The 55,259-nt window shown below is 67.0% G+C and carries 53 protein-coding genes, 4 tRNA genes and 1 pseudogene (1 of these 58 running past the window's edge); 20 read left to right on the top strand and 38 right to left on the bottom strand.

Going from position 1 to position 55,259, the window contains the following annotated elements:
* Window positions 1–220 precede the first annotated feature (220 nt).
* The 4 genes from LGM42_RS15105 to LGM42_RS15120 are packed head-to-tail and all read right to left on the bottom strand — an operon-like array spanning window position 221 to window position 3,503.
* Window positions 221–1,261 (bottom strand): GlxA family transcriptional regulator, encoded by a 1,041-nt coding sequence (locus LGM42_RS15105; protein WP_059573963.1) that lies wholly within the window; start codon window positions 1,259–1,261, stop codon window positions 221–223.
* Between the two features lie 21 nt (window positions 1,262–1,282).
* The gene (locus LGM42_RS15110) at window positions 1,283–2,083 is read right to left on the bottom strand and encodes an ABC transporter ATP-binding protein (RefSeq protein ID WP_006488736.1); all 801 of its coding nucleotides are present in this window, start codon (window positions 2,081–2,083) and stop codon (window positions 1,283–1,285) included.
* Window positions 2,084–2,103: 20 nt separating this feature from the next.
* Window positions 2,104–2,817 carry an ABC transporter permease gene (locus tag LGM42_RS15115; protein ID WP_059573964.1) on the bottom strand — a complete coding sequence of 238 codons (714 nt, stop codon included), beginning with the start codon at window positions 2,815–2,817 and terminating at the stop codon, window positions 2,104–2,106.
* Window positions 2,814–3,503 carry an ABC transporter permease gene (locus LGM42_RS15120; protein ID WP_006488734.1) on the bottom strand — a complete coding sequence of 230 codons (690 nt, stop codon included), beginning with the start codon at window positions 3,501–3,503 and terminating at the stop codon, window positions 2,814–2,816. The genes LGM42_RS15115 and LGM42_RS15120 overlap by 4 nt, the downstream gene beginning before the upstream one ends.
* A 397-nt stretch (window positions 3,504–3,900) precedes the next feature.
* Between LGM42_RS15120 and LGM42_RS15125 the strand changes: the two genes are divergently transcribed.
* Entirely contained in the window at window positions 3,901–4,197 is a 297-nt protein-coding gene (locus tag LGM42_RS15125) for a BrnT family toxin (RefSeq protein ID WP_059573965.1), read from the top strand.
* A complete protein-coding gene (locus tag LGM42_RS15130) occupies window positions 4,181–4,477 on the top strand; it encodes a BrnA antitoxin family protein (RefSeq protein ID WP_027783976.1) in 297 nt (98 codons plus the stop codon). Before LGM42_RS15125 ends, LGM42_RS15130 begins: the two co-directional genes overlap by 17 nt.
* Window positions 4,478–4,480: 3 nt before the next feature.
* Here LGM42_RS15130 and LGM42_RS15135 read toward each other — a convergent pair whose 3' ends face one another.
* From LGM42_RS15135 to hpnI, 5 genes are all read right to left on the bottom strand, one after another.
* Window positions 4,481–5,035 (bottom strand): outer membrane protein assembly factor BamE, encoded by a 555-nt coding sequence (locus LGM42_RS15135; protein WP_226232597.1) that lies wholly within the window; start codon window positions 5,033–5,035, stop codon window positions 4,481–4,483.
* Window positions 5,036–5,123: 88 nt separating this feature from the next.
* Window positions 5,124–6,173, bottom strand: a complete 1,050-nt coding sequence (locus tag LGM42_RS15140) for a lysylphosphatidylglycerol synthase domain-containing protein (RefSeq protein WP_226232598.1) — start codon at window positions 6,171–6,173, stop codon at window positions 5,124–5,126.
* The gene (hpnK, locus tag LGM42_RS15145) at window positions 6,170–7,054 is read right to left on the bottom strand and encodes a hopanoid biosynthesis-associated protein HpnK (RefSeq protein ID WP_226232599.1); all 885 of its coding nucleotides are present in this window, start codon (window positions 7,052–7,054) and stop codon (window positions 6,170–6,172) included. The genes LGM42_RS15140 and hpnK overlap by 4 nt, the downstream gene beginning before the upstream one ends.
* Window positions 7,055–7,057: 3 nt before the next feature.
* A complete protein-coding gene (gene hpnJ, locus LGM42_RS15150; protein ID WP_306532324.1) occupies window positions 7,058–8,500 on the bottom strand; it encodes a hopanoid biosynthesis associated radical SAM protein HpnJ in 1,443 nt (480 codons plus the stop codon).
* A 135-nt stretch (window positions 8,501–8,635) separates the two neighbouring features.
* On the bottom strand, window positions 8,636–9,811 hold the full coding sequence (gene hpnI, locus LGM42_RS15155; protein WP_226232600.1) for a bacteriohopanetetrol glucosamine biosynthesis glycosyltransferase HpnI: 1,176 nt from the start codon (window positions 9,809–9,811) through the stop codon (window positions 8,636–8,638).
* Window positions 9,812–10,448: 637 nt separating this feature from the next.
* On the opposite strand from hpnI, the gene LGM42_RS15160 reads away from it, so the two are divergent.
* Window positions 10,449–11,447, top strand: a complete 999-nt coding sequence (locus LGM42_RS15160; RefSeq protein WP_226232601.1) for an LLM class flavin-dependent oxidoreductase — start codon at window positions 10,449–10,451, stop codon at window positions 11,445–11,447.
* A 36-nt stretch (window positions 11,448–11,483) separates the two neighbouring features.
* On the opposite strand, the gene LGM42_RS15165 is transcribed toward LGM42_RS15160, so the two are convergent.
* Entirely contained in the window at window positions 11,484–12,545 is a 1,062-nt protein-coding gene (locus LGM42_RS15165; RefSeq protein ID WP_226232602.1) for an alpha/beta fold hydrolase, read from the bottom strand.
* A gap of 184 nt (window positions 12,546–12,729) precedes the next feature.
* Here LGM42_RS15165 and pdxY point away from each other — a divergent pair, with 184 nt between their 5' ends.
* The 3 genes from pdxY to LGM42_RS15180 all read left to right on the top strand — a co-directional run bounded on the left by pdxY (window position 12,730) and on the right by LGM42_RS15180 (window position 17,508).
* On the top strand, window positions 12,730–13,590 hold the full coding sequence (gene pdxY, locus LGM42_RS15170; RefSeq protein ID WP_060313304.1) for a pyridoxal kinase PdxY: 861 nt from the start codon (window positions 12,730–12,732) through the stop codon (window positions 13,588–13,590).
* A gap of 253 nt (window positions 13,591–13,843) precedes the next feature.
* Window positions 13,844–15,988 carry a phosphocholine-specific phospholipase C gene (locus LGM42_RS15175; RefSeq protein WP_059573972.1) on the top strand — a complete coding sequence of 715 codons (2,145 nt, stop codon included), beginning with the start codon at window positions 13,844–13,846 and terminating at the stop codon, window positions 15,986–15,988.
* Between the two features lie 371 nt (window positions 15,989–16,359).
* Window positions 16,360–17,508, top strand: a complete 1,149-nt coding sequence (locus LGM42_RS15180; protein ID WP_060313301.1) for a branched-chain amino acid ABC transporter substrate-binding protein — start codon at window positions 16,360–16,362, stop codon at window positions 17,506–17,508.
* 140 nt (window positions 17,509–17,648) lie between these two features.
* Here the strand turns inward: LGM42_RS15180 and LGM42_RS15185 are convergent, their stop codons facing one another.
* Window positions 17,649–18,398: a FadR/GntR family transcriptional regulator gene (locus LGM42_RS15185; protein WP_011544971.1), complete on the bottom strand. Its 750-nt coding sequence runs from the start codon at window positions 18,396–18,398 to the stop codon at window positions 17,649–17,651.
* A 360-nt stretch (window positions 18,399–18,758) separates the two neighbouring features.
* On the opposite strand from LGM42_RS15185, the gene gudD reads away from it, so the two are divergent.
* A complete protein-coding gene (gene gudD, locus LGM42_RS15190; protein WP_226232603.1) occupies window positions 18,759–20,111 on the top strand; it encodes a glucarate dehydratase in 1,353 nt (450 codons plus the stop codon).
* Window positions 20,112–20,206: 95 nt separating this feature from the next.
* Here gudD and LGM42_RS15195 read toward each other — a convergent pair whose 3' ends face one another.
* The 3 genes from LGM42_RS15195 to LGM42_RS15205 all read right to left on the bottom strand — a co-directional run bounded on the left by LGM42_RS15195 (window position 20,207) and on the right by LGM42_RS15205 (window position 22,816).
* Window positions 20,207–20,671: a DUF2214 family protein gene (locus LGM42_RS15195; protein WP_059573975.1), complete on the bottom strand. Its 465-nt coding sequence runs from the start codon at window positions 20,669–20,671 to the stop codon at window positions 20,207–20,209.
* Between the two features lie 38 nt (window positions 20,672–20,709).
* Window positions 20,710–21,519: a hypothetical protein gene (locus LGM42_RS15200; protein WP_226232604.1), complete on the bottom strand. Its 810-nt coding sequence runs from the start codon at window positions 21,517–21,519 to the stop codon at window positions 20,710–20,712.
* A gap of 232 nt (window positions 21,520–21,751) precedes the next feature.
* Complete coding sequence (locus LGM42_RS15205) at window positions 21,752–22,816, bottom strand: glycosyltransferase family 4 protein (RefSeq protein ID WP_034186533.1); 1,065 nt, start codon at window positions 22,814–22,816, stop codon at window positions 21,752–21,754.
* 557 nt (window positions 22,817–23,373) lie between these two features.
* Here LGM42_RS15205 and LGM42_RS15210 point away from each other — a divergent pair.
* Window positions 23,374–25,209: an ABC transporter ATP-binding protein gene (locus LGM42_RS15210; protein ID WP_226232605.1), complete on the top strand. Its 1,836-nt coding sequence runs from the start codon at window positions 23,374–23,376 to the stop codon at window positions 25,207–25,209.
* Between the two features lie 78 nt (window positions 25,210–25,287).
* On the opposite strand, the gene otsA is transcribed toward LGM42_RS15210, so the two are convergent.
* The gene (otsA, locus tag LGM42_RS15215) at window positions 25,288–26,673 is read right to left on the bottom strand and encodes an alpha,alpha-trehalose-phosphate synthase (UDP-forming) (protein ID WP_059573978.1); all 1,386 of its coding nucleotides are present in this window, start codon (window positions 26,671–26,673) and stop codon (window positions 25,288–25,290) included.
* Complete coding sequence (otsB, locus tag LGM42_RS15220) at window positions 26,670–27,422, bottom strand: trehalose-phosphatase (RefSeq protein ID WP_060313290.1); 753 nt, start codon at window positions 27,420–27,422, stop codon at window positions 26,670–26,672. The genes otsA and otsB overlap by 4 nt, the downstream gene beginning before the upstream one ends.
* Before the next feature lie 279 nt (window positions 27,423–27,701).
* Between otsB and LGM42_RS15225 the strand changes: the two genes are divergently transcribed.
* Genes LGM42_RS15225 through LGM42_RS15235 form a run of 3 tightly spaced genes read left to right on the top strand, consistent with a single transcriptional unit; the run spans window position 27,702 to window position 29,651 of the window.
* A complete protein-coding gene (locus LGM42_RS15225; RefSeq protein WP_226232606.1) occupies window positions 27,702–28,316 on the top strand; it encodes an SCO family protein in 615 nt (204 codons plus the stop codon).
* An 8-nt stretch (window positions 28,317–28,324) separates the two neighbouring features.
* Window positions 28,325–28,771, top strand: a complete 447-nt coding sequence (locus LGM42_RS15230) for a copper chaperone PCu(A)C (protein WP_060313284.1) — start codon at window positions 28,325–28,327, stop codon at window positions 28,769–28,771.
* 10 nt (window positions 28,772–28,781) lie between these two features.
* Window positions 28,782–29,651: a cytochrome c oxidase assembly protein gene (locus tag LGM42_RS15235; RefSeq protein ID WP_060313281.1), complete on the top strand. Its 870-nt coding sequence runs from the start codon at window positions 28,782–28,784 to the stop codon at window positions 29,649–29,651.
* Between the two features lie 15 nt (window positions 29,652–29,666).
* Here LGM42_RS15235 and LGM42_RS15240 read toward each other — a convergent pair whose 3' ends face one another.
* Together LGM42_RS15240 and LGM42_RS15245 are read right to left on the bottom strand one after the other, a co-directional pair.
* On the bottom strand, window positions 29,667–30,158 hold the full coding sequence (locus tag LGM42_RS15240; protein ID WP_226232607.1) for a GNAT family N-acetyltransferase: 492 nt from the start codon (window positions 30,156–30,158) through the stop codon (window positions 29,667–29,669).
* Window positions 30,159–30,292: 134 nt separating this feature from the next.
* Window positions 30,293–31,159 (bottom strand): pirin family protein, encoded by an 867-nt coding sequence (locus LGM42_RS15245; protein ID WP_226232608.1) that lies wholly within the window; start codon window positions 31,157–31,159, stop codon window positions 30,293–30,295.
* 111 nt (window positions 31,160–31,270) lie between these two features.
* Here LGM42_RS15245 and LGM42_RS15250 point away from each other — a divergent pair, with 111 nt between their 5' ends.
* Together LGM42_RS15250 and LGM42_RS15255 are read left to right on the top strand one after the other, a co-directional pair.
* On the top strand, window positions 31,271–32,188 hold the full coding sequence (locus LGM42_RS15250; RefSeq protein WP_226232609.1) for a LysR family transcriptional regulator: 918 nt from the start codon (window positions 31,271–31,273) through the stop codon (window positions 32,186–32,188).
* Window positions 32,189–32,302: 114 nt separating this feature from the next.
* Window positions 32,303–32,806 (top strand): GAF domain-containing protein, encoded by a 504-nt coding sequence (locus LGM42_RS15255; RefSeq protein ID WP_059573986.1) that lies wholly within the window; start codon window positions 32,303–32,305, stop codon window positions 32,804–32,806.
* A 113-nt stretch (window positions 32,807–32,919) separates the two neighbouring features.
* Here the strand turns inward: LGM42_RS15255 and map are convergent, their stop codons facing one another.
* On the bottom strand, window positions 32,920–33,726 hold the full coding sequence (gene map / locus LGM42_RS15260; RefSeq protein WP_059573987.1) for a type I methionyl aminopeptidase: 807 nt from the start codon (window positions 33,724–33,726) through the stop codon (window positions 32,920–32,922).
* The gene (locus LGM42_RS15265; protein ID WP_059573988.1) at window positions 33,726–33,962 is read right to left on the bottom strand and encodes a ParD-like family protein; all 237 of its coding nucleotides are present in this window, start codon (window positions 33,960–33,962) and stop codon (window positions 33,726–33,728) included. Before LGM42_RS15265 ends, map begins: the two co-directional genes overlap by 1 nt.
* Window positions 33,963–34,108: 146 nt before the next feature.
* Here LGM42_RS15265 and LGM42_RS15270 point away from each other — a divergent pair, with 146 nt between their 5' ends.
* Window positions 34,109–34,726: a helix-turn-helix domain-containing protein gene (locus LGM42_RS15270; protein WP_226232610.1), complete on the top strand. Its 618-nt coding sequence runs from the start codon at window positions 34,109–34,111 to the stop codon at window positions 34,724–34,726.
* A 50-nt stretch (window positions 34,727–34,776) separates the two neighbouring features.
* On the top strand, window positions 34,777–35,325 hold the full coding sequence (locus LGM42_RS15275; protein ID WP_060965765.1) for a GNAT family N-acetyltransferase: 549 nt from the start codon (window positions 34,777–34,779) through the stop codon (window positions 35,323–35,325).
* A gap of 153 nt (window positions 35,326–35,478) precedes the next feature.
* Here LGM42_RS15275 and LGM42_RS15280 read toward each other — a convergent pair whose 3' ends face one another.
* Window positions 35,479–36,957 carry a sensor domain-containing diguanylate cyclase gene (locus LGM42_RS15280; RefSeq protein ID WP_060313265.1) on the bottom strand — a complete coding sequence of 493 codons (1,479 nt, stop codon included), beginning with the start codon at window positions 36,955–36,957 and terminating at the stop codon, window positions 35,479–35,481.
* Window positions 36,958–37,151: 194 nt separating this feature from the next.
* Between LGM42_RS15280 and LGM42_RS15285 the strand changes: the two genes are divergently transcribed.
* Window positions 37,152–37,406: a hypothetical protein gene (locus tag LGM42_RS15285; RefSeq protein WP_226232611.1), complete on the top strand. Its 255-nt coding sequence runs from the start codon at window positions 37,152–37,154 to the stop codon at window positions 37,404–37,406.
* On the opposite strand, the gene LGM42_RS15290 is transcribed toward LGM42_RS15285, so the two are convergent.
* From LGM42_RS15290 to uvrC, 6 genes are all read right to left on the bottom strand, one after another.
* Window positions 37,375–37,448 (bottom strand) — tRNA-Cys (locus LGM42_RS15290). The genes LGM42_RS15285 and LGM42_RS15290 overlap by 32 nt on opposite strands.
* A gap of 98 nt (window positions 37,449–37,546) precedes the next feature.
* A tRNA-Gly gene (locus LGM42_RS15295) sits at window positions 37,547–37,622 on the bottom strand.
* A gap of 51 nt (window positions 37,623–37,673) precedes the next feature.
* Window positions 37,674–37,749, bottom strand: a tRNA-Gly gene (locus LGM42_RS15300).
* A 53-nt stretch (window positions 37,750–37,802) separates the two neighbouring features.
* A tRNA-Gly gene (locus tag LGM42_RS15305) sits at window positions 37,803–37,878 on the bottom strand.
* Between the two features lie 166 nt (window positions 37,879–38,044).
* Window positions 38,045–38,632 carry a CDP-diacylglycerol--glycerol-3-phosphate 3-phosphatidyltransferase gene (gene pgsA, locus LGM42_RS15310; RefSeq protein WP_011544951.1) on the bottom strand — a complete coding sequence of 196 codons (588 nt, stop codon included), beginning with the start codon at window positions 38,630–38,632 and terminating at the stop codon, window positions 38,045–38,047.
* A gap of 90 nt (window positions 38,633–38,722) precedes the next feature.
* Entirely contained in the window at window positions 38,723–40,756 is a 2,034-nt protein-coding gene (gene uvrC / locus LGM42_RS15315) for an excinuclease ABC subunit UvrC (RefSeq protein ID WP_059638288.1), read from the bottom strand.
* Between the two features lie 76 nt (window positions 40,757–40,832).
* Between uvrC and earP the strand changes: the two genes are divergently transcribed.
* The 3 genes from earP (at window position 40,833) to LGM42_RS15330 (ending at window position 44,374) form a co-directional block, all read left to right on the top strand.
* Complete coding sequence (gene earP / locus LGM42_RS15320) at window positions 40,833–42,026, top strand: elongation factor P maturation arginine rhamnosyltransferase EarP (RefSeq protein ID WP_226232612.1); 1,194 nt, start codon at window positions 40,833–40,835, stop codon at window positions 42,024–42,026.
* A gap of 137 nt (window positions 42,027–42,163) precedes the next feature.
* The gene (gene efp, locus LGM42_RS15325; RefSeq protein ID WP_059573996.1) at window positions 42,164–42,721 is read left to right on the top strand and encodes an elongation factor P; all 558 of its coding nucleotides are present in this window, start codon (window positions 42,164–42,166) and stop codon (window positions 42,719–42,721) included.
* Window positions 42,722–42,988: 267 nt separating this feature from the next.
* On the top strand, window positions 42,989–44,374 hold the full coding sequence (locus tag LGM42_RS15330; protein WP_059573997.1) for a sigma-54-dependent transcriptional regulator: 1,386 nt from the start codon (window positions 42,989–42,991) through the stop codon (window positions 44,372–44,374).
* Window positions 44,375–44,547: 173 nt separating this feature from the next.
* Here the strand turns inward: LGM42_RS15330 and nagZ are convergent, their stop codons facing one another.
* On the bottom strand, window positions 44,548–45,576 hold the full coding sequence (nagZ, locus tag LGM42_RS15335) for a beta-N-acetylhexosaminidase (protein WP_059573998.1): 1,029 nt from the start codon (window positions 45,574–45,576) through the stop codon (window positions 44,548–44,550).
* Between the two features lie 136 nt (window positions 45,577–45,712).
* Between nagZ and LGM42_RS15340 the strand changes: the two are divergent.
* Window positions 45,713–45,931 (top strand): annotated as a pseudogene (locus LGM42_RS15340) (zinc ribbon domain-containing protein); the annotation flags it as partial.
* A 33-nt stretch (window positions 45,932–45,964) separates the two neighbouring features.
* Here LGM42_RS15340 and acpS read toward each other — a convergent pair.
* The 10 genes from acpS to LGM42_RS15390 form a co-directional block, all read right to left on the bottom strand.
* Window positions 45,965–46,411, bottom strand: coding sequence for a holo-ACP synthase (gene acpS / locus LGM42_RS15345; RefSeq protein ID WP_059573999.1), 447 nt, complete (start codon window positions 46,409–46,411; stop codon window positions 45,965–45,967).
* 81 nt (window positions 46,412–46,492) lie between these two features.
* Window positions 46,493–47,269: a pyridoxine 5'-phosphate synthase gene (gene pdxJ, locus LGM42_RS15350; RefSeq protein WP_060313255.1), complete on the bottom strand. Its 777-nt coding sequence runs from the start codon at window positions 47,267–47,269 to the stop codon at window positions 46,493–46,495.
* The gene (gene recO, locus LGM42_RS15355) at window positions 47,266–48,102 is read right to left on the bottom strand and encodes a DNA repair protein RecO (protein ID WP_059574001.1); all 837 of its coding nucleotides are present in this window, start codon (window positions 48,100–48,102) and stop codon (window positions 47,266–47,268) included. Before recO ends, pdxJ begins: the two co-directional genes overlap by 4 nt.
* Entirely contained in the window at window positions 48,089–48,988 is a 900-nt protein-coding gene (gene era / locus LGM42_RS15360) for a GTPase Era (protein WP_006476493.1), read from the bottom strand. The genes recO and era overlap by 14 nt, the downstream gene beginning before the upstream one ends.
* Window positions 48,989–49,048: 60 nt before the next feature.
* The gene (gene rnc / locus LGM42_RS15365; protein ID WP_060313248.1) at window positions 49,049–50,278 is read right to left on the bottom strand and encodes a ribonuclease III; all 1,230 of its coding nucleotides are present in this window, start codon (window positions 50,276–50,278) and stop codon (window positions 49,049–49,051) included.
* A gap of 152 nt (window positions 50,279–50,430) precedes the next feature.
* Window positions 50,431–51,324, bottom strand: coding sequence for a signal peptidase I (gene lepB, locus LGM42_RS15370; RefSeq protein ID WP_059574003.1), 894 nt, complete (start codon window positions 51,322–51,324; stop codon window positions 50,431–50,433).
* 16 nt (window positions 51,325–51,340) lie between these two features.
* A complete protein-coding gene (gene lepA, locus LGM42_RS15375) occupies window positions 51,341–53,134 on the bottom strand; it encodes a translation elongation factor 4 (protein WP_021159691.1) in 1,794 nt (597 codons plus the stop codon).
* A gap of 156 nt (window positions 53,135–53,290) precedes the next feature.
* Entirely contained in the window at window positions 53,291–53,569 is a 279-nt protein-coding gene (locus LGM42_RS15380; protein ID WP_060313242.1) for a glutaredoxin family protein, read from the bottom strand.
* A 7-nt stretch (window positions 53,570–53,576) separates the two neighbouring features.
* Window positions 53,577–55,061, bottom strand: coding sequence for a DegQ family serine endoprotease (locus LGM42_RS15385; RefSeq protein WP_060313238.1), 1,485 nt, complete (start codon window positions 55,059–55,061; stop codon window positions 53,577–53,579).
* A gap of 16 nt (window positions 55,062–55,077) precedes the next feature.
* On the bottom strand, window positions 55,078–55,259 hold the end of the coding sequence (locus tag LGM42_RS15390; RefSeq protein ID WP_059638278.1) for a MucB/RseB C-terminal domain-containing protein. Its footprint extends 871 nt past the window's final position; only the last 182 of its 1,053 coding nucleotides appear in the window; the start codon falls outside the window, past its right edge; it ends in the stop codon at window positions 55,078–55,080.

The following is a 55,259-nucleotide window of genomic DNA, read 5'->3' on the forward strand; positions in this document are numbered from 1 at the left end:
AAGTGGACGGGTTCCCGGCACGATTGGAAGAGCGCCATGACTCAGTTCGCACTGCTTTACCCAGAACGATTCAACATTGGAGTCTGAATCTCAACCCGCCTCACACACTAAATTCCGGATACCTCCCCGCTGCCCCGCGCAGGGGCGACGCTAATAGACCGACACGATCACAGGTACTTCACGAGAGAGCAAACCGCACGACCGCTCACCACCCCGAACATCACCCCTTCTCGCGCTCGACGAGCGCCCCTCCACGAGGTTCACTGCCGCCGCCAGTCTGCTTCTCGAGCCACGCTCGCCGATCTTCCCGAGGCGTGACTCCGAACCTTTCGCGGTAAGCGTTAGAGAAATGCGCGGCAGAAGAGAACCCACAAGCGAGAGAAACCTGAACGACCGACTTGCTGGTCCGCTGCAACTGCGTCCGAGCCTTGAGCAGGCGAAGATTGAGGTAATACTTCGAGGGCATCGCCCCGAGATACTGCCGAAAGAGCCGCTCCAGTTGCCGGCGTGAAACGCCGACGAGCCCGGCGATCTCATCGGTCGTCAACGGATCTTCGATATTGGCTTCCATCAACAGCAAAGCATCATTCAACCGAGGATGTCGCTCGCCGGGCGCGGTAACAAAAGGAATCCGCTGCCGCTCCTCGCCGCTGCGCAGCGTGCCGGCCCCAAGCGCATCGGCAATCCGCTCCGCGAGGTCCGCCCCATGTTCGCGGCCGATCATGGCCAGCATGAAATCGACGGTCGCCTGCCCACCGGCGCAGGTCGCCCGATCGCGATCGATCTCGAAGATCTGCTGCGTGACGATCGACCGCTCGAACTGCTCGGCGAACTGCTGATACGTCTCCCAGTTCACGCTCACGCGATACCCGGAAAGCTGCCCCGCCATCGCCAGCCACCACACGCCGTGATGAATGCCGGTCACGACCGGCGTGCGCTGCCCGACCCGCGCGAGACTCGCGAGAAACAACCGATAATCGGCAAACTGCTGAAACCGCTCCGACACGACGATCAACCAGTCGCACGCGATCGCATCGTTGAACGCCGCATCGGCATGCCACTGCGCGCCGCCCGCGAGCGGCACCGGCCGCCCATCCCACGAACACACCTGCCAACGGTACAAAAGCCGCCCGTCGATCTCGTTCGCGAGATTCAGCGCATCGACGATCGGCCCCACGCCCGACATCGACACGGGCGGCAATGCAACGATCGCCACCTGCGTCGTGCGGGTGGCGCCTGCGGGACGAGACACCGGTACCACGTTGAAACCCGCCCTGTCGCGTTACTTGAGGCTGCCCGACAGGAACTGCTTGAGCCGCTCGCTCTGCGGACGCACCAGCACCTCCTTCGGATCGCCCTCTTCCTCGGTCCGCCCCTGATGCAGGAACATCACGTGGTTCGACACGTTGCGCGCGAATCCCATCTCGTGCGTGACGACGATCATCGTGCGGCCTTCCTCGGCCAGCTTCTGCATCACCTTCAGCACTTCGCCCACCAGCTCCGGATCGAGCGCGGAAGTCGGCTCGTCGAACAGCATCACGTCAGGATGCATCGCCAGCGCCCGCGCAATCGCCACGCGCTGCTGCTGGCCGCCCGACAAATGCGACGGATACTGCTTCTCGACGCGCGGCGGCAAACCGACCTTCTCCAGATACTCGCGCGCACGCTCCTCGGCTTCCTTCTTCGAAATGCCGAGCACGTGCACGGGCGCCTCCATCACGTTCTCGAGCACGTTCATGTGCGCCCACAGGTTGAAGTGCTGGAACACCATCGCGAGCTTCGTGCGGATCCGCTGCAACTGCTTGTGATCGGCGACTTCGAGCGCGCCGGCGCGGTCGGTCTTCGTGCGCACGGCCTCGCCGTCGACGACGATCTGCCCCGCATTCGGCCGCTCGAGGAAATTGATGCAGCGCAGGAACGTGCTCTTGCCCGACCCGCTCGCGCCGATGATGCTGATGACGTCGCCGGCCTTCGCGTTCAGCGACACGCCCTTGAGCACCTCGTTGTCGCCGTAGCGCTTGTGGATATCGACCGCGGCAAGCTTGACGGAAGCGGACGCGCTCGTTTGAGTGATCTCGGCCAACTGGCTCTCCTCGAAGTAATTCAGTGACGGGCGGCCGCGAGATACGCGAGCCAGTGGCGCTCCGCGCGGCGAAACGCCGCGACGAGTGCGAACGATACCGCAAGATAGATCAGCGCGGCGATCCCGAATGACTGGAACGCCATGTAGGTCGCGGAATTGGCGTCGCGCGCGACCTTCAGGATGTCCGGCACGGTCGCCGTGAACGCGACGGTCGTCGCGTGCAGCATCAGGATCACCTCGTTGCTGTACAGCGGCAGCGCACGGCGCAGCGCCGACGGCAGGATCACGCGGCGGTACATCGTGAACGGCGACATCCCGTACGCGCGCGCCGCCTCAACCTCTCCATGCGGAATCGCACGGATCGCTCCGGCGAAGATCTCGGTGGTGTACGCGCAGGTGTTCAGCGCGAACGCGAGGATCGCGCAGTTGAAACCGCTGCGGAAAAACGCGTCGAGCAGCGAGTGCGAGCGCACGAACTCGAGGCTGTACATGCCCGTGTACATCAGCAGCAGCTGCACGTAGAGCGGCGTGCCGCGAAACACGTACGTGTAGAACCGCACGGGCGTCGACACCCACTTGTTCCTCGACACGCGCGCGACCGCGAGCGGCACCGCGCACACGAAGCCGAGCGAAATCGATGCGACGAGCAGCCACAGCGTGACCGCGAGGCCGGACAGGCGCTGGCCGTCCCAGAAAAGGAACGCCTTGCCGAATTCCTGGAGGATCTCGATCATAGTTCTGCGTGCCGCACGCCCATGGAATAACGCTTCTCGAGCTGGATCAGCACGAGGTTGGAAACGGTCGTGATCGCAAGGTAGATCAGCGCCGCGACGAGGATGAAGAAGAACATGTTGAACGTGCTCTTGCCGGCGTCCTGCGCGGCCTTCACGACGTCCGCGAGACCGATGATCGACACCAGCGCGGTCGCCTTCACGAGCACCTGCCAGTTGTTGCCGATGCCCGGCAGCGCGAAGCGCATCATCTGCGGAAACATGATCCGCGCGAACACGCGCGCGCCGCTCATCCCGTAAGCCGCACCGGCTTCGAGCTGGCCGCGCGGCACAGACAGGAACGCGCCGCGAAACGTCTCGGTGAAGTACGCGCCGTAGATGAAGCCGAGCGTCAGCACGCCGGCCACGAACGGATCGATGTCGATCTGGTTCCAGCCGACGAGGTCGGTGAACTGGTTCAGCCAGATCTGGATGCTATAGAACAGCAGCAGCATCAGCACAAGATCGGGCACCGAGCGGATCAGCGTCGTATAACCGGTCGCGATCGCTCGCAGCACCCGGTTGTGCGACAGCTTCGCCACCGCGCCGATCAGCCCCAGCGCCACCGCGGTGGCGAGCGACAGCACCGACAGCTCGATGGTCTGCACGGTGCCGGCCCAGAGGACGGGACCAAAGCCGTAAAGGAACACGCGCGTCTCCAGAGTTGAATGAATGCCGACGCGCATGCCTGTCCCGCGCCGGAGTGACGCGGATAGTCGCAAGCGAAATTATTTGCCTCAAATCACCATGCGCGCGATTGCTGCGTCGCAACAATTCGTCCCACCATTTCTGCGCACGACCTACGCCGCTGTTTCAAAAGGAAAAAAACCGCTCCCTGACAGTCGGATGACATGCCGGGAAGCGGTTTTTTTGCAATTTTCCGGTCGCTTTTTCGATATAGCGCCGGACTGGCCATCGGGCCGAATGGGCAGGTCGGGACACACGCCACACAATCGCTTGCTCATGCCCGCGACGCGCTGCGCGCCGATCCGATGTCACTCGTGGCGGCCTCTACTTTTCGCATCCACAAAAATAGCTTGCCACTTCATGTTTTCGCATCCACAATTAGTCGAAATTCCGTTCGTTTTCGACGACGCCAAGGATCTGTCGAACCGGCTGAAACACGGCATCTCGCTACGAATGGCGGAATTTGCCGAGTGGGAAGCCGTGCGCGCGTGGCCGGATACCCGCCGGGACTACGGCGAGGCGCGCTGGATCTGTCTGGTGCCGATCGGCCCGCGCCTCTACACGGCGATCGTCGTCCCGCGCGGCCGCACGCTGCGTGTCGTCAGCCTGCGAAAGGCCAACAACCGAGAGATGATTCGATATGAAGAAGGCCGTTAAATTCATCCGCAACACGCCCGAGGAAGAAGCGGCGATCGCGCGCGGCATCGCCGCCGATCCGGACGCCCATGAACTCAGCGACGAAGAAATCGACGCGATGGAGCCGTTCGTCGAGGTCGTCGCGAAGAAGTTCGGGCGCCCGAAGCTCGAGCACCCGAAGGAACAGGTCAGCATTCGCTACGACGCGGACATCCTCGCCGCGTTTCGGGCCGACGGCCCCGGCTGGCAGACGCGCATGAACGACGCGCTGCGCGACTGGCTGAAGAAGCGCCGCGCGTGAGCGTCACCGCCCTTTCAGGATGTCGGAGCGCGAAGTCGTGTAGACGAGCCCGTCCGGGCCGAAATGGACGTTGAAGAACGCGTCGGTGTTGACGCCGTCCTCGAGCCAGCGCCAGCTCCAGACCGTCTCCGGCTTCAGCGGATACTGCGCGATGTCGCCGGGCTTGCCGAGCAGGCGCCGCACCTCGTCCTCGTCCATCCCCGGGCGCACTTTCGCGAAATTCTCGGCGGTCAGCACCTGCGTCGCGCCCGTGTAGCGCCCGTTCGCATCGAGATCGACGAACCAGGTCTGGTTGCCCATCGGGCCGCGCGGATATTCGAGACGCTTCGAGCCGTCGGTGAACGTGCGCTCGGTCTCGGGCTTGCCCATCGTGCCGCGCACGTCGGCCTCGGTCGATTCGCCGGCCTTCAGCCCCTTCAGCAGCAGCGGCGCGGGCTTGATCGCGTTGAAGAAATCCCTGATACGTTGCACGTCGAGATGGCCCTGGTCGTCGCAACCGGTGAGCGCCAGCGCGGCGGCCAGCATCGTCACGGAAAGCAGCCGGAAACGGAAAATCATCGGAAGAATGGCGCGTGGAGAAAACACGCGGCAAGGATACCCGCGCGACGCCAAAAGCGCGAGACGGGCCGCCCGGGCCGTCCGCTGTTCAATGCGTCGTTTCGGTTTCCGTCCGGGTTTCGGGCGCCCGATTCGCCGGCGCCGTCGCGCGCGGCCCGGCCGGCGGCGCGCCCAGGCGGCGGCGCGTGCGCACCAGCTCGGCAAGCTGCCACGAGCCGAGCGCGAGGCAGCCGAACAGCACCTCGCGGCCGCGCTTGACCACCGCGAGCGACAGCGCCGTCTCGCGGTCGACGCCGAACATCTGCGCGAGCAGCACGACGGTCGCCTCCTGCACGCCGAGCCCGCCCGGCACCATGAACGCCGCATGCCGCACGGCCTGCGTCATCGCCTCGATCGCGATCGCGCCGCCGATCGACACCGGGTGGCCGAGCAGCGCGAGCGCCCAGTAGATCTCGAGCGCGCCGAGCACGTAGCCGGCCAGTTGCCAGAAGAACGCGCTGAACAGCAGGCCCGTGCGCGACATCAGCGAATCGATGTCGGCGTCGAGCCGGCGGCCGTCAACGCCCTGCAGCAGCCGGTGCGAATCGCCGAGCAGGCGGCCCGCGAAACGCTCGATCGCATGGAAGATGCCGCCGCGCCGCATCAGCACCACGCCGAGCACCGGCAACGGCAGCGTCAGCAGCAGCGCGAGGCCGATCGTGCCGCCGCCTATGTTGTCGGTCGTCGCGAGCAGCAGCACGAGGCCGAGCGCCGCGAACGCATACTGGACGACGATCGTCACGAGCACTTCGACGATCACCGACGCGGTCACACGGCTCGCGTCGGGCACCTGCCAGCGCGCGAGCCGGATGCCGACGATCTCGCCGCCGATGCCGACCACCGGCAGCAGCCGGTTCACCGCCTCGCGCACGGTCGCGATCCACCACAGGAACGGTAGCGAGCCGCGCCGGTCGAGCAGCTGGTGCCATGCGTACGCATCGAGCAACAGCGGCAGCGCGTGGAACGGCACGAGCCACAGCAGCGCGTAGCCGGCGCGCGCGAGCATCTGCGATACGTCATCGACGCCCTCGTGCAGCCCCAGCGCGAGCAGGATGCCGATGCCGATCGGCCAGCCGAGCCACTTGATCCACTTGCTCATGACGGCTGCGCTCCCGCTGCGCGCGACGCGTGCGGGCCGCGCCGCGCCGCAGGCCCGCCGAACACGTCGGCGAAGCCGCCGGTCGCGACGCCCGCCGCCTTCAGCGCGGCCGCGACGCGCGGCGACAGCAGCGCATCGAGTTCGTCGACCGGGCGATAGCCGGCCATCGTCGGCGTGATCGGGCCATCGCCCGCTTCGGCCGGATGGCAGTAGATCTCGCCGACGCCCGGCGGCAGCTTCGCGAGCGCGTCGAGCAGCACGGCCTCGTCCATCGCGCCCGTATGCTCGATGCCGACCACGTAGTCGTTGTGCGCGAGCCCCGCGCGGTCGAGCCGCGCGCGCACCAGCGCGATCCACGGCTTCAGCAGCGCGGGCGCGCTCGTTTCGTACGGCAGCCGTACCGCGCGCAGCCCGTAGTCGCGGCCGATCTCGACGATCATCGACAGCACGGTCGGATGCAGGTGGAAATGCTTGTGCGCGTTCACGTGGTCGAGCGGCAGGCCGCTCGCCGCGAACGCGTCGAACTGCGCACGGATTTCCCGGCGCAGTTGCGCGCGCACGTGCGGCAGGAAGAAGAAGCGACAACCGTCCTTCGCCATCGCGTCGCCGAAGCGCCCGTCGGGCCCGACGAGCGCGGGAATCTCATGCGCGGGCAGCGTGGCCGGCCCGTCCGCGAGCACCAGATGCAGCCCGACTGCGAGCGACGGCAGTCGCCGCGCGCGCTCGATCGCATCCTGCGCGGCGGGTGCGCCGACCATCAGGCTCGCGGCGTTCAGCACGCCGTCGCGGTGCGCGCGCTCGACCGCCGCGTTGACGCGCGGGTGCAGCCCGAAGTCGTCCGCGGTGAAGATCAGCGCCCGCGCCGCCCGCTGCGTCGCCACGGATCAGGCCTCGTGCGCGCGCAGGAAGCGGAAGAACTCGACGCCTTCGCGCAGGCGCCGCTTCATCATGTCCCAGCTCGTCAGCATCTCGCGCACGATTTCCCAGATCTTCGACGGACGGAAGTAAAACTCGCGATAGAACTGTTCGAGGTGGTGATAGATCTCGTCGCGCGACAGGTGCGCATAGCCGATCGCCGCGAGCTGCACGCCCTCCTTGCTGACGAGGTTGATCGTCTTGTTCTCTTCCATCCAGCCGTTTTCGACGGCCTGCTTGTACAGCGTCGTGCCCGGATACGGTGCGGCGAGCGACACCTGGATCGTGTGCGGATTGATTTCCTTCGCGTACTCGATCGTCTTCTTGATGGTTTCCTTCGTCTCGCCCGGCAGCCCGAGGATGAAGGTGCCGTGGATCTTGATGCCGAGCTTCTTGCAGTCCGCGCTGAAGCGGCGCGCGAAATCGGTGCGCACACCCTTCTTGATGTTCACGAGGATCTGGTCGTCGCCCGATTCGAAGCCGACCAGCAGCAGGCGCAAGCCGTTTTCCTTCATGATCTTCAGCGACTTGTACGGCACGTTGGCCTTCGCGTTGCACGACCAGGTCATGCCGAGCTTGCCCAGGCCGATCGCGATGGCTTCGGCGCGCGGCAGATCGTCGGTGAAGGTGTCGTCATCGAACATCAGCTCCTTCACTTCCGGCATGTTGTCGCGGATCCACTTCGCTTCCGCGAGCACGTTCTCGACCGAGCGCGTGCGGTAGCGATGCCCGCTGACCGTCTGCGGCCACAGGCAGAACGTGCAGCGCGACTTGCAGCCGCGGCCCGTGTAGATCGACACGTACGGATAGTTCAGGTAGCCGATGAAGTAGTTGTCGATCTTCAGGTCGCGCTTGTAGACGGGCGCGACGAACGGCAGTTCGTCCATGTTCTCGAGGATCGGACGCGCTTCGTTGTGCTCGATCGAGCCGTCCTTCGCGCGCCAGCTCAAGCCCTTGATCTCGGCGAACGGCTTGCCTTCGGCGAGCTCCTTGCAGGTGTAGTCGAATTCCTCGCGGCACACGAAGTCGATGGCGTCGCTCGCCGTGAGCGAGTTGTGCGGATCGACCATCACCTTCGCGCCCACCATGCCGACCAGCATCGACGGCTTCATCTTCTTCAGATCCTGCGCGAACATCGCGTCGGTCGGGAACGACGGCGTGCTCGTGTGGATGATCACGAGGTCGTAGTCGTTGGCGATCTTCAGCGTTTCCTCGACCGACAGGCCGTCGGCCGGCGCGTCGACGACGCGGCTGCCCGGCACGAGCGCGGCCGGCTGCGCGAGCCAGGTCGGATACCAGAAGGAACGGATTTCGCGCTTCGCCTGATAGCGCGAGCCGGCTCCGCCGTCGAAGCCGTCATACGAAGGGGCCTGCAAGAACAGCGTTTTCATGAATGCTCCGGTAGCCTGCATAGTTCGTTTCGTTACAACGATTCAGTCAAAAAATCCGCGGGCCGCCATGCCGGCGCCCGCCTCTTCGTCATGTCGCGCCGCGCGGCTGCGCCCTGCGACGCGTGTCGGCCCGCGGGCCGGGTCCGATCGCCAGCCCTAGCGGCCGTCCACTGCTTCCACGGCCGCCGTCGCGCGTTCGCCGCCGACGACCGTCATCCTCGCGCCGCGCCACACGACATGGGTGCCGAACACGGCCGCGAGCCACTCCAGCGCGAGCAGCGTGTCGCGCACCGCGACGAGCGGCAGGTCGCGCCAGAACGCGCGCCAGCCGTCCTCGCCGCGCGCGTGCAGCACGAGCCGCCCGAATGCGCCGAGCGCGGCCGCCCCGCCCGCCAGCGTGCCGGCGAAGGTGCCGTCGAGGCGCCACGCGAGCGCCGCGCCGATCGCGAGCCACGGCGCGGTAAACGTGATGAACAGGAACGCGAAGCCGGCCGGGTTCAGCGAACGGATCGTACGCAGCCAGCGCGTCTCGCGGCGCCACAGCGGCCCGAACGACGGTTCGATCACGTCGGTCGCGACCTCGACCTCGGACAGCACGGTGCGCCGCCCGAGCCGACGCGGCAGCTCGGCCAGCCAGAAATCGTCTGCCAGTTCGTCCTTCAGTGCGAAGAGGCCGCCGATCCGCTCGAGCGTGTCGCGCGTGAGCGCGAGCGTCGCGCCGAAGCCGAAGCGGCTCGAGCGGCCGAGGTGCGTGATGCGCACCGACGGCGCGAACCAGGCGTCGACGAACTGCGCGCCGATCCGCGTCCAGAAGCCGCCGACGCTGCGCGCATGATACAGGCACGTGACGACCCCGACCGACGTGTCGGCGAGCGGCGCCGTCACGCGCTCCAGATAGTCGGGCTGCACCGCGATGTCGCTGTCCGCGATCACGATGCGTCCGTATTTCGCGCGCTCGGCGAGATTGATCAGGTTGCTGACCTTCAGGTTCTTGCCGTGCACGCGCGCGTCGACCACGAGCGTGATGTCGCACGCCGGATGAGCGGCGCGCAGCCGCTCGACGACGGCGATGGCCGGATCGCCCGGCGATGCGACGCCGAACAGCACCTCGTAGCAAGGGTGGCGCTGCGTGCAGAAGGTCGCGAGGTTGTCGTACAGGTGCGGCTCCGCGCCGCACAACGGCTTCAGCACGCTGACCGGCTCGAAGCCGTCGCGCACCGCCGTGCGCGGCGTGCGCGGCCGCGGCGCGAAGGCCGCGACGAGCGCGTAGCCGGCCGCGGCGAGCGTGAACGCGATCAGGAGCCAGTCGAGCAGCGTGACGATCGGCGTCATGCGCGACGCCTCCCGGCGACCTGGGCGCCATGGCAAACGCTCGAGCGTGATTGAACGTGATGCGGTATTCCGACTACGACGAACGCGGGCACGACCCGACTCCTTGTTCCTGCAGCGTCTGTAATGGGGGAGGCACGACCCGTCGTTCGGGTGCGGCCATGCCCGGCTTCGCGTGGCGTATCCCCGTGCAGCGCCCGGGCGGCATGCGGGAAGACTCGAATGGCTCCATCGGCACAAGATGGGCAGGCGCCGGATTTTAACAGTCCGCGCCCCCCGGCGCTCGGCGTTCCGGGAAACGGACTAGTGCAATTCCAGCAAAGCTGAGCGGTCGACGAACCCGATCGGCCCGGCCACGTTCACGTTAGCGTAAGTACTTTGCAGGCGTATTGCAGTCTTTAAAATCAGACATTTCGTGCAAATTTGTATGTCGATGCGGTTTCATTTCCAATCGCCGTAAAGTTTGGTAATTAACCAGCGATTAGATTGATTTTTGCAACGATCATCGCAAGGAACCCTGCGTCCCTGTAAGGCGCATGGGTATGCGCGCGCCGCCAGCACGTTCCGGAACCCTTTGGCAAAATCGTTGGCGTTTGTTGCGTCAGCGCATCACCACGCCACCCGTTTCGAAGGTCTTCCGATGACACCGTTTTCCGTACTCGATCTCGCCCCCATCCCGGCCGGCGCCGACGCCTCGCAAGCGTTCCGCAACACCGTCGATCTCGCGCAGCACGCGGAACGCTGGGGCTACCGGCGCTACTGGCTGGCCGAGCATCACAACATGCCGGGCATCGCGAGCGCGGCCACCGCCATCGTGATCGGCCACGTCGCGGGCGCCACGCGCACGATCCGGGTCGGCTCGGGCGGCATCATGCTGCCGAACCATGCGCCGCTCGTGATCGCCGAACAGTTCGGCACCCTCGCGTCGCTGTATCCCGGGCGCATCGACCTCGGCCTCGGCCGCGCGCCCGGCACCGACCAGACCACGTCGCGCGCGCTGCGCCGCGACCTGATCGGCAGCGCGGATTCGTTTCCGGACGACGTCGCGGAGCTGCAGCGCTACTTCGCGGAGCCGGTGCCCGGCCAGCGCGTGCGGGCGGTGCCCGGCGCGGGGCTCGACGTCCCGGTGTGGCTGCTCGGTTCGAGCCTGTTCAGCGCGCAGCTCGCGGCGATGCTCGGGCTGCCGTTCGCGTTCGCGTCGCACTTCGCGCCGGATTACCTGATGCGCGCGCTCGAGATCTATCGCGCGCAGTACCGGCCGTCGGCCGCGTGGCCGAAGCCGCATGCGATGGTGGGCGTCAACGTGTTCGCGGCCGAGACCGACGACGAGGCACGGCGCCTGTTCACGTCGCTGCAGCAGCAGTTCATCAACCTGCGGCGCGGCACGCCGGGCAAGCTGCCGCCGCCCGTCGACGTGCTCGAGGCGAACGAACTCGAACTCGCGACCGTCTCGCATTCGCTGTCGTTCGCGGCGGTCGGCTCGCGCGACACGGTGCGCGACAAGCTGCGCGAGCGCATCGCGCAGACGGGCGCCGACGAGCTGATCATCACCGCGCAGATCTACGATCACGCCGCGCGGCTGCGCTCGTTCGAACTGGCCGCGCAGATCCGCGACGAGCTCGCGAACGAGGCAGGCTGACCGCCCGACGGCGCGCGGCCGGCGGCCTGCTCCGCGTCACTGCGGGCGCACGGCCTCCAGCCCGTCGAGCAGCGCCTTGTGGAACGCGTCGGGGTCCTGGATCTGCGGCGCGTGCCCGAGCGCCGGGAATTCGACGAGCTGCGCGCCGGGAATCGCGGCCTGCGCGCGCTTCGCGAGCTCCGGATAGCGGCCGAGCTTCGCATGCACGTCGGGCGGCGCGGCGTCCTTGCCGATCGCGGTCGTGTCCTTGTCGCCGATCATCAACAGCGTCGGCACGCGGATCGCGCCGAATTCGTAGACCACCGGCTGCGTGAAGATCATGTCGTAGATCAGCGCGGAGTTCCACGCGACCGCGTCGCGGCCGGCGCCGCGATACATCCCGGCGAGCATCTGCACCCAGCGCTCGTACGACGGCGACCACTTGCCCGCATAGTAGGTCGCCTGCTCGTAGCGGCGGATGCTGTCGGCCGTGGTCTTCTGCTCGCGCGCATACCAGTAGTCGACCGACAGCGGCGGCACGCCGAGCGCCTTCCAGTCCTCGAGGCCGATCGGGTTCACGAGCACGAGCTGGTCGGTCGCCTTCGGATACATCAGCGCGTAGCGGACCGCGAGCATCCCGCCCGTCGAATGGCCGATGATCGTCGCCGACTTCACGCCGACCGATTCGAGCAGCGCGTGCGTGTTGCGCGCGAGTTGCTGGAAGCTGTACTGGTAGCGCTCGGGCTTCGACGACTTGCAGAAACCGATCTGGTCCGGCGCGATCACGCGATAGCCGGCGCGGCTCAGCACGTCGATCGTGTCTTCCCAGGTCGCCGCGCAGAAGTTCTTGCCGTGCAGCAGCACGACGGTGCGGCCGTTCGGGTGCGCGGGCTGCACGTCGAGGTACGCCATCTCGAGGGTTTCCCGCTGCGACACGAACGCGTACGCGTGCACGGGCGCCGGATACGCAAACCCTTCCAGCCGCGGGCCGTACGCGGGCCCGTCGTTGGCGGCGGGCGTCGCGGCAACGCCCGCAACGGGCAGCGCGCACGCGGCGGCGGCGCTCGCGCCGAGCACCGCGGCGCGCGCGACGGACAACATCTTGCAAATCGAAAGCATGGCGATCACGGTGATGAGGGACGCGCGCGGGCCGCCGAAGTGCAACGGGGCGGGCTCGCGCCCCGCGATTCTACGCGCTCGCGTGACGACGGCGCGCAACACTCCGGGGCCGCGCGACTTCCGCGCGTATGACGAACTCGGGTATCGTGTGACGTGACCCTGAAACGCGTGCAGGCGAATTCCCATGAAAAACGTCCTCAGCATTCAGTCGCACGTCATCTACGGCCATGCCGGCAACAGTGCGGCCGTGTTCCCGATGCAGCGCCTCGGCGTCAACGTCTGGCCGCTCAACACCGTCCAGTTGTCGAATCACATGCAGTACGGCCACTGGGCCGGCAGCGCGATCGATGCCGCGAAGATGGAACAGCTCGTCGACGGCATCGCCGCCATCGGCGCGCTCAAGCGTTGCGACGCGGTGCTGTCCGGCTTCCTCGGCTCGCCGCCACAGGCGCGCGCGGCGGTCGAGATCGTGCGCTCGGTGAAGGCGATGAATCCGAACGCGTGGTACTTCTGCGATCCGGCGATGGGCCAGACGGGCGGCATCCGGCCCGAGCCGGGCGTCGAGGAATTCATCGTCCAGGAGGTGCCCGCGCTCGCCGACGGCATGTCGCCGAACCACACCGAACTGCAGAAGCTCGCCGGGCGGCGCATCGAGACCGTCGCCGAAGCCGTCGACGCCTGCCGCGCGCTGATCCGCCGCGGCCCGCAGATCATCCTCGTCAAGCACCTGCACGACCGCAACAGCCCGGCCGACCGTTTCAACATGCTCGCCGTCACCGAAACCGAAGCGTGGATCGGCCAGCGGCCGCTGTATGCGTTTCCGCGCCACCCGGTCGGCGTCGGCGACCTCACCAGCGCGATCTTCGTCGCGTGCCGGCTGCGCGGCGACTCCGTGCGCGCCGCGTTCGAACACACGCTCGCGGCCGTGCATGCGGTCGTGAAGGCCACCTACGACGCACGCCGTTACGAACTCGAACTCGTCGCCGCGCAGGACGAGATCGCCCGCCCGAGCGAATGGTTCGGCGCGTGGGTGACCGACGCCTGACGCGCCGGCACCGCGTTGCGCTGCTCCGCCGCGCTGCTTTCCTGCTTTCCCCGTTACACCACGACCGCCGGCGATGCGCATCCCGATACCGGTTCGCCGTCCATGCAAACGTTTCCGGACTTCACATGAATGACACCGATTCCTCGCTATGCTCGCGGCGGCACGCACCGACGCAGCCGCATCCTGCGATTCGGTGCGCGCCTTTCCCGCAGGTCCCGCCAATCGGCTCCCCCTTTACCGCACGATAACGACCATGACCCGATCGAACCGTCGTGACTTCCTGCGCGTCGCCGCCGGCACTGCCGGCGCCGCCGCGCTGAACCTGTTTCCGCCCGTGATCCGGGATGCGCTCGCGATTCCCGCGAACCGCCGCACCGGCACGATCCGCGACATCGAACACATCGTGATCCTGATGCAGGAGAACCGCTCGTTCGACCACTACTTCGGCACGATGCGCGGTGTCCGCGGCTTCGGCGACCCGCGCCCGTTGCGCCTCGCGAACGGCAAGTCGGTGTTTCACCAGCCGGTCGGCCCGGCCGAACTGCTGCCGTTCCACCCCGGCGCGGACAAGCTCGGCCTGCAGTTCCTGCAGGACCTGCCGCACGGCTGGCAGGACATGCACGCCGCGTGGAACAAGGGCCGCTACGATCAGTGGGTGCCGAACAAGGGCACCACGACGATGGCGTACCTCAAGCGCGACGACATCCCGTTCCATTACCAGCTCGCCGACGCGTTCACGATCTGCGACGCGTACCACTGCGCGATCCCGAGCTCGACCGACCCGAACCGCTACTACATGTGGACGGGCTACGTCGGCAACGACGGCACGGGCGGCGGCCCGGTGCTCGGCAACGAGGAAAAGGGCTACGGCTGGACGACGTATCCGGAAGTGCTCGAACAGGCCGGCGTGTCGTGGAAGATCTACCAGGACGTCGGCACGGGGCTCGACGCGAACGGCTCGTGGGGCTGGACGCAGAACCCGTACATCGGCAACTACGGCGACAACGCGCTGCTCTACTTCAACCAGTACCGCACCGCGCTGCCCGGCACGCCGCTGTACGACAAGGCGCGCACCGGCACCAACATCAGCGCCGGCGGCACGCTGTTCGACGTGCTGCAACAGGACGTGAAGAACGGCACGCTGCCGCAGGTGTCGTGGATCTGCGCGCCGGAAGCGTATTCCGAGCACCCGAACTGGCCCGCGAACTACGGCGCGTGGTACATCGAGCAGGTGCTGAAGGCGCTCGTGTCGAATCCCGACGTGTGGAGCAAGACCGCCCTCTTCATCACGTACGACGAAAACGACGGCTTCTTCGATCACGTGCCGCCGCCGTTCGCGCCGCAGTCGCGCGAGAACGGGCTGTCGACGGTCGCGACGACCAACGAGGTATTCGCCGGCGACGCATCGCACATGGCCGGCCCGTACGGGCTCGGGCCACGCGTGCCGATGCTGGTCGTGTCGCCGTGGACCAAGGGCGGGTGGGTCTGCTCGCAGACCTTCGATCACACGTCGCTGCTGCAATTCATCGAGGCGCGGTTCGGCGCGCAGTATCCGGTCACGGCCGCCAACGTGTCGCCGTGGCGTCGCGCGGTGTGCGGCGACCTGACCGCCGCGTTCGATTTCGCGACGGCCGATGCCGGCTGGCCGACGCTGCCCGATACGAGCGGCTACGCGCCGCCGGATCGCAATCGCCACCCCGATTACATCCCGGTGCCGCCGGTGCTGCAGAAGCTGCCGAAACAGGAAGCCGGGCTGCGCCCGGCGCGCGCGCTGCCGTACGAGCTGTTCGTGCACGGCCGAGTCGAAGCCGCGAACGGCCAGTTCCGGCTGACCTTCGCGAACACGGGCCGCGCGGGCGCCGCGTTCCAGGTCCAGTCGCGCAACCGCGTCGACGGCCCGTGGACGTACACGGTCGAAGCCGGCAAACGCATCGCCGATACGTGGAGCGCGGCCGCCTCGCTCGGCCTGTACGACCTCGACGTGTACGGCCCGAACGGCTTCTACTGCCATTTCCGCGGCCCGTTCGCGACCGGCGTCGGCAGCGCGAACGTGAACCCCGAAGTGATCTACGGCTACGACGTCGCGAACGGCAACATCACGCTGCGCCTGATGAACCGCGGCCACAAGGCGGTGCGGCTCAAGGTCACGAACGCGTACGGCCACGGTCACGCGCGTACGTTCGATCTCGCGCCGGGCGCGCACGTCGACGATTACTGGGACCTGCGCGGCAGCCACGGCTGGTACGACCTGACCGTCAGCGACGGCCGGCAGCTCGGCTTCCTGCGCCGCTTCGCCGGCCACGTCGAAACGGGCCGCCCGAGCACCAGCGACCCGCTGATCCGCACGACCGCGTCGCACGACGACGCCGAGGCCGCCTCGGACGCCCTGTCCGACTGACGTCGGCCCACGCGCGGCGCGGCCCCGACAGGCCGCGCCGCGCCCTTGCCCCGCACCGCTCCCCCCTTCCCCGCGCCCGTTCCGTTCGCGACGGGAAACTCCCGATACCGGCCGTGGCCGGTCGCGCGGAAGCTATGCGCAAATCCGCATCGAATGCGCGGCAAATTTCCAAGACCCGCGCATATCGGCGACCTATATATCGAGGCAATCGGGGCTCTTCGCGGAGCCTGCCGGGAGATGTTTCCGAGGATCACGATGCCGACCTCCCCGCCCGATTCCGAGAAGCGGTCGAACCGCCCGCCCGTCGCACGCGCCCGGCCCGTCCTGGTGCGCGCGGTATCCACTCGCCGGTGTCGAACAAGAGGAACAACATGAAATTCCGTCATTCCCTGCTGTCGGTGTCCATCGCATCCGCGCTTGCCCTCCTCTCGCAACAGGCCGCGCAGGCGGCCGACACAACCGACGTGAAGGTCGGCTTCGCCGCGCCGCTCACGGGTGTGAACGCCGGCTACGGCAAGGATCTGCAAAACGGTGTCCAGCTCGCGCTCGACGATGCGGCCGCGCAGAAGGTGCAGATCGCCGGCAAGCCCGCCCGCTTCAATCTCGTCGTGCAGGACGACCAGGCCGACCCGCGCATCGGCGTGCAGGCCGCGCAGGCGCTGGTCGACCAGAACGTGTCGGTCGTGGTCGGCCACTTCAACTCGGGGACGACGATTCCGGCGTCGGTGGTCTACGACAAGGCCGGCATTCCGGTGATCGACCCGGCCGCGACCAACCCGACGCTCACGTCGCGCGGGCTCGCGAACATGTTCATGGTGATCGCGACCGACGGCCAGAATGCGGGCAACGCGGGCAAGTACGCGGTCGAGGTGACGAAGGCGAAGCGCATTGCGATCATCGACGACCGCACCGCGTTCGGCCAGGGCGAGGCCGACGAATTCGAGAAGGCCGTGAAGGCCGCGGGCGGCAACCTCATCGGCCGCGAATTCACCAACAACCAGGCGGTCGATTTCCGCGCGCAGATCACGAGCCTGAAGGCCAAGAATCCCGACCTGATCTTCTTCGGCGGCCTCGATTCGCTCGCCGCGAACTTCATCAAGCAGATGCGCCAGCTCGGGCTGAATGCACAGTTCGTCGGCGGCGGCGGCGTGAAGGACAACGAGTTCATCAAGATCGCGGGCCCGGCCGCCGAAGGCGCGATGGCATGGGAATACGGCCGTCCGCTCGACGAGCTGCCGCAGGGCAAGGATTTCGAGGCACGCTTCAAGAAGCGCTTCGGCGTCGACGTGCTGTCGTATGCGCAGTTCGGCTATGACGCGGCGTGGGCGGCGATCAAGGCGATGCAGGCGGCCAACTCGACCGACCCGAAGGCCTATCGCCCGGCGCTCAAGAAAATCGACTTCGAAGGCGTGACCGGCCGCATCTCGTTCGCGAACGACGGCTCGCTGAAGAGTGGGATGTCGACGCTGTACCAGGTGAAGAATGGCGCGTGGAAGACGATCGTGACGAAGGGAGGCTGATCGGCGACGGAGGCGGCCGGCGGCGGAAACGCCGCCTCGCCGCTGAGACCGGCGCGGCTCGCACCGATCTCGTATGACGACTGATGTTGAAGCGATTCGACCAGGCCCGCCGCCGCGCGGCCCCCCGCCCCAGCCAGCGGTCAGCCGGCCTCGGCCTCCGCCGCCTCGTGCGCGCGGCGCAGCCGCTCGCGGCTGTTCGTGAGGTGCGTGCGCATCGCGGCGCGGGCCGCTTCCGGGTCGTGGCGCGCGATCGCCTCGTAGATGTCCTCGTGCTCGTGGTTCAGCCGGCCCACGTAACGCTCGAGGTCGTCGCCGGCAAAGCGCGCCGAGTTCACGCGCGTGCGCGGGATGATCGACGTGCCGAGCTGCGTCATGATGTCGACGAAATAGCGGTTGCCGGTGGATTGCGCGATCTGCAGGTGGAACTGGAAGTCGAGCTGCGCGGTGTCGCGGCCGCCGCCCGCGCCCGTCGCGATCGCGTCGAGCGCGCGCCGCAGCGCGGCGAGGTCGGCATCGTTCGCGCGCTGCGCGGCCAGGCTCGCGCACTCGCTTTCGAGGCTGATGCGCAGCTCCAGCACCGCGAGCACGTCGCGCAGCGTCGTGATCGTCGCGGGATCGATGCCGAGCGTCTGGCGGCGCGACGGCTCCAGCACGAAGCTGCCGATGCCATGGCGCGTCTCGACGAGGCCGCTCGCCTGCATCCGCGAGATCGCCTCGCGCACGACCGTGCGGCTCACGCCCTGCGCCGCCATGACTTCGGTTTCGGTCGGCAGCTTGTCGCCGGGACGCAGCGTGCCGTTTTCGATCTGCGCGGTCAGCGCGTCGACGACATCTTGTGCGAGGCTGCGTGCGCGACGGCGCGGCGCTGCGGGAAGCGTAGGCACGGACATGTGGCCGGTTCCTTTTTGAATGATCGTAATGTGAGCCGAGGGTTTACGCGGGGTTTGAGCGAAAGCCGATGATTCATTATACTGCGTCACAAGTCATCCGACGACTGATGATCGGCGCACGGATCTCCTGTCGACTCAGGTCGGCCGTTCAGCACCGCCCCCGGTCCCGTGCGTGACAATCGGGCCGCGTTCGCGTTTCGCGTGCCGCCGGCCCGGTTGCCGCTTTCACCCCGTTCCGGGTTGCGTCGACATGCGGGCCTTGCGCGCCGCGCACGTCGGTTGTCGAATGATCGCACCTCCCGCCGCGCGCGGCAAAGCTTTTGCCGCACGGCATCGCCCACTCTCTCGCCATCGCCGCCCATGAACGCCGTCACTGCCTCGCCCTCCCCCGACACGCCGCGCATCGTCGACCTGCAAGCGATTCCGGTCGCCGGCCACGACAGCATGCTGCTCAACCTGAGCGGCGCGCACGGCCCGTTCTTCACCCGCAACCTCGTGATCCTGAAGGACAGCGCGGGTCGCACGGGCGTCGGCGAAGTGCCGGGCGGCGAAAGCATCCGCCGCACGCTCGACGACGCGCGCGCGCTCGTCGTCGGCCAGCCGGTCGGCAACTATCATGCGGTGCTCAACGACGTGCGACGCACCTTCGCCGACCGCGACGCGAGCGGCCGCGGGCTGCAGACCTTCGACCTGCGCACGACGATCCACGCGGTCACCGCGCTCGAGGCCGCGCTGCTCGACCTGCTCGGTCAGCATCTCGGCGTGCCGGTCGCCGCGCTGCTCGGCGAAGGCCAGCAGCGCGAGCGTGTCGAGATGCTCGGCTACCTGTTCTACATCGGCGATCGCACGAAGACGGCGCTGCCCTATCGCGACGGCCGCGGCGCGACCGACGACTGGACGCGCGTGCGCGACGAAGCCGCGCTGACGCCCGAAGCCGTCGTGCGGCTCGCCGAAGCCGCGCATGCGCGCTACGGCTTCAACGACTTCAAGCTGAAGGGCGGCGTATTCGAAGGGGCAAGCGAGATCGAGGCCGTGACGGCGCTCGCCGAGCGCTTCCCCGACGCGCGCGTGACGCTCGATCCGAACGGCGCATGGTCGCTCGACGAGGCCGTGCGGCTGTGCCGCGACCAGCATCACGTGCTCGCGTACGCGGAAGATCCCTGCGGCGCGGAGAACGGTTACTCGGGCCGCGAGGTGATGGCCGAATTCCGCCGCGCGACGGGGCTGCCGACGGCGACCAACATGATCGCGACCGACTGGCGGCAGATGGGCCATGCGGTGCAGCTGCACGCCGTCGACATCCCGCTCGCCGATCCGCACTTCTGGACGATGCAGGGCTCGGTGCGGGTCGCGCAGATGTGCCGCGACTGGGGCCTCACGTGGGGTTCGCATTCGAACAACCACTTCGACGTGTCGCTCGCGATGTTCACGCACGTCGCGGCTGCGGCGCCGGGCCAGGTCACCGCCATCGATACGCACTGGATCTGGCAGGACGGCGAACGGCTGACGCGCGAGCCGCTGAAGATCGAGAACGGGCTGGTGGACGTGCCGAAGCGGCCGGGGCTCGGCATCGACATCGACATGGATGCGGTCGCGCGCGCGCACGAGCTGTACAAGCAGCACGGCCTCGGCGCCCGCGACGACGCGGCGGCGATGCAGTATCTGATTCCGGGCTGGACGTTCAACAACAAGCGCCCGTGCCTCGTGCGCTGAGCACGGACCGACCGGGCGGCAACGTCGCCCGGTCACGCCCGGGCGGCCGCCTCTAGCCGGGGATCCCCTGAGCGGGCGTCCCTAGCCGGCCGCACCTAGCCGGCCGCACCAATCCCCCGCGCCATCCCCGACGCGGCGAACACGATGACGATCACCAGCACCGCCTGCCAGTGGCCGATCCGCACATAGGTGCGCGCACGGCCGATATCGGGCATCTGCTGCCGCCGCGCGGCGACACGCCAGCGGATCAGCCCCAGCATCGGCACGACCTCGAGCAGCAGGATCAGCACGAGCGCGGTCATCTTCAGGTGAAAGAGCGGTTCGTGCAGGTAGTACGCGGTCCCTTTTTCGAAACCGCCGAACGCACGCGCGAGGCCCGTCGCGATCAGGACGAGCGCGGACAGCCCCCAGAGCGCATCCGCCTTGAACACGCCGGGCAAATCGGCCGCCTGCGCCGACGCGACGAGCCGGCGCAACGCGCGGTTACGCGCCGCGATCGCGGCAAACGCGACGCCGAACGCACTCAGGTGGATGGCAGCCAGCAACCAACGGACGATCATCGCGCCTCCTTGTCGCCCGCGTCCGTGCGCGGGCCGTGTCAGACGATTTGCTTGAGCGCCGCGTCGAGCGCGAGCACCGCGACGCGGTCGCCTTCGGTCGCGAGCGGCGTGCGCATCACGATCTGCCGGTTGTGGCCGACAGCCGCCGGCGAATCCCACAGCAGCTCCACCTTCGGTCGATTGAACAGGCTGCCGCGACGCGGCGGCACGACCACCGGCTGCGCGCCTTGCACGCCCTGTTCGCCCGCGGCGGGCGCCGCGCGGCCGGGCCAGCGCACCGACAGTTCGCGCGCGTCGTACTGGCCGACCTTGCGGCTTTCCATCCAGACGATCGCGGTGCGCGTCAGCATGTCGAGCGAGATCGCATACCGGCCGACCGCGAAGCGGCGCGCGGCCACGTTGGTCCGCCACAGCGGCCGCGGCCGGCAGATCCACACGATCGCCGCGTACAGCGCCGGCGCGGCGACGAGCCAGCCGTTGGTGGCCGTCACCGCGTGCAGCGCGCGGCGCCAGCCGGCCGCCCACGTGAAGGCGCCGATCGACCACACCGCGAACAGGAAACCGATCAGCGCGAACGCGCGCAGCGCCTGGCGCAGCCACTGCGGCAGCGGATGGAACGGCCGCTCGGCCCGTGCGGCGGCACCCGGCAACGCGAGCAGCAGGAAGATCAGGATGAGGTAGATGAATGCCCACGGCGACGACACCATCGCCGACAGCGACGAGCGATAGCCCATCTGGGACATCGAGAACAGCCAGCGCGCGAGCAGCACGAGACCGATCGCGCGCAACGCGAAGATCACACCGGCGCCGGGGGCCGGCGCTGCGCGCGTGGTTTTCGTTCTCGCCAAGACTGCTCTCCTCTGGATATTCGTACCGGGCCGGATTTCACGGCACGGCCATTATAGGGACATTACCGTCTGGACAGACGGCCGGATGGCGTGCCGGGCCGCTTCGAAGGCGGTTCGCGGCGCCGGGCGCGGCGAGAATACAACACATCCGCGCCGCGGATGTGACAACGCCCCGCCGGAAGACCCGGACGGGGCGTCGTACGGTCGCGCGCCGCCGTGCGGCGGCCCGCAATCAGCTTGCGTTGACTTCGCGGAGCACCGTGCGGCGCTTCTGGCGCAGCAGTTCCTCGTAGCCCTTCACGTAGTTCTGCGCCATCACCTTCGACGAGAAACGGGCTTCGAACGCGGCGCGAACCTTTTCGCGCGGCAGCGTATCGAGGCGCTTGAGCGCGGCGACGGCCGACAGTTCGTCTTCGACGACGAAGCCCGACACGCCGTTGTCGATCACTTCCGGCACCGAGCCGCGCTTGAACGCGATCACCGGCGTGCCGCAGGCCATCGCCTCGATCATCACCAGGCCGAACGGCTCCGGCCAGTCGATCGGGAACAGCAGCGCGTGCGCGTTGCCGAGGAATTCGGTCTTTTCGGCTTCGCTGATTTCACCGATGTACTCGACGTGCGGCAGCGCGAACAGCGGCTTGATCTTCTCTTCGTAGTACGCGCGGTCGGCCTTGTCGAGCTTCGCGGCGATCTTGATCGGCAGGCCGGCCTGCTCGGCGATGCGGATCGCGGTGTCGACGCGCTTTTCCGGCGAGATGCGGCCGAGGAACGCGAGGTAGCTCGGCTTCACGTTCGGGATCGGCGTCAGCAGGTTTTCCGGCAGGCCGTGATACACGGTCGACAGCCAGTTCGCCTGCGGCAGCGGGATGCGCTGGTTGTCGGAGATCGACACGACCGGCACGTCGCTGAATGCGTTGAAGATCGGCTGCAGCTCCGGCAGGTCGAGACGGCCGTGCATCGTCGTCAGATGCGGGACCGGCTGGCGCGAGAACAGCGAGAACGGGTAGTAGTCGATGTGGCAGTGCAGGACATCGAACTCTTCCGCGCGGCGGCGCACCTGCTCGAGGAGCAGCATGTGCGGGGCCATCACGTCGCGGATGGTCGGGTCGAGGCGCAGCGCCTGCGGCCAGCACGCTTCGAGCTTCGCGGAGGTCTGCGAATCGCCGCTCGCGAAGAGCGTGACGTCATGCCCCATCTCGACGAGTGCTTCGGTGAGGTAGGACACCACTCGCTCGGTACCGCCGTACAGTTTCGGGGGCACCGCTTCATGCAACGGAGCGATTTGGGCGATTCGCATGCGTAACTCCTAAAAAATCGGCAAAAAACCAGGTATGGGTCGGCAACCTGCCGGGGGCCGGGATGCATGTCGTCCGAAAGTCGGACGAATCAGCCTGCCGGGGCGTCGAACCCGCGCTGCTCAAGGAGCGTCGTCGACGCGACAGGCATAGAACGTTTGAAACGAAGACCCGTTGACAGGGGTTCGTAAAAAACCTGGAATCGAACCCGGAGCCGATTATCTAGGGTTAATCCCGATACGGCGCACGACATTTCAAACTCTTTACTTTGTTACAAAGGCGCAACACTTTGCAACCCGCGGACTCGGGCGTCCGTTCTAGAGTGGAAGGCCGTTTTGGCGATCCTCGTTAACCCGCAGCTGCCGGCAGCGTGATTTCGGCACACGCGGCAGGACGGGATGCCGGATTTTATCTCAAAATCGAACGCGAGCCCCTGGCCAAGGCAAGATTCGCGCAGCGCGACGCGCGGCCTTGTTTACAATGCCGGATTATTCAGTCCGAGCGCGCCGGCCTGCGATCCAGCCGCCACGCTCAATCACCGAATCACCGCACGCATATTTTGGAATCTCTCACCCCTGCCCAGCGCAACGCCCACAACGCGAAGCTGTCGAGCTACGCGCATCGGCCGATCGCGTTCCTGTTCCGCTACATCCGCCTCCATCCGGTCGCCCACCTGGTGGTGCTCTGCAGCGTGCTGGCCGCCGTCGGCTGCGCGCTCGGCTCCCAATATGCGATCAAGCACCTGATCGACGTGCTGGCGACCGGGCGGCATCATCCCGGCCCGCTGTGGAGCGCGTTCGCGCTGCTCGTCGGCCTGATCGCGGCCGACAACCTGCTGTGGCGCGTCGGCGGCTGGGTCGCCGCGCACACGTTCGTCGCGGTCACCGGCGACCTGCGGCGCGACCTGTTCCAGTACCTGATCGGCCATTCGCCGACGTATTACTCGGAGAAGCAGCCGGGCACGCTCGCCAGCCGCATCACGGCCACGTCGAACGCGGTCTACACGTCGGAGAACACGATGGCGTGGAACGTGCTGCCGCCGTGCATCGCGGTGATGGGCGCGATCCTGATGATCATCGTCGTCAATCCGCTGATGGCGGCCGGCCTGCTCGGCTGTTCGGCCGTGCTGTCCGTCATCCTGTTCAAGCTGGCCGGCCGCGGCTCGGCACGCCATCACGCATTCGCGGCGAAGGCCGCGGCGGTCGACGGCGAGCTCGTCGACGTGATCGGCAACATGGGCCTCGTGCGCGCGTTCGGGATGACGCTGCGCGAACAGAAGCGCTTCAGCGCGACGGTCAAGGCGGAGATGGATGCGCGCCAGCAAAGCCTGCTCTATCTCGAAAAGCTGCGCCTGCTGCACGCGGTGATCACCGCGATGCTGTCCGCCGGCCTGCTCGGCTGGGCGCTGTGGCTGTGGGACCAGGGCCGCGCGACGTCGGGCGACATCGTGCTCGTCAGCTCGCTCGGCTTCACGATCCTGCACGGCACGCGCGACCTCGCGGTCGCGCTCGTCGACGTCACGCAGCACGTCGCACGCCTGTCCGAAGCGGTGAAGACGTTGCTCGAACCGCACGGGATGCCGGACCGTTCCGACGCGCAACCGCTGTCGGCCACGGGCGGCCGCGTCGACTTCGAGCGCGTGACGTTCGCGTACACGCACCGCCGCGCGATCCTCGACCATTTCGACCTCCATATCGAGCCGGGCCAGCGTGTCGGCCTGATCGGCAAGTCGGGCGCCGGCAAGTCGACCGTGCTGGCGCTCCTGCAGCGCTTCTACGACACGCAGGACGGTGTCGTGAAGATCGACGGCCAGGACGTGAAGGGCATCACGCAGGACAGCCTGCGCCATGCGATCGCGCTGGTGCCGCAGGACATCTCGCTGCTGCATCGGACGATCTACGACAACATCGCGTACGGCCGCCCCGACGCGACCCGCGAGGAAGTGCTCGCCGCGGCGCGCGACGCGCGCTGCGCGGAATTCATCGAGGCGATGCCGGAAGGCTATGACACGATCGTCGGCGACCGCGGCGTCAAGCTGTCGGGCGGCCAGCGCCAGCGCATCGCGATCGCGCGCGCGATCCTGAAGGATGCGCCGATCCTGCTGCTCGACGAAGCGACGTCGGCGCTCGACAGCGCGTCCGAGGAAGCGATCCAGAGCGCGCTCGACCGCCTGATGGTCGGCCGCACGGTGATCGCGATCGCGCACCGCCTGTCGACGCTGCGCAACTTCGACCGCATCATCGTGATGAGCAACGGCAAGGTGATCGACGACGGCCCGCCCGACGTGCTGCGCAACCGTCCCGGCCTGTATCGCGACCTGCTCGCGAAGCAGCACGGCCGCCATCACGCGGCGCCCGCCGACGGCAACACGCCGACCGGCGAACGCGTGGCCTGACGCGCCGGCATACCGCCGACGAAAAAGCCGCCTTGCTTGCGCACGGCGGCTTTTTCAATTGCAGCGGGGGCAATCCAGTCAGACCTGCTGCAGATCGCGCAGGAAATTGTCCCGCCACACCGACACGTTGTTCTCGCGAAGCTGCGCGATCATGTCCGCGTAGCGCGCGCGCCGCTCGGCGAGCGGCATCGTCAACGCCTGCGACAGCGCATCGGCCATCCCGTCGATATCGATCGGATTGACGATCAGCGCGCCGGTAAGCTCGCGTGCGGCGCCCGCAAAGCGCGACAGCACCAGCACGCCCGGATCGTCCGGATTCTGCGCGGACACGTACTCCTTCGCGACGAGGTTCATCCCGTCGCGCAGCGGCGTCACGAAGCCCACGCGCGCGAGCCGGTACAGCGCGGCCAGCAACTGGCGGTCGTACTGGCGGTGAATGTAGAGGATCGGCGCCCAGTCGAGTTCCGCGTAGCGCCCGTTGATGCGCCCCGACTCCGCTTCGAGCTGCAGGCGGATGTCCTGGTATGCGCGCAGGTCCGCGCGCGTCGACGGCGCGATCTGCAGGAACGACACGCGGTTGCGAATCGACGCCTGGTGCTCGAGCAGCTTCTCGAAGGCCCGGAAGCGCTCGACGAGCCCCTTCGAATAATCGAGCCGGTCGACGCTCATGATCAGTTGCCGCCCGCGTAGCGACGTCGCGAGCGTACGCACCGCCTTGCCGTTCTCGCCGGCCTGCGCGAGCGACGCGATCTCGTCCGGATACACGCCGATCGGATAGGCGGCCGCGCGCAGCGTCTGGCCGAACGCATGCACGCTTACCGTATTCCCGTCGCGCTCGACGTCGCCGCCCGCCTCGAACTCGACGTAATCGCAGAACGCGCGCAGGTCGGGCTCGGTCTGGAAGCCGAGCAGATCGAACGCGCACAGCGACTCGACGAGCTCGCGGTGCGGCGGCACGTTGACGAGCACCTGCGCGGCCGGAAACGGGATGTGCAGGAAGAAGCCGATGCGGTTCTTCACGCCGGCGTCGCGCAGCGCGCGCGCGAACGGAATCAGATGATAGTCGTGCACCCAGATCACGTCGTCGTCCTGCAGCAGCGGCACGAGCTGCTGCGCGAGCCACACGTTGACGCGGCGGTAGCCGTCGAATTCGTGGCGATCGTACTGGATCAGGTCCGCGCGGTAATGGAACGCGGGCCACAGCGTCGCGTTCGAGAAACCGCGGTAATACTGGTCGTAATCGCGGCGCGACAGCCCGACGGTCGCGAACGTCACGGGCCCGCGCTCCTCGATGCGGATCTGCGGCTGCGGCGCGCCGGACGCGACCACGTCGCCGCTCCAGCCGAACCACATGCCGCCGGTTTCCTTCAGCGCGTCATAGACGCCGATCGCGAGGCCGCCCGCCGCCGGTTCGCCTTCCGAGATCGGCGCGACGCGGTTTGAAACGATGATGAGCCGGCTCATGCGTGCGGCTGCCCCGCGCCGAGCCAGCGTGCGATCTGCTCATGCAGGGCATCGACCGAATCGAGCCGCATACGCGCGGACGTCTCGCCCGCGCCGATCTTGATCGACAGGCCGCCGCGCGCATTGACCACCGCGAAGCCCTTCTCGTCGGTCAGGTCGTCGCCCGCGAACAGCGGCACGCGGCCCGCGAACGGCGGCTCGTCGAGGAACGCGGCCAGCGCGCGGCCCTTGTCGACGCCCTTCGGCTTGATCTCGAACACCATCTTGCCCGGTTGCAGCACGTACGCATCCGCATAGTCGGCGACGAGGCGCTCGGCCGCCTCGCGCGCCACCGCCTCGCGCTCGGGCGCATTGCGAAAGTGCAGCGCGACGGCCGCGCCCTTGATTTCGAGCAGCATGCCCGGATGGCGGTCGACCACGTCGGCAAGCTCGCGCTCGATGCGCAGCAGGCGTTCGTCGTTGAAGCCGATGCGCTGCGTGTCGCCGTTCGCATCGCGGCGCTCCGCGCCGTGCAGGCCGGCGATCGGCAGGCCGGGCATCTTCAGGAACGTGTCGAGGTTGTCGATGCCGCGCCCGGACACGATCGCGACCGCGCCGTGCGAGCGGCGCGACAATTCGTCGAGCAGCGTCAGCAGCGACGGCGGAACGCGAATGCTGTCGGGCGTCGGCGCCAACTCGACGAGCGTGCCGTCGAAGTCGAAGAAGAACGCGGTATCGGTCAGGGACAGGGAAGCCGGAACGGATTGCATCGATTCGATAGTCTGAGGGCCGGCCGGCACACGCCGGCCGCCGCTGCGAATGGAGTTGTGCGCATCTTACCGCGCCTGCGCCCCCAGATGGGCGAAACCGGGGCAGCGCGGACCTCGCGCCGCCCGCCGCGTCAACTGCGACATATTGCCCCGCTGGCCGGCACCGTACCGGTTTCAAAACGACGCAGGCGCGCGAATTGCGCTACAGTCGCAACCGCCTGCCGCGCGACGCATGGCATCGCGCCGGCCGGTCACCCATTTCGCCCGATCGAGCCCAGGATGCCGTCTCGCCTCTTCCGCCTCATCCGCAGGTCCGCGGCCCTCGCCGCCGCCGTGGCGCTCGCCGCGTGCACGCGCGACGAGCCGCGCTGGAACCTGACCAACGTCACCGGCCACCTGCCCGACCTGTCGTTCAGGCTGACGGGCGGCGACGGCCGTCCCGTCGACGCCGATGCGTTCCGCGGCCGGGTCGCGCTCGTCTACTTCGGCTACACGCACTGCCCCGATGTCTGCCCCGAAACCTTGGCGCGGCTGATGGACGTGCTCGCGAAGCTCGGCCCCCAGGCGGACAACGTGCGCATTCTGTTCGTATCGGTCGATCCCGCGCGCGATACGCCGCAGGCGATGCAGTCCTATGTCGCCGCGTTCGACCCCGCGCATGCGCGCGGGCTGACCGGCACCGACGGCCAGATCGAGTCGCTCGCCAAGCGCTATCGCGTCGCGTACCAGATGGAAAAACGCGATCCGTCCGGCGGCTACGAAGTCACGCACAGCTCGGCCGTCTACATCTTCGACGCGACCGGCCGCGCGCGCCTGCTCGCGACCGATCGCGATTCGCCCGACGCCATCGCCGCCGATGTGCGCCGGATCATCGACACCGCCTCCTCGACCTGAACCGCGCCATGAACACGAAAACGACACTCAAGACGTTCACCCTCCTCGCCGCGCTGTGCGCCGGCGCCCACGCATATGCCGCCGGCGCGATCAGCGCGCAGAACGCGTGGGTGCGGTGGCTGCCGAACAAGCTGCCCGCCGGCGGCTACGTGACGCTCGTGAATACCGGCGACAAGCCGATCGACCTCGTCGACGTCGACAGCCCCGACTACGGGATGGCGATGCTGCACCAGACGGTATCGAACGGCTCGACGCAGAAGATGGAAATGGTCGACAAGCTGACGATCCCCGCGCGCGGCAAGGTCGACATCGCGCCGGGCGGCTATCACTTCATGCTTGAGGAGCCGAAGCACGCGATCAAGCCGGGCGACACCGTGCACCTGCGCCTGAAATTTTCCGACGGCGAAACGGTCGATGCGCCGTTCGCCGTGAAATCGCCGGCCAAGGCGAAGTGATGCGCGCGCGATGAACCTCCTGTACTGGCTCGATCCGTGGGAACCGTCGCCGACCGTGGTCATCGCGGTGCTGACGGCCGCCGTGCTGTTCGCGCGCGGCGTGAAGAAGGCGAAGGTGTCGCCGCTGCGGCAGTTCTCGTTCTGGTTCGGGCTGGCGGCGCTCTACATCGCGCTGCATACGCGGCTCGACTATTTCTTCGAGCACGAATTCTTCCTGCACCGCGCGCAGCACCTCGTGCTGCATCACCTCGGGCCGTTCTTCATCGCGCTGTCCTATCCGGGTGCGGCGATCCGGGCGGGCATTCCATTCCGCTGGCGGCAGCGCTTCGTGCGTCCCGCGCTTGCGTGGGCGCCGGTACGGGCGACGCTCGACGTGGTGTTCCATCCGGTCGTCGCGGTCGTGCTGTTCGTCGGGCTGATCTATTTCTGGCTGCTGTCGCCCATCCATTTCATCGCGATGCTCGACTGGCGCCTGTATCGCGTGATGAACTGGAGCATGGTGATCGACGGGCTGCTGTTCTGGTGGCTCGTCGTCGATCCGCGTCCCGCGCCGCCCGCGCGGCTGTCGCCGGGCCGCCGGATCCTGATCGTCGTCGCGGCGATCCCGCCGCAGATCGCGCTCGGCGCGCTGATCTTCTTCACGCCGCACGAGCTGTATCCGATCTACTCGATCTGCGGCCGCGCGTTCACGTGGCTGAGCCCGATGCGCGACCAGCAGATCGGCGGCCTGCTGCTGTGGATTCCCGGCTCGATGATGAGCGTGATCGGCGCGCTGATCGCGCTGCGGCACTGGCTGCGGCTGTCCGCGCGCGGGCGCCTGATCGGCGAACGGGCCGCGCAGCGTGCGGACGAGCCGCCGGTCGCACGCGCCGCGCACTGACCGCCGCGGCGCGCGTCACGCGCGCGCGCTGCTCATCCACACGTGCGGAATGCCGTCCTCGTCATGCACGTCCGAACTCGGCGTGAAGCCGAATGCCCCGTAGAAACGCTGCAAGTGGGCCTGCGCATGCAGGCTCACCGGCGTTTCCGGCCACTGCGCACGGATATGCTCGAGCGCGCGCGACAGCAGCCCGTTGCCGAGGCCCGCGCCGCGAAACGCGGCGGTCGTCAGCACGCGGCCGATGCGCACGTCGGTGTGCTGCGCGTCGGGCAGCAGCACGCGCAGATAACCGGCCAGGCGGCCGGCCGGATCGAAGGCCGCCAGGTGCCATGCGGCCTGATCCGCATCGTCGATGTCGCGATACACGCAGTTCTGTTCGACGACGAAGACGGCGCTGCGCGCTTCGAGGATCGAATAGATTTCGCGCGCCGTCAGCGCGTCGAAGGGTTTCCAGCGCCAGTCGAGATCGGCGGCGCTCGGGGATGCGGCGGGTGCGGAGGCGTTCATGTGCGGTCCTGATTCGGGCGCGCCGACCGGCGCGCGGCAACCGTCGATTATGCCTCGAAGCGCACATGGCGCGCGACCGCCAGCCCGCGCGCGAAAAAAAGCCCCGCGTCGCGCGGGGCCTGCTCATCAAGCCGTCATGCCGGCATCTTGCCGAAGCGGCCACTGTTGAAATCGTCGATCGCGGTCCGGATTTCTTCTTGCGAGTTCATCACGAACGGGCCGTAACCGACGACGGGCTCGTCGATCGGCTCGCCGCTCAGGATCAGCAGCTTCGCGTCGCCGTTCGCTTCGATCTCGACGTCGCTGCCGTCGCGGCCGAGTTGTACGAACTGCGCTTCGCGCGCCACCGTCTCGCCGTTCACCAGCACGGTGCCGCCCAGCACGACCACCGCGAGCGTCCGCCCTTCGGCGACCGGGAACCGCGCATGGCCGCCTGCCACGAGCCGCACGTCCCACACGTCGATCGGCGTGTGTGTGCGGGCCGGGCCGCGCCGCCCGTCGAGTTCACCGGCGATGATCCGGGCCCGCCCCGCGCCGTCCGGCAGCTCGACCACCGGGATATCGGCGTTCAGCAGCGTCTGGTAGCCCGGCGCGCCCATCTTGTCCGCGGCGGGCAGGTTCACCCACAGCTGCACCATCTCGAGCGGGCCGCCCCGCTTCGTGAACGCCTCCGAGTGGAATTCCTCGTGCAGGATCCCGCTCGCGGCCGTCATCCACTGCACGTCGCCCGGGCCGATCGTGCCGCCCGCGCCGGTCGAGTCGCGGTGCGCGACTTCGCCGTCGTAGACGATCGTCACCGTTTCGAAGCCGCGGTGCGGGTGCTGGCCGACCCCGCGCGGCGCCGAAGCCGGCTCGAAGTTCGCGGGGCCGGCGTAGTCGAGCAGCAGGAACGGGCTCAGATGCGCGCCGTGAGACTGGTAGCTGAACATCGAACGCACCGGGAAACCGTCGCCGACCCAATGGCCGCGCGGCGCACTGTAGACACCCTGGATCTTCTTCATTGCCCTTCTCCATATTGCGGCGAAACCCGTGTTTCGCATCCTTGAATAACAATATAGAGATGGAACGATCCATCCGGTAGACTGCCGAAATCGCACTCAGCGTTCCATTTCATGAACGATAAAGCGCGGGATCTCAACGATCTCTACTACTTCGTGCAGGTCGTCGAACACGGCGGCTTCGCGCCGGCCGGACGCGCGCTGGACATGCCGAAATCGAAGCTGAGCCGCCGCATCGCGCTGCTCGAGGCGCGGCTCGGGATGCGGCTGATCCAGCGTTCGACGCGCCGCTTCACGGTCACCGACGTCGGCCAGACCTATTACGCGCATTGCCGCGCGATGCTCGTCGAGGCCGACGCCGCCGACGAGGCGATCGCGCTGCTGCACGAGGAGCCGCGCGGCATCGTGCGCGTCAGTTGCCCGATCGTGCTGCTCGATTCGCTGGTCGGCACGATGATCGCCGCGTTCATGGCCGCCTGCCCGCGCGTCGAGATCCATCTGGAAGCGACCAACCGGCGCGTCGACGTGGTCGGCGAAGGGATCGACGTCGCGATCCGCGTGCGTCCGCCGCCGCTCGAGGACAGCGATCTCGCGCTGCGCGTGCTCGCCGAGCGCGGCCAGTGTCTCGTCGCGAGCCCTGCGCTGCTGCGCGAGCACGGCGTGCCGGCCGTTCCCGCCGATCTCGCGCGCCTGCCGAGCCTCGATCACGGCGTGCCGCAGTCCACCCACGTGTGGCGGCTGCGCGGACCCGACGGCGCGCAGGCGGAAATCCACCACCAGCCGCGCCTCGTCACGGGCGGCATGCTCGCGCTGCGCGCGGCGGCCGCCGCAGGCGTCGGCATCGTGCAGTTGCCGACGATGATGGTGCGCGACGAAGTCGCACGCGGCGAACTGACGACCGTCCTGCCCGACTGGGCGCCGCGTCGCGAGATCGTGCACGCGGTGTTCGCATCGCGTCGCGGGCTGCTGCCCGCGGTCCGGGCGCTGCTCGACTTTCTGGCGGAGCGGTTCGCCGAGCTCGAACCCGACTGAGCGCACCGCGTCCCACCACATCGTGCGCTGCAGACCGCCCGCGCGTGCCGTAGACTGCGGTACGCGCAGTGCGCCGTCAGTGCGCCTTTTGACAACCCCTATCGCTTTCCCGCCATGTTCACGCTGTCCAACGACCCCACCGCCTCCAAGGCCGATCAATACGCGACGCTCGTCGAGCAGGCCCGCGCGCTCGTCGAGTCCGAACGCGACCTGACCGCCAATGCGGCGAATTTCTCCGCGCTTGTCTATCACTCGCTCGATCGCCTGAACTGGGCCGGCTTCTACTTCTTCGACGGCACCGAGCTCGTGGTCGGGCCGTTCCAGGGCAAGCCCGCGTGCGTGCGGATCGCCCTCGGCAAGGGCGTGTGCGGCACGGCCGCGCAAACCCGCGAGACGCAGGTCGTGCGCGACGTGCACGACTTCCCCGGCCATATCGCGTGCGATGCGGCGTCGGAATCGGAAATCGTCGTGCCGCTGGTGGCGGGCGACGGCACGCTGATCGGCGTATGGGATGTCGATAGCCCGGTCGCCGCGCGCTTCGACGACGAAGACCGCAAAGGAATGGAAGCGCTGTGCCGCGTGTTCGTCGAACACGCGTGGCGGAAGGCGCGCGGTTGACCGTCGCTGCGCGGCGGCGCCGGCCGCCGCGAACGACACGGGCCCCGCGAAGGGGCCCGTTTCATTGCAACGCCGCGCCGCCGGATGCGGCGCGCTGGCCGCATCAGGCCGCGTCAGGCTGCGTGCGCGCCGGAAGACGCGGCGAACGCCTGCGGCGTCGCATCCTCGGTCAGCACCTCGAAGCCCGTTTCCGTCACCACGACCATGTGCTCCCACTGCGCGGACAGCGAATGGTCCTTCGTGACGACCGTCCAGCCGTCGGCCAGCACGCGCGTATCGCGCTTGCCCGCGTTGAGCATCGGCTCGATCGTGAAGATCATCCCCGGCCGCAGCGGTACGCCGGTGCCCGGGCGGCCGTAGTGCAGCACCTGCGGCTCGTCGTGATAGACGTCGCCGATGCCGTGCCCGCAATACTCGCGCACCACGCTGAACCCTTCGCGATGCGCGACCTGCTGGATCGCGTAGCCGACGTCGCCGAGCGTCGCGCCCGGACGCACCGCGCGGATGCCGGCATGCATCGCCTCGTAGGTCGCCGCGACGAGCCGCCGCGCGAGTTCGTTCGGTTCGCCGACGAAATACATGCGGCTCGTGTCGCCGAACCAGCCGTCCTTGATCACCGCGATGTCGAGGTTCACGATGTCGCCGTCGCGCATCGGCCGCGACGTCGGAATGCCATGACAGACCACGTGGTTCACCGACGTGCACAGCGTCTTCGGATAGCCGTGGTAGCCGATGTTCGCGGGGATCGCACCCAGCTCGTCGACGATGTACTCGCGACAGCGCGCGTCCAGCTCGTCGGTGGTGACGCCCGGCTTCACATGCTCGGTGATCATCGTCAGCACCTGCGACGCGAGCTTCGCGGCTTCGCGCGATTTCGCGATTTCCGCGGCGCCGCGGATCGGGATTTCTCGCTTCGCCATTACGCCACCTGCTCGATGTGATGCGCGACCGGTTCCGCCGCCCTCGCGTCGCCGCCCCGCGCCTCGGCTTCGATCAACATCTTGCAGATGTCGCCGTAGGACAGCGCCGGGTTGAGTTCCGCCAGCATCCCGACGCGCAGCCAGTGTTCGGCCTGCGCGTTGATCGACCGGCTCAGCGCCGTGCTCGTCGAGCGCAGCCGTTCATGCATGTGCTCGGAAATCTTGATGATGCCCATATATCCCCAATTAAACGAAACGTAGCTGTTTCGTATATTACGCCGCGCGCGACGCCCGGGCAAGCCATTCGACTCCCGCCTCGCTCGACGAGCCGCGGCAAATGCCGTTGACATCGAATTCCAGTTTGCTGGAAAATCTATCCATCATGAAAGAATCTGCGATCACCGCAGCCGACGATACCGGCATCAACGAACGCATTGCCCGGCGCGTGCGCGATCTGCGCACCGTTCGAGGCTACACGCTCGACGCGCTGGCCGCGCGCTCCGGCGTCAGCCGTTCGATGATCTCGCTCATCGAACGCGCATCGGCCAGCCCGACCGCCATCGTGCTCGACAAGCTCGCGGCCGGCCTCGGCGTATCGCTGGCCGGGCTGTTCGGCGGCGACCGGAACGATGCGCCCGCCCAGCCGCTCGCACGGCGCGCGCAGCAGGTCGAATGGCGCGATCCGGCGTCCGGCTATGTGCGGCGCAACCTGTCGCCGGCCGGCTGGCCGTCGCCGCTCCAGCTCGTCGAGGTCGATTTCCCGCCCGGCGCGCGCGTCGCGTACGACAGCGGCGGGCGCGAAAGCGCGCTGCATCAGCAGGTGTGGATCATCAGCGGCCGCGTCGACGTCACGTTCGGCGACACGCTTCACGAACTTCACGAAGGCGACTGTCTGGCCATGCGGCTCGACCAGCCGCTGATCTTCAGCAATCCGTCGTCGCATGCCGCGCGCTATGTCGTCGCGATCTGCGATGCATCCGCCGCCGTGCGGAGCGCGTGATGCGTGCATCGCGTGCGCAAGCGGTTTAAAGCCAACAGGAAGGAACCCGCATGAATTCCCCGACACCGCGCGACGACGTGCGCCTGATCGATTGCAGCGAGGCCGAACACGCGGCGGCCATCCTCGAGATCCTGAACGACGCGATCCTGAACTCGACCGCGCTGTACGACTACCGGCCGCGCCCGCCGGAAGCGATGGTCGCGTGGTTCGCGACGAAGCGCGCGGGCGGCTTTCCGGTCATCGGCGCCGTCGACGCGGCGGGCACGCTGCTCGGCTTCGCGAGCTGGGGCACGTTCCGCGCATTTCCGGCGTTCAAGTACACGGTCGAACACAGCGTCTACGTGCGCCATGACCAGCGCGGTCGCGGGCTCGGCGAACTGCTGCTGCGCGAAGTGGTCCGGCGTGCACGCGAAGCGCAGGTGCACGTGCTGGTGGGCTGCATCGACGCGGCCAATGCCGGCAGCATCGCACTGCATACGAAGCTGGGGTTCGTGCACGCAGGCACGATCGCGGAAGCGGGATTCAAGTTCGGCCGCTGGCTCGATGCGGCGTTCTATCAGTTGAAGCTCGAGACGCCGGCACAGCCGGTGGACGGGTGATCTCGCCTCGCGTGGCGGCCGTCGCACCCACCGCGACGCGGCAAAGGAAGTGCCCCGCGGGACTTTTCTCGTCCGCAAATGACAAGTCTTCGCGGAGTCACCGACGGCCCGAAACGAAAGTAACTTCGACAATCCTCCGCGGGTGGGCCACCGTCAAACCGACGACTGAAAGGTGGAAACCTTGTTCCGACCGGTTGCCTTCGCGTAATACAACGCCTCGTCGGCCGCCTTGATGATCGCTCCAGGCTCGCCGTCCTGATCCGGCACCCAACTCGCCAACCCGATACTGGCGGTCACGCGCCCGTATTCGCTTCCGGCGTGCTCGAGCGCCAGTTCGTTGATCGCCGCGCGTATTCGTTCAGCAGTCTGGGCTGCCCCCGTCTCTGGTGTGTCAGGCAGCAGCACGACGAATTCCTCTCCGCCGTAGCGAGCCGCTGTATCGATCGGTCGGCGAATGTTGTCGCCGATGCAGCGCGCGACTGCAGCCAGCGCATCGTCCCCCGCCTGGTGACCATAGGTATCGTTGTAGGCCTTGAAACGATCGACATCGACGAACAGCAACGAGAAAACGGAATGGGCTCGCCGCGCACGGCGCCACTCCCGGTCCAGAACCTCGCCAAAGGTGCGGCGATTGTTGAGGCCGGTGAGCCCGTCGGTGCGAGCCAGCAGTTCGAGCTCGGATTCGGCGCGCATCCGACGCCGCAGCTGCGCGCTGAGAAATACGGATAGCGCAATGAAGGCTGCGCCGAATGTCGCGACGAGTAGACCAATCGTCGTGGCGCGGCGGCGCCACGCGGCATAAATGTCCTGCTCCGCCTCTGCGACCATGATGATCAGTGGCAGATTCGGAAAATTCTTGAAGTAGTAGAGACGGCGCACGCCGTCGATCGACGACGTTTCCGAGAACGAGCCATCGGGTGCGCGCCGGAAGCGCTGAAACGTTGCGGCTTTGCCGAGATCGCGGCCGATGGTCCGGACGTCGTACGGCTGCCGCATGATCATGATGCCGTCCTTGCCGATCAGCGATATCGAGCCATGTTGTCCCAATGACAATCCGGCGAACAGCTTGTGGAAATATTCGAGGTTAATCGCGATCAGCGCGATACCGGCAAACGAGCCATCCGGATTCGATATGCGCCGCGACAGCGCAATGCTGAGCATGCCGGCGCGCAAGCGCGACGCGAATGGATCGCTGACATAGAGCCCTACGTTCGGGTTGTCGCGATGGACGGTGAAGTACTTGCGATCGGCAAAATTGCCCTTGCGCGGCACGTCGTTGGCCGAATCCAGAATGATGTTTCCGTCGGCATCGAGCACCAGTTGCGATCCGATGAATTGCGCCGTCATTGCATGATCGAACAACACGCCCCGCCGCAGCGCGGGCGCCGCTGCCATCACGTCGGGACGTTGCAGACCATGGATCAGCGCCTGCAAGGACAGATCGTAGAGTTCGAAGTTGCGCTCGATGTCGCGCTCGGCCATCAGGCCGAGATTGCGCGAGGTTTCGCTGGCCCGCTCCAGTGCGTCGTGACGGCTTTGGAACAGTTGCAGCACGCACAGGCCCATCAGCGCGCATGCGATCACGACACCGACTGCCACAACGAAATAAGGGGCTGCCGTCCGGGGTTGCATGAATCTCCTCGCTGCTCATTGTGCACGCCCGCACCGGGCGTGAGTGCGCATACAGGATCGGCTCGACGCATTGACGGGTGCAGCGCCAAACTGACCGAAAACCGGAAACGGCTAGAGTCTATCGAACGTGAAGCGCCGACAAAACAGTACCGGGGGCCCGCTCTTCCGAGATTATTAAATAATATGAGGAAACCATGTTCCCGACAGAATATGTGAGGCGCGCCACGATCAGCCGGCCCGTGCGGCGACACATGCCGATCAGCGCATCATTGCACCACGCTTCCACCCTCGTGCAGTTGCACTTCGCTGTATTTGCGGTGATCAGTTATGTCGGGACTAGCACCAGCAGGCGGGCGCCCATGCTCGGCGCACAAAAAGAAAAAGCCCTGATTTCTCAGGGCTTTTTCTCTTCTTACTTGGAGGCGCGAGCCGGAGTCGAACCGGCCTAAACGGCTTTGCAGGCCGCTGCATAACCGCTTTGCTATCGCGCCAAAAGCGGACTGTCCGGATGCCGTGAGGCAAGCGACAGATTTTTATTCGAGGACCGGAAGTCCATCAAATAAAAAGGGAAGCGTGGCTTCCCATGACTTGGAGCGGGAGACGAGTCTCGAACTCGCGACCTCAACCTTGGCAAGGTTGCGCTCTACCAACTGAGCTACTCCCGCATTGTCCTGCATCTGCAGCGCTTCGCCGTACCACACGCTGCCGGAAAAATCTGGAGCGGGAGACGAGTCTCGAACTCGCGACCTCAACCTTGGCAAGGTTGCGCTCTACCAACTGAGCTACTCCCGCATGTGTCCTGCATCTGCAGCGCTTCGCCGTACCACGCGCTGCCAGAAAAAATCTGGAGCGGGAGACGAGTCTCGAACTCGCGACCTCAACCTTGGCAAGGTTGCGCTCTACCAACTGAGCTACTCCCGCGTATTGCTGCACTACTGCTTCCCCGTCACACATTCACTTCGTCGTGCAGCGGAGAAGCGAGATTATGTCGAAGGCACATTCGTATGTCAAGGGCTTTTCCAGCCCTTTTTACAAAAACCGCTGCCACCGAGACTGCGCGGAGGCAGACGCGCAGAGGCGACGCGGGTCACGCGCCGCCGCGCTCGCGAATCTGCGGCCACGCGAGCTTCATGTAGTACAGCATCGACCAGATCGTCAGCACCGCCGCGAGATACATCAGCCACTCGCCCCACACGCGCGTATCGATCGTCACGACGCCGAGCGGCAGCGGCCCGTAGAACAGCAGCATCGGAATCGCGACCATCTGGCACGCGGTCTTGAACTTGCCGAGCTGGTTCACCGCGACGCTCTTCGACGCGCCGATCTGCGCCATCCATTCGCGCAGCGCCGAAATCGCGATCTCGCGACCGACGATCACGAGCGCGATCGCCGCGTCGACCCGCGAAATCTGCACGAGGATCAGCAGCGCGGCCGTCACCATCAGCTTGTCCGCCACCGGGTCGAGAAATGCGCCGAACGACGACGTCTGGTTCCACTTGCGGGCGAGGAAGCCGTCGAACCAGTCGGTCAGCGCGGCGAGGATGAAGATCGCCGCCGCCGCGAGATTGCGGTGCGCGCCGCCCATCACCGTGTCCGGCAGATAGAACACGCCGACGACGAGCGGAATCAGCACGATCCGTACCCACGTCAGGAAAATCGGGAAATTGAACGGCATGGCATGCGGGACAGTAAAGGATTCGCAATTGTGCCGTGTCGACCGGCCTGCCACAAGAACGCTGGCAACGCCGCCGGCCGCACGGCCGCGTCAGTGAAGCTGCTTGTAGATCTGCTCGGCGAGCGCGTGCGAAATGCCTTCGACGCTCGCCAGTTCCTCGACACTCGCGGCCACCACGCCGCGCAACCCGCCGAAGCGCGCGAGCAACCGCTGCCGGCGCTTCGCGCCGACCCCCTCGAGCTCCTCCAGCCGCGACGTCTGGCGCGCCTTCGCCCGCTTCGCCCGCATGCCGGTGATCGCGAAGCGGTGCGCCTCGTCGCGGATCTGCGCGACGAGCATCAGCGCGGCGCTCTCCTTGCCGAGCTCGAGCGGCGCGCGGCCGTCCGCGAACACCAGCGTCTCGAGGCCGACCTTGCGCCCCTCGCCTTTCGCGACGCCGACCAGCATCGACGTATCGAGCCCGAGCTCGGTGAACACCTGCCGCGCGATCTCGACCTGGCCCTTGCCGCCGTCGATCAGCACGATGTTCGGCAGCAGGCTCGACGCCTCTGCCTGGCGCGTCGACTCGCCGTCGATGCCGGCCGCTTCGTCGGCGGCGGCCGCCTGCGCGGCCTGCTCGACCATCTTCTCGTAGCGGCGCGTGAGCACCTGCCGCATCGCCGCGTAATCGTCGCCCGGCGTGATGCCCGTGATGTTGTAGCGGCGGTACTCGCTCGACTGCATCTTGTGATGGTGATAGACGACGCACGACGCCTGCGTCGCCTCGCCCATCGTGTGGCTGATGTCGAAGCATTCGATCCGCAGCGTCGCGAGATCGTCGCTGTCGTAGCCGAGCGTCTCCGCGAGCGCGCGTGTGCGCGCCTGCTGCGACCCTTGTTCGGACAGCAGCCGCATGAGCGCGATCCGCGCGTTCTGCTCCGCCATCGACAGCCACGCGCGCCGCTGCCCCTGCGGCTGCCGCACCAGCGACACCTTGTGGCCAGCCTGCTCGGACAGCAGCTCGAGCAGGTCGCGGCTCGCGGGCGCATGGCTGACGACGAGCACCGGCGGCACGCGGTTGCCAAGATAGTGCTGCGCGATGAACGCATCGAGCACCTCGGCCTCGACCGAGGCCGCCGCCGTGGCACGCGCGCCGCCGGCCTCTTGCGCGGGCTGGTCGGGCACTGCATCGGCCGGCGCGTCGATCGCCTCCGCCGGCTCGGCCTCTTCACCGAGCCCGCCTTCGGCGAGCGTCAGCGCGCTTTCGACGTGCGTCGGAAAATACGCCTTGTCGCCGAGATGCCGGCCGCCGCGCACCATCGCCAGGTTCACGCACACGCGTCCGCCCTGCGCGACGACCGCCAGGATGTCGACGTCGCTGTCGCTGCCGACCTCGATCGCCTGCTGGTGCAGCACGGTCGCGAGCGAGCTCATCTGGTTGCGCACGGCCGCCGCCTGCTCGAATTTCAGCTCGGCCGCGAACGCGTGCATTTTCTGCTCGAGTTCCTTCATCACTTCGGACTGCCGGCCGAGCAGAAACCGCGCGGCGTTCGACACGTCGACCGCGTAATCCTCGTCGGAGATCGCGCCGACGCACGGCGCCGTGCACCGCCCGATCTGATGCAGCAGGCACGGCCGCGTGCGGTTGTTGAAGACCGAATCCTCGCAGGTGCGCAACTGGAACACGCGCTGCAGGATCTGGATGCTCTCGCGCACGGCCCACGCGCTCGGGAACGGCCCGAAATACTGGTTCTGCTTGTCGACCGAGCCGCGGTAGTAGGCCATCCGCGGAAAGCGGTGCGCGGTGAGCTTCAGGTACGGATACGACTTGTCGTCGCGAAACAGGATGTTGTAACGCGGCGCGAGCGCCTTGATCAGATTGTTCTCGAGCAGCAGCGCCTCGGCTTCTGAGCGCGTGACGGTCGTCTCGATGCGCGCGATGCGCGTGACCATCATCGCGATGCGCGGCGACAGCTGCGTCTTCGTGAAATAACTCGACACGCGCTTTTTCAGGTCGCGCGCCTTGCCGACGTAGAGGACGGCGCCCGCCGTGTCGTAATAGCGATAGACACCCGGCATGTGCGGCAACTGCGCAAGGATCTTCTTCGGTTCGAACGGAGTATCGGAGGCTTCTGGGGATGTCATGCGTGATCCGGGCGCCTTGTAACGCGGAACGGGTCTATTAGAATCGCCAGTTTAGAGCATTCACCGGCCCGCTTCGATGCCACGCCCCACCGCCATCCCCCTCCGCGCCGTCCCGCTCGCGCCGGGCGAACCGATCGCCTGCGACCTCTTCTGCACGGTGATCGACAACTTCGGCGACATCGGCGTGTGCTGGCGCGTCGCGCGCCAGCTCGCGCATGAGCACGGCTGGCAGGTTCGCCTGTTCGTCGACGACCTGCACACGTTCGCGCGCCTGCTGCCGCAGGTCGATCCCGACGCCGCGCGGCAGACGGTCGACACGATCGTGATCGAGCACTGGCATGCGGACGTCGGCGACGCGCTGGACATCGCCGATGTCGTCATCGAGGCGTTCGCGTGCGAGCTGCCCGCTCCCTATCTCGCGGCGATGGCGCGGCGCGCGCGGCGCCCCGTGTGGATCAACCTCGAATACCTGAGCGCCGAGGACTGGGTCGCCGATTTCCATTTGCGGCCGTCGCCGCATCCGCGCTACCCGCTGCTGAAGACGTTCTTCTTCCCGGGCCTGTCGGCGGGCACCGGCGGCGTGCCGAAGGAGCGCGACCTCGACGCGCGCCGCACGGCCTTCGACGCCGATTTGGCAGCCCGCGCCGCGTGGTGGCGGCGCGCGACCGGCGGCGCGCCGCCGGCGCCCGGCACGACGGTCGTCAGCCTGTTCGCCTACGAGAATCCCGCCGTCGAGGCACTGCTCGCGCAGTGGCGCGACGGCCCGTCGCCGGTCGTCGCGCTCGTGCCGGCCGGGCGCCTGTCGCCCGCCGTCGCGCGTTTTTTCGGGGCCGAATCGTTCGGCGCCGGCGCGCTCGCACGCAGCGGCAACCTGACCGCCCATGGGCTCGCGTTCGTTCCGCAGGCCGACTACGATCCGCTGCTGTGGGTCGCCGATCTGAATTTCGTGCGCGGCGAGGATTCGTTCGTCCGTGCGCAATGGGCGCGCAAGCCGTTCGTGTGGCACATCTACCCGCAGGCCGACGACGTGCACCTGCCAAAGCTCGATGCCGCGCTCGCGCACCTGTCGGCCGGCCTCGCCGATGCGCCCCGCACGGCGCTCGAGCGGTTCTGGCACGCATGGAACGGCGCCGGCACGCCGGACTGGGCCGATTTCTGGCAACACCGCGCCGCACTGGACGCCAATGCGGCCCGCTGGGCCGACGCGCTCGCGGCCGTTGGCGATCTCGCCGGAAAACTGGCGGAATACGCAAAATCTCAGTTAAAATAAGCGGTTATCCGACGGCTGGCCACGCAAGCGCTCGCGTTTGAGCTTTAGGCGCCCACCGGAACGCATCTGCTTGGCGCCTCACCCGTTGTGCACCGCTCAGGCACTTATTTATTTGATTTGATCAGGACAGTTTTTTTATGAAAACCGCACAGGAACTCCGCGTAGGCAACGTCGTGCAGATCGGCAACGATGCCTGGGTCATCGCAAAGACGGAATACAACAAGTCGGGCCGTAACGCCGCCGTCGTCAAGATGAAGATGAAGAACCTGCTGACGAACGCGGGCCAGGAATCGGTCTACAAGGCCGACGACAAGTTCGACGTCGTCGTGCTCGACCGCAAGGAAGTGACGTACTCGTACTTCGCCGACCCGATGTACGTGTTCATGGACGCCGACTACAACCAGTACGAAGTCGAAGCCGAAATGATGGGCGAAGCGCTGAACTACCTCGAAGACGGCATGGCTTGCGAAGTCGTGTTCTACAACGAGAAGGCGATCTCGGTCGAACTGCCGACGATCCTCGTTCGCGAAATCACCTACACGGAACCGGCCGTCAAGGGCGACACGTCGTCGGGCAAGGTGCTGAAGAACGCGAAGCTCGCGACCGGCTTCGAACTGCAAGTGCCGCTGTTCTGCAACACCGGCGACAAGATCGAAATCGATACGCGCACGAACGAATACCGCAGCCGCGCATAAGCGTCAGCGATATCCGCGTCAAACAAAGCGCCCTTCGGGGCGCTTTTTGTTTGTCTGGCGCCAACAGCTGCCGCAGGCAGCAACCATGCGCAGCACAAAAGCCACCGGTAAAGATATTCAATTTGTATCATCGGTAACTGTTTTATAGCGCCGGAGAAATAATGCGCGTGACGCGTTCGGCGGGGCATAAAATCAATCTTTAATCCGACATGCGGCTGCGGTCCGCTGGCCGACAGCCCGCCTCTCTTGACTCGACTCGCGTCCACCATGCCACACGCCCTGATTGTCGAAGACGATCCCAACAGCCTGTCAGGCCTCACCGCGCTGCTCGCCGCGGACGGCTTCTCGGTCGACACGGCCACGTCGCTCGCCGAAGCGCGCACGGCGCTCGGCCGCTCGATTCCCGACGTCGTGCTCGTCGACCTGAACCTGCCGGACGGCAGCGGGTTCGACCTGCTCCAGCACCTGCCGCAGCAACAGCCGAACGGCTCGCTGCCGGTGATCGTGCTGACGGGCAACGCGACGGTCGAGAGCGCCATCGAGGGCTTGCGCCACGGCATCTGGGACTACCTGCTCAAGCCGATCAACATTCCGCGCCTGCGCAGCCTGCTCGCGCGGATTCCCCGCCCGTACGAGCTGATCGACGAAGTACAGTCGTTGCGTGCGTCGCTGCGCCATCTCGGCCGCTTCGGCGCGCTGGTCGGCCGCAGCGACGCGATGCAGCACGTGTACGACATGATCGAGCACAACGCCCACACCGAAACGGCCGTGCTGTTCTCCGGCGAGGCCGGCACCGGCAAGAAGCTGGCCGCGCGCACGCTGCACGAGCTGAGCCGGCGCCGCAAAGGGCCGTTCGTGTCGTTCGACTGCCGCATGCTCGCGCAGGCCGGCCGGCACGGCGCCTCGCTCGACAGCGTGCTGTTCGGCCACGAACGCGGCGCGTTCGACGGCGCCGAGCGCCGCGAATCCGGCCTGTTCGAACAGGCCGGCGGCGGCACGCTGTTCCTCGACGAAATCACCGCACTGCCGCTCGTGCTGCAGGAAGCGCTGCTGCACGCGCTCGATTCGCAGAACTTCATGCGGATCGGCGGCACGAGTTCGATCACCAGCGATTTCCGGCTGATCGCGGCCACGCGCCGCCCGGCGCGCGAAGCGGTGGCGAACGGCACGCTGCGCGAGGATCTGTGGCTGCGCCTCGACGCGGCGTCGATCACGATGCCGCCGCTGCGCGAACGCGACGGCGACGCACTCGCGATCGCGGATGCGCAGATCGACGAACTGAACCGCGAAGCGCGCGCGACCGGCCGCAGCACGACCGACAAGCGCGCGGCGCCGGGCTTCGTGCGCGAATGCCTGTCCTACGAATGGCCGGGCAACGTGCGCGAGTTGCGGGAACGCGTGCGCTTCGCGTACGACGCATCGGGCGACTTCATCGAGACGCTGCGCGCCGGCGAGGCCAGCTTCTCCGCTGGCGCCGCACTGAACGGCAGCAGCGTGCAGATCAAGGTCGGCACACCGCTGTCCGACGTCGAGGATCTGCTGATCCGGGCAACGCTCGACGCGGTCGGCGGTACGCGCCACCGCGCGGCGACGCTGCTCGGCATCAGCCCGAAGACGCTGTACAACAAGCTGCAACGGATGAAGGTGAACTGAGCGGACGCGCCCCTGCATGCGGGCGCTGGTCGAGTTTGACCGTTAGTTGCATCAAAGTCCGCTCCGGCGACTGCCCGACTCAGGGCTGTCGCAACGCGTAAAAAAGCCGCGCGACTGCGCGGCCTTTCGTTCGGGGAGACCGGAACGGCGCGACTCGCGCCATCCCTGCCCGCTTACGCGAGCGCGCTGTTCAACAGCGCCCGCGCCTGCCGATACTCGGGTTGCGCGATCAGCTTGTCCCACTTGAGCGCCTTGCCGCGCGCGCGCATCCGCTTGAGGCGCCGCACCGATTCGGCCGAGGCCCGCGCCTTCAATCCGTTCAGCACGACCTCGGCCGCGTCCGGCTGGTTGCAGACGAGCACCATGTCGCAACCGGCGGCGAGCGCGGCGTCGGCTGCTTGCGTGAGCGTGCCGCCTTCGCGGGCGGCCTCCATCGACAGGTCGTCGCTGAAGATCGCGCCCGTGAAGCCGAGCCTGCCGCGCAGGATGTCCTGCAGCCACACGCGCGAGAACCCGGCCGGCCGCTTGTCGACCTGCGTGTAGATCACGTGCGCCGGAATCACCGCGGCCAGCGACAGCCCGAGCCAGTCGTACGGCGCGACGTCCTGTTCGAGGATCGCGTCGAGCGTGCGGTCGTCGGTCGGCAGCGCGACGTGCGAATCGGCTTCCGCGAAGCCGTGCCCCGGGAAATGCTTGCCGCAGTTCGCCATGCCCGCGAGCGACAGCCCGTGGTTCAGGCTCTTCGCGAGCAGCGTGACGACGCGCGGGTCGCGATGGAACGCACGGTCGCCGATCACCTTCGAGTGCCCGTAGTCGAGGTCGAGCACCGGCGTGAAGCTCATGTCGATCCCGCATGCGCGCAGTTCGGCGGCCAGGATGTAGCCGACGGCAGTCGCGACCTTCGTCGCGAGCAGCACGTCGCGATCCCACAGTTCGCCGAGGCGACGCATGGCGGGCAGCACGGTAAAGCCGTCGGTACGGAACCGCTGCACGCGCCCGCCTTCGTGATCGACGGCGATCAGGATGTCTTCGCGCACCGCGCGGATCGAGTCGGTCAGCGCGGTCAGCTGCGCACGATTCTGGAAGTGCCGCGCGAACAGGATCACGCCGCCGGTATTCGGATGCGCGAGGCGCCGCGCATCGTCGCGCGACAAGGCCGTGCCGACGACGTCGAGCATGACCGGGCCGGGAGTCGTTTTCATCAGAATTTGCTCCGAGAAACTCCGCCATTGATGGCGGGAAGGAAAGGGGTGCTGTTGACAGGCAGCTTCTTCCACGGGTTAGGATCACCTGCATGATCCTTGTCTACCGCTACCGGGTGAAGTCGCTCAACGGACTGCTACGTTCGAGGAAATCAACGAAAGCGGTTCCACCCAGTCCTGTTCGGCGTGCGGGTCGCAAGACAGCACGGCGCGGCCGAAAGGTATCGCGGGACTGAGAATAAGAGAGTGGGCCTGCAGTGGCTGTGGTGTCGTGCATGATCGAGATACCAACGCTGCGCTGAACATTCTCCGATGCGGACGTGCATCGCCAGGTGTGGGAATCCACCGCCTTTAGGCGGCGGATGACGTCAACGAATCGGGAATTCCGTCAGGAGGAGGTTCGGGAAACAGGTGCAGGGGCACGCGCGGCGGCCGTTTCAGCGTCCGTTTCGGCGATCACGAACGACACCGCGTAGTCGCGTTCGTCGCTGACCGTCACGCGCGCCGTGATGCCGCGCGCGGCCAGCCAGTCGGCCAGCTCGCCTGATGCGACCACGTACGGCTCGCCGCTCGGATGATTGAGCGTCTGCAGTGCGCGCCACGTCATCGGCCAGTGCATGCCGAGCCCGATCGCCTTCGAGAACGCTTCCTTCGCGGAGAAGCGCGTCGCGAGAAACGCGATGCCGCGCGCCTCGGAGCGCGCGCGCCGGGCGTGGAACACGCGTAGCTCGTCGGGGCCGAGCACCTTCTCGGCAAACCGGCCGCCCGTGCGCTCGAGCACGGCCGCGACGCGGCTCACTTGCGCGATGTCGGTACCGATACCGTAGATCGCCATGTCAGTCTCCGCGGGGGTGGCCCGGCGAGGCCGGGTCAAGAGCGCCGCGAACGGCGTGCGGGGCGCGGCGGCCTCGCATCGTCAGCGCGCGCCGCCGTGCAGCGCGGCGACGCGTGCGGCGACCATGATCGCCTTCATCTCGCGCACCGCGTTGTCCCAGCCCGCGAAGATCGCATGCGCGACGATCGCGTGACCGATGTTCAGCTCGACGATGCCGTCGATCGCGGCGATCTGCTGCACGTTCGTGTAGTGCAGCCCATGGCCCGCATTGACCTTCAGGCCCAGCTGCGCGCCGGCCTGCACGCCCGCGACGATACGCTCGTATTCGCGCTGCTGCTGCGCTTCGTCGTGCGCTTCGGCGTAGCGGCCCGTATGCAGCTCGATCACCGGCGCACCTGCTTCGTGCGCGGCGCGAATCTGCGTGTCGTCCGGGTCGATGAACAGCGACACGCGCACACCCGCGTCGGCAAGCTGCCTGCACGCCGCACGCACGGCCTCGAAGTGGCCGGCCACGTCGAGACCGCCTTCGGTCGTCAGTTCCGCGCGCTTCTCCGGCACGAGGCACGCATCGTGCGGACGCACTTCGCACGCGATGTCGAGCATCTCGGCCGTCACCGCGCATTCGAGGTTCATGCGTGTCTTCAGCAGCGGGCGCAGCTCGCGCACGTCGGCGTCGACGATGTGGCGGCGATCCTCGCGCAAGTGCAGCGTGATCGCGTCCGCGCCCGCCTCTTCGGCGGCGAGCGCCGCGCGGATCGGATCGGGATAGCGCGTGCCGCGTGCATTGCGCAGCGTCGCGACGTGGTCGATGTTCACGCCAAGGTCGATGGCGGTGGGCGTTGTCAGGAAGAAGCTCATAGGTTTTGCAGGTCGATCAGGATCTGACGCGTGGCGAGCGGCGTACCGCCGAGATAGGTGTTCAGCAGGAAGCGCATCAGCGTCTTGCTCTGCGCAACCGTCTGGGCTCGATGGTAATCGTCCTGCTCCATGTCGAGCAACGTCTGCCCGGTGATGACCGGCCAGTGCGACGGCACGTCGTCGTCCGCGTTGCGCACGCCGCGCTCGGGGTCGAACACGTAGCGCCGGTCGGGTTCGACCGCACGGCGGGCGACCGTGCGGTTCAGCGCCATCGCATAGCCGGTCTCGCGCAGCAGCACGCGCTCGAACGAGCGCAGCACCTGCACGGCGGGCTCGCCGTGCGCGAGCCGCGTGAGCGTCAGCACGTAATGATTGAACAGCGGCGGCTGGGGGTCCTCGCGCGCGCAGAATTTGACGAGCAGCTCGTTCGCGTAGAAACCGCACAACAGCCCGTCGCCGCCGAGCGGCAGCATCCCGCCGACCCATTCGGCGCCCGTCAGCGTGCGCACCTCGGATTTGCCCGACCACGACAGCAGCAGCGGCTGGAAGGTCTGCAATACGCCGCGCAACGCGGAGTGCGGGCGTTTCGCGCCCTTCGCGACGAGCGCGAGCCGGCCGTGATCGCGCGTCAGCACGTCGACGATCAGGCTCGTTTCCCGATACGGATAGCTGTGCAGCACGAACGCCGGCTGCTCGGCGACGCGGAAATCGGACGTGCGAGACGTCGCGCGCCGCGCCTTGCGCGGCGGTTCGGGCGGTGCCGGCAGCGGCGCGTCGTTCGCGCCGGCCGTCACCGCGTCTTCGGTCGACGTCAGCGCGTCATTCGTACCCATAGGCACGCAGCCCCGCCTCGTTGTCGGCCCAGCCGCTCTTCACCTTCACGAAGGTCTCGAGGTACACGGGGCCGTCGAACAGCTTTTCCATGTCCATCCGCGCCTCGGTGCTGATCTGCTTGAGCTTCTCGCCCTTCTTGCCGATCACCATCGCCTTGTGCGAATCGCGCTCGACGAGGATCGTCGCGAAAATGCGCTTCAGGCGGCCCTCCTCCTCGAACTTGTCGATCAACACGGTGCTCGTGTACGGCAGCTCGTCGCCGGTCCAGCGGAACACCTTCTCGCGCAGGATTTCGGCCGCGAGGAAGCGCGAGCTGCGGTCGGTCAGTTCATCCTCGCCGTAGATCGGCTCGCCTTCCGGCAGGTATGGCTTGATCGTGTCCAGCAGGCGCTTGATGTCTTCCGGCTTCTGCGCCGACAGCGGCACGAGCTCGGTGAATTCGCGCAGCTCGCTCACCTTCTGCATGAACGGGAACAGCGTGGCCTTGTCGTTCACACGGTCGATCTTGTTCGCGATCAGCAGCGTCGGCATGCCGGGCGGGATCAGGTCGAGCACCTTCTGGTCGTCGGGCCCGAAGCGGCCGGCCTCGATCACGAACAGGATCACGTCGACCGACGTCAGCGTCGACGTGACCGCGCGGTTCAGCGAACGGTTCAGCGCGGTGCTGTGACGGGTCTGGAAGCCGGGCGTGTCGACGAACACGAATTGCGCGTCGTCGAACGTGTTGATGCCGGTGATGCGGTGGCGGGTCGTCTGCGCCTTGCGCGAGGTAATGCTGATCTTCTGGCCGACGAGTGCGTTCATCAACGTCGACTTGCCGACGTTCGGGCGGCCCACGATCGCGATCATGCCGCAACGGAAACCGGTAGGAGCGGGAGTGTTCATATCGTTTGGGAGACAGGTTCGGAAACGGCCGCGCGGCGCGCGGCACGATCGATGGGCAATTCAGTGGTCGGCATCGGCCACGCGCGCCTGCGCGGCAGCAAGGCTCGCGCCGCCGGGTGGCGTCTCGGCGTCGGGCGCCGCGGCATCGCGTGCGCGCGCCGGCGTGCGCGCGGCGGAGTCGCCTCCCGCAGCAGGCTTGTCGGCCGGCGACGATGCCGGATCGGCTGCGTGGCCGGCCGGCTTGTCGGCTGCGCGAGGCGCGGCCTCGGCGGGCTTTTCCGCGGCCTTGTCGGGCCGCTCGGCCGGTTTGTCGGCAACTTTGTCAGCCGCCGGCTTCGCCGCCCGTTCGCCCTTGTCCGCCGCCGGTTCGACATGCGCCGCGCGAATCGCGGCCATCGGCGCGACGGCCGGTTCGGCGCCAGCCGTCGCAGCCGCAGCCGTTACGGCCGGCACCGCGCCGCCCGCCCTCGCCTCGCGCGCCGCCGCACGCTCCTTCCGCTCGGGCGAGCGCAGGTCGAGCGCTTCCTGCACGCCCTTCACGCCCGGCACGATCTCGGGTTCGACATGCTTCGACCCGCGCGCGTTTTTCGAGCGCTTCGGCTTCGCGGCCAGCATCGGCGCGGCCGCCATCACCTCGTCGAGCGCCTTCTTCGCGGCGGCCTGCTCGGCCGCGCGCCGGCTCGCGCCGGAGCCCGATACCTTCACCTCCAGCTTCGGCACCGTGCATTCGACCTCGAACTGCTGATTGTGCGCCGCACCATGCGTCGCGACGACCGTATAGGTCGGCAGCGCGATCTTGTGCCCCTGCAGGTATTCCTGCAGCAGCGTCTTCGCGTCCTTGCCGAGCGTGCGCGGATCGATATGGTCGAGAATCGGGATATAGAGGCGCTTGATGACCCCTTGGGCGGCTTCGAAGCCGCCATCGAGGAACACGGCCCCGATGATGGCTTCGAATGCGTCCGCGAGGATCGACGGGCGGCGGAAACCGCCGCTGCGCAGCTCGCCCTCGCCCAGCCGCAGGCCGTCCGAAATATTGAGGGCCTGAGCAATTTCATACAGCGACTGCTGTTTGACGAGGTTGGCGCGTACGCGCGACAGGTCGCCTTCGTCCAGCTTGCCGAAGCGCTGGAACAAAAGGGCGGCCACCGCGCAATTCAGAACGGAATCGCCGAGAAACTCGAGCCGTTCGTTGTGCGTGGCACTGTGACTGCGATGGGTCAAAGCCTGGCGCAACAATTCCGCATTGCGAAATTCGTAGCGCAGCCGGCTTTCCAACTGGGATAGGGGCATGTGCAGGAGTATAACGCGGGCGCCCGGTCGGGCCGAAACGGCACGGCCGGACACGAAAAGGCGTGACGAGGCGGTGTTACCGCCGGTTCTTAAAGTAGTTCGGCAATACGCGACGCGGCCCGTGCGTCGCGTAGTGCGTGTGAATCAATGCATCAGTTGAAGGAACCGATGCGCTTCAGGTCGCTGAAGTTCATCCAGATGAAGAACGCGCGGCCGACGATGTTCCGGTCGGGCACGAAACCCCAGTAGCGGCTGTCCGCGCTGTTGTCGCGGTTGTCGCCCATCATGAAGTAGTGACCGGGCGGCACCTTGCAGATCACGCCGCGGCTGTTGTACGTGCAGTTGTCGCGATACGGATAGTCGTATGCGCCCATCACGAACGGCGGCACGGCCGGGTTGTTGAGGATCGCGTTCTTCTTGTTGCCGATCGTTTCCTCGAACTGCTTCGCGTAATTCTGGCGCTCGTCGTCGAAGTAATCGGGCAGCGGCGCTTCGGGCACCGGCTGGCCGTTGATCGTCAACTGCTTGTCCTGATACGCGACCGTATCGCCCGGCAGGCCGATCACGCGTTTGATGTAATCGACCGACTCGTCCTTCGGATAGCGGAACACGACGACGTCGCCGCGCGACAGCGGGCTGCCCTGCGTGATCTTCGTGTTGGTGACCGGCAGGCGCAGCCCGTACTCGAACTTGTTGACGAGGATGAAGTCGCCGACGAGCAGCGTCGGCACCATCGACCCCGACGGAATCTTGAACGGCTCGACGACGAACGAACGCACCACGAACACGGCCAGGATCACCGGAAAGAAACTCGCCGTGTACTCGAGCCACCACGGCTGACGCAGCTTTTCGTCACGCAGCTTCGACCGCGTCTGCGCCGCGTTTTCGTCCGCGAAACGCTTGTCGATGCGCGACTGCTGGCGATCGAACTCCTCGATCGCCGAATCGGCCGCCTTGCGGCGCCGCGGCAGGAACACCAGTTTGTCCAGCACCCACGCTACGCCCGTCACGACGACGAGCACAAAAAGAATCAGCGCAAAATTCATAAAAGGATCAGTCCTGTTATTTGTCTTCGACGCGCAAGATCGCGAGGAACGCCTCCTGCGGGATCTCGACCGAACCCACCTGCTTCATGCGTTTCTTACCTTCTTTCTGCTTCTCGAGCAGTTTCTTCTTCCGCGTGATGTCGCCGCCGTAGCACTTCGCGAGCACGTTCTTGCGCAGCGCCTTGATGTTCTCGCGCGCGACGATGTGCGCGCCGATCGCGGCCTGGATCGCCACGTCGTACATCTGGCGCGGAATGATCTCGCGCATCTTCGCGGCGACTTCGCGGCCGCGGTATTGCGACTGCGACCGGTGCACGATGATCGACAGCGCATCGACCTTGTCGCCGTTGATCAGCATGTCGACCTTCACGACGTCCGACGAACGGTATTCCTTGAACTCGTAGTCCATCGACGCATAGCCGCGCGACACCGACTTCAGGCGATCGAAGAAGTCGAGCACGATCTCGGCCATCGGGATCTCGTACGTGAGCTGCACCTGGCGGCCGTGATACTGCATGTTGATCTGCGAGCCGCGCTTCTGCTCGCACAGCGTGATCACCGAGCCGACGTAATCCTGCGGCATGTACAGGTTCACGGTGACGATCGGCTCGCGGACTTCGGCGATACGGCCGGGCTCCGGCATCTTCGCCGGATTCTCGACCATGATCGTCGAGCCGTCGCTCTGCACGACCTCGTAGACGACCGTCGGCGCGGTCGTGATGAGATCCATGTCGAATTCGCGCTCGAGCCGCTCCTGCACGATTTCCATGTGCAGCAGCCCGAGGAAGCCGCAGCGGAAACCGAAGCCGAGCGCCTGCGACACTTCCGGCTCGTACTGCAGCGATGCGTCGTTCAGCTTCAGCTTCTCGAGCGATTCGCGCAGCGCGTCGTACTGGTTCGCCTCGACCGGATACAGCCCCGCGAACACCTGCGGCTTCACTTCCTTGAAGCCCGGCAGCGGCTCGGCAGCGGCCTTGGTCGCGTGCGTGACGGTATCGCCGACCTTCGCGGCCGTCAGTTCCTTGATGCCGGCGATGATGAAGCCCACCTGCCCGGCCGACAGCGATTCGAGATTGCGCGACTTCGGCGTGAACACGCCGACGTGCTCGACCGGATACTGCGCGCCGGTCGCCATCATCTTGATCTTGTCCTTCGGGCGCAGCGTGCCGTTGACGATGCGCACGAGCATCACGACGCCGACGTAGTTGTCGAACCACGAATCGATGATCAGCGCCTGCAGCGGCGCGGCCGGATCGCCCTTCGGCGGCGGCACCTTCGCGATCAGCGCCTCGAGCACGTCCTCGACGCCGAGGCCCGTCTTCGCGCTGCAGCGCGTCGCGTCGGTCGCGTCGATGCCGATCACGTCCTCGATCTCCTCGATCGCGTTCTCGGGGTTCGCGGCCGGCAGGTCGATCTTGTTCAGCACGGGCACGACCTCGACGCCGAGCTCGATCGCCGTGTAGCAGTTCGCGACCGTCTGCGCCTCGACGCCCTGGCTCGCGTCGACCACGAGCAGCGCGCCTTCGCACGCGGACAGCGAACGGCTGACCTCGTACGAGAAGTCGACGTGCCCCGGCGTGTCGATCAGGTTCAGGTTGTAGACCTTGCCGTCGCGGGCGCGATACGACAGTGCAGCCGTCTGCGCCTTGATCGTGATGCCGCGCTCGCGCTCGATGTCCATCGAGTCGAGCACCTGCGCTTCCATTTCACGGTCGGCGAGGCCGCCGCATACCTGGATGATGCGATCCGCGAGCGTCGACTTGCCGTGGTCGATGTGCGCGATGATCGAGAAATTGCGAATATGATCCATTCAGTGCCGATCAAGCGAAAAAGGCGCGCTCGACGACTGCGGAGCACGCCTTGTGTAAGTCGGTGAAAAAACGGCTTATTTTAGCCGAAAAGGCTTACGCCGGGCGGGATTTCGGACGGCCCGCCACGCGGGGCGCCGGCGGGGCCGCCCGCCGGATCAAGCCCCATGCAGTGCGGCGCCGGCCGGCGGCGTGCCAGGGTCGCGCCGGGCTGCCAGCGCGTCGCGCACCCGCGCGCCGTCGAACCGGTGGCGGCACACTTCCGCACCGTCCAGCAGCAGCACCGGCACGTCCTCGTCGTAACGCGCGACGAGCGCCGCATCGGTATCGATGTCGACGTAGTCGATCGCGACGCCGAATTCGGCCGCCACCGGCGCCAGTGCGTCGCGCATGTCGTCGCACAGGTGGCACCAGCCGCGGCCGTAGAGCGTGAACATCGGCGCGTTACTTCTGGCGCGGCCGCACGGGCACGAACTGCGTGTTGTCGCCGCGCCGCACGAGCACCGCGACCGCCTTCTGCGGATCGAGCTGCGCGGTCACGTCGGCGAACTGCTTCGCGCTCGTGATGTCGGTGTCGCCGACGCGCAGCACGATGTCGCCGCGCTGCAGGCCCGCCCGGGCGGCCGGGCCGTCGACGCCGTCGATCTGCACGCCGTTCTTCAGCTTCAGCGTCTTCATCTGCTCCGCCGTCAGGTCGCTGACCGTCAGGCCGAGCGAATTGCTCTGGCGCGGCTTCTGCGGCGCGTTCTTGCGCTGCTCGGCCTTCGCCGTCGACTCGGCCGGCGTCTCGGCGATCGTGATCGGCAGATCGCGTGCCTGACCCTTGCGCCACACGCTGACCGTCGCCTTCGTGCCGGGCTTCGTGTCGCCGACCATGCGCGGCAGATCGGACGCCGCATCGACCGGACGGCCGTTGAACTTCAGGATGATGTCGCCCGGCTGGATGCCCGCCTTGTCGGCCGGGCCGCCCGGCTCGACGCTGCTGACGAGCGCGCCTTCGGCCTTCGGCAGCCCGATCGAATCGGCCACGTCCTTCGTCACCTCGCCGATCGCCACCGCGATCCGGCCGCGCGTGACCTTGCCCGTCGCCTTCAGCTGGTCGGCCACGCGCATCGCCTCGTCGATCGGAATCGCGAACGAAATGCCCATGAAGCCGCCGGTCCGGCTGTAGATCTGCGAGTTGATGCCGATCACCTCGCCCTGCATGTTGATCAGCGGCCCGCCCGAGTTGCCGGGGTTCACCGCGACGTCGGTCTGGATGAACGGCAGGTAGTCGCCCGTGTTGCGGCTCTTCGAGCTGACGATGCCGGCCGTGACCGTGTTGTCGAGGCCGAACGGCGAACCGATCGCGACGACCCACTCGCCGACGCGCACCTTGTTCGAATCGCCGATCGCGACGACCGGCAGGTTCGACGCCTGGATCTTGACGACCGCGACGTCCGTGCGATCGTCGACGCCGATCAGCTTCGCCTTGAATTCGCGCTTGTCGGTCAGCGTCACGTAGATGGTGTCCGCATCGTCGACGACGTGCGCATTGGTCATCACGTACCCGTCGGCCGACACGATGAAGCCCGAGCCGACGCCGCGGTTCTGCTCGGTGTCGGGTGGATTGTCCGGCGTCGGCGCGTTCTTCGGGTTGCCGCCGTTACCGGGCGCCTGCGGCAGCGGAATGCCGAAGAAGCGCCGGAAGAATTCCGACATGTCGCCGTTGTCGAAGCCAGGCGGGAGCACGCCGCGCGGGCCGGGTACCGGCACGTTCGCGGTAGTCCGGATGTTCACGACCGCGGGGCCCACCTTTTCGACGAGGTCGGCGAAATCGGGCAGGCTGGCAGCGGGAGGCGTGACAGCGATCGCGGTTTGCGGGACGAGCGGCAGGCAGGCACACAGCGCCGCCGCCGCGAGCACTTTGCGCAGCGTGAGTTTCGTCATGTCGGAAGCCGTAGCGTTACTTGGAAGCCTTGTATTCTATGGCAGACGCGAACTGCTGCAACGTTGCCGGCGGCACTTCGCCGAGCACGGTGACCCAGTAGTCGCCGCGACGCTTCACGAGAACGTGCGTCGCACCGGTGCTGCCCGCGCCTTCCTTACGCGTATTTTTCTCGGCCGGCTCGATGAAGACCGAGACCG

This window comes from Burkholderia sp. AU39826, assembly GCF_020419965.1.
GTDB classification, from domain to species: Bacteria; Pseudomonadota; Gammaproteobacteria; order Burkholderiales; family Burkholderiaceae; genus Burkholderia; species Burkholderia semiarida.

What these genes read in the sequence shown, in the direction of transcription:
- LGM42_RS15115 (WP_059573964.1), bottom strand. Translation starts at nt 2,817, where the DNA reads ATGATCGAGATCCTCCAGGAATTCGGCAAGGCGTTCCTTTTCTGGGAC.
- LGM42_RS15125 (WP_059573965.1), top strand. Translation starts at nt 3,901, where the DNA reads ATGTTTTCGCATCCACAATTAGTCGAAATTCCGTTCGTTTTCGACGAC.
- LGM42_RS15130 (WP_027783976.1), top strand. Translation starts at nt 4,181, where the DNA reads ATGAAGAAGGCCGTTAAATTCATCCGCAACACGCCCGAGGAAGAAGCG.
- LGM42_RS15135 (WP_226232597.1), bottom strand. Translation starts at nt 5,035, where the DNA reads ATGATTTTCCGTTTCCGGCTGCTTTCCGTGACGATGCTGGCCGCCGCG.
- LGM42_RS15140 (WP_226232598.1), bottom strand. Translation starts at nt 6,173, where the DNA reads ATGAGCAAGTGGATCAAGTGGCTCGGCTGGCCGATCGGCATCGGCATC.
- hpnJ (WP_306532324.1), bottom strand. Translation starts at nt 8,500, where the DNA reads ATGCAGGCTACCGGAGCATTCATGAAAACGCTGTTCTTGCAGGCCCCT.
- hpnI (WP_226232600.1), bottom strand. Translation starts at nt 9,811, where the DNA reads ATGACGCCGATCGTCACGCTGCTCGACTGGCTCCTGATCGCGTTCACG.
- LGM42_RS15160 (WP_226232601.1), top strand. Translation starts at nt 10,449, where the DNA reads ATGACACCGTTTTCCGTACTCGATCTCGCCCCCATCCCGGCCGGCGCC.
- LGM42_RS15165 (WP_226232602.1), bottom strand. Translation starts at nt 12,545, where the DNA reads ATGCTTTCGATTTGCAAGATGTTGTCCGTCGCGCGCGCCGCGGTGCTC.
- pdxY (WP_060313304.1), top strand. Translation starts at nt 12,730, where the DNA reads ATGAAAAACGTCCTCAGCATTCAGTCGCACGTCATCTACGGCCATGCC.
- LGM42_RS15175 (WP_059573972.1), top strand. Translation starts at nt 13,844, where the DNA reads ATGACCCGATCGAACCGTCGTGACTTCCTGCGCGTCGCCGCCGGCACT.
- LGM42_RS15180 (WP_060313301.1), top strand. Translation starts at nt 16,360, where the DNA reads ATGAAATTCCGTCATTCCCTGCTGTCGGTGTCCATCGCATCCGCGCTT.
- LGM42_RS15185 (WP_011544971.1), bottom strand. Translation starts at nt 18,398, where the DNA reads ATGTCCGTGCCTACGCTTCCCGCAGCGCCGCGCCGTCGCGCACGCAGC.
- gudD (WP_226232603.1), top strand. Translation starts at nt 18,759, where the DNA reads ATGAACGCCGTCACTGCCTCGCCCTCCCCCGACACGCCGCGCATCGTC.
- LGM42_RS15195 (WP_059573975.1), bottom strand. Translation starts at nt 20,671, where the DNA reads ATGATCGTCCGTTGGTTGCTGGCTGCCATCCACCTGAGTGCGTTCGGC.
- LGM42_RS15205 (WP_034186533.1), bottom strand. Translation starts at nt 22,816, where the DNA reads ATGCGAATCGCCCAAATCGCTCCGTTGCATGAAGCGGTGCCCCCGAAA.
- otsA (WP_059573978.1), bottom strand. Translation starts at nt 26,673, where the DNA reads ATGAGCCGGCTCATCATCGTTTCAAACCGCGTCGCGCCGATCTCGGAA.
- otsB (WP_060313290.1), bottom strand. Translation starts at nt 27,422, where the DNA reads ATGCAATCCGTTCCGGCTTCCCTGTCCCTGACCGATACCGCGTTCTTC.
- LGM42_RS15225 (WP_226232606.1), top strand. Translation starts at nt 27,702, where the DNA reads ATGCCGTCTCGCCTCTTCCGCCTCATCCGCAGGTCCGCGGCCCTCGCC.
- LGM42_RS15230 (WP_060313284.1), top strand. Translation starts at nt 28,325, where the DNA reads ATGAACACGAAAACGACACTCAAGACGTTCACCCTCCTCGCCGCGCTG.
- LGM42_RS15235 (WP_060313281.1), top strand. Translation starts at nt 28,782, where the DNA reads ATGAACCTCCTGTACTGGCTCGATCCGTGGGAACCGTCGCCGACCGTG.
- LGM42_RS15240 (WP_226232607.1), bottom strand. Translation starts at nt 30,158, where the DNA reads ATGAACGCCTCCGCACCCGCCGCATCCCCGAGCGCCGCCGATCTCGAC.
- LGM42_RS15245 (WP_226232608.1), bottom strand. Translation starts at nt 31,159, where the DNA reads ATGAAGAAGATCCAGGGTGTCTACAGTGCGCCGCGCGGCCATTGGGTC.
- LGM42_RS15250 (WP_226232609.1), top strand. Translation starts at nt 31,271, where the DNA reads ATGAACGATAAAGCGCGGGATCTCAACGATCTCTACTACTTCGTGCAG.
- LGM42_RS15255 (WP_059573986.1), top strand. Translation starts at nt 32,303, where the DNA reads ATGTTCACGCTGTCCAACGACCCCACCGCCTCCAAGGCCGATCAATAC.
- map (WP_059573987.1), bottom strand. Translation starts at nt 33,726, where the DNA reads ATGGCGAAGCGAGAAATCCCGATCCGCGGCGCCGCGGAAATCGCGAAA.
- LGM42_RS15265 (WP_059573988.1), bottom strand. Translation starts at nt 33,962, where the DNA reads ATGGGCATCATCAAGATTTCCGAGCACATGCATGAACGGCTGCGCTCG.
- LGM42_RS15270 (WP_226232610.1), top strand. Translation starts at nt 34,109, where the DNA reads ATGAAAGAATCTGCGATCACCGCAGCCGACGATACCGGCATCAACGAA.
- LGM42_RS15275 (WP_060965765.1), top strand. Translation starts at nt 34,777, where the DNA reads ATGAATTCCCCGACACCGCGCGACGACGTGCGCCTGATCGATTGCAGC.
- LGM42_RS15280 (WP_060313265.1), bottom strand. Translation starts at nt 36,957, where the DNA reads ATGCAACCCCGGACGGCAGCCCCTTATTTCGTTGTGGCAGTCGGTGTC.
- LGM42_RS15285 (WP_226232611.1), top strand. Translation starts at nt 37,152, where the DNA reads ATGTTCCCGACAGAATATGTGAGGCGCGCCACGATCAGCCGGCCCGTG.
- pgsA (WP_011544951.1), bottom strand. Translation starts at nt 38,632, where the DNA reads ATGCCGTTCAATTTCCCGATTTTCCTGACGTGGGTACGGATCGTGCTG.
- uvrC (WP_059638288.1), bottom strand. Translation starts at nt 40,756, where the DNA reads ATGACATCCCCAGAAGCCTCCGATACTCCGTTCGAACCGAAGAAGATC.
- earP (WP_226232612.1), top strand. Translation starts at nt 40,833, where the DNA reads ATGCCACGCCCCACCGCCATCCCCCTCCGCGCCGTCCCGCTCGCGCCG.
- efp (WP_059573996.1), top strand. Translation starts at nt 42,164, where the DNA reads ATGAAAACCGCACAGGAACTCCGCGTAGGCAACGTCGTGCAGATCGGC.
- LGM42_RS15330 (WP_059573997.1), top strand. Translation starts at nt 42,989, where the DNA reads ATGCCACACGCCCTGATTGTCGAAGACGATCCCAACAGCCTGTCAGGC.
- nagZ (WP_059573998.1), bottom strand. Translation starts at nt 45,576, where the DNA reads ATGAAAACGACTCCCGGCCCGGTCATGCTCGACGTCGTCGGCACGGCC.
- acpS (WP_059573999.1), bottom strand. Translation starts at nt 46,411, where the DNA reads ATGGCGATCTACGGTATCGGTACCGACATCGCGCAAGTGAGCCGCGTC.
- pdxJ (WP_060313255.1), bottom strand. Translation starts at nt 47,269, where the DNA reads ATGAGCTTCTTCCTGACAACGCCCACCGCCATCGACCTTGGCGTGAAC.
- recO (WP_059574001.1), bottom strand. Translation starts at nt 48,102, where the DNA reads ATGGGTACGAATGACGCGCTGACGTCGACCGAAGACGCGGTGACGGCC.
- era (WP_006476493.1), bottom strand. Translation starts at nt 48,988, where the DNA reads ATGAACACTCCCGCTCCTACCGGTTTCCGTTGCGGCATGATCGCGATC.
- rnc (WP_060313248.1), bottom strand. Translation starts at nt 50,278, where the DNA reads ATGCCCCTATCCCAGTTGGAAAGCCGGCTGCGCTACGAATTTCGCAAT.
- lepB (WP_059574003.1), bottom strand. Translation starts at nt 51,324, where the DNA reads ATGAATTTTGCGCTGATTCTTTTTGTGCTCGTCGTCGTGACGGGCGTA.
- lepA (WP_021159691.1), bottom strand. Translation starts at nt 53,134, where the DNA reads ATGGATCATATTCGCAATTTCTCGATCATCGCGCACATCGACCACGGC.
- LGM42_RS15380 (WP_060313242.1), bottom strand. Translation starts at nt 53,569, where the DNA reads ATGTTCACGCTCTACGGCCGCGGCTGGTGCCACCTGTGCGACGACATG.
- LGM42_RS15385 (WP_060313238.1), bottom strand. Translation starts at nt 55,061, where the DNA reads ATGACGAAACTCACGCTGCGCAAAGTGCTCGCGGCGGCGGCGCTGTGT.